The sequence below is a fragment of the Flavobacterium xueshanense genome (assembly GCF_900112975.1).
GTDB classification, from domain to species: domain Bacteria; phylum Bacteroidota; class Bacteroidia; order Flavobacteriales; family Flavobacteriaceae; genus Flavobacterium; species Flavobacterium xueshanense.
Map to the genome: position 1 here is coordinate 1 of NZ_FONQ01000018.1, position 57,671 is coordinate 57,671.

Annotated in this window: 57 protein-coding genes and 1 pseudogene (1 of these 58 running past the window's edge); 39 read left to right on the plus strand and 19 right to left on the minus strand. The window is 33.8% G+C overall.

Features of this window, described 5'->3' with window-relative positions:
- From BMZ76_RS16225 to BMZ76_RS13740, 3 genes and pseudogenes are all read left to right on the plus strand, one after another.
- Window positions 1–300: pseudogene (locus BMZ76_RS16225) on the plus strand (IS1182 family transposase); the annotation flags it as partial.
- 83 nt (window positions 301–383) lie between these two features.
- The gene (locus tag BMZ76_RS13735) at window positions 384–1,025 is read left to right on the plus strand and encodes a hypothetical protein (RefSeq protein ID WP_091208006.1); all 642 of its coding nucleotides are present in this window, start codon (window positions 384–386) and stop codon (window positions 1,023–1,025) included.
- Window positions 1,026–1,198: 173 nt separating this feature from the next.
- Window positions 1,199–1,849 carry a putative polyvalent protein kinase domain-containing protein gene (locus tag BMZ76_RS13740; protein WP_091208009.1) on the plus strand — a complete coding sequence of 217 codons (651 nt, stop codon included), beginning with the start codon at window positions 1,199–1,201 and terminating at the stop codon, window positions 1,847–1,849.
- Between the two features lie 474 nt (window positions 1,850–2,323).
- On the opposite strand, the gene BMZ76_RS13750 is transcribed toward BMZ76_RS13740, so the two are convergent.
- The gene (locus BMZ76_RS13750) at window positions 2,324–3,130 is read right to left on the minus strand and encodes a haloacid dehalogenase type II (protein ID WP_091208012.1); all 807 of its coding nucleotides are present in this window, start codon (window positions 3,128–3,130) and stop codon (window positions 2,324–2,326) included.
- 518 nt (window positions 3,131–3,648) lie between these two features.
- On the opposite strand from BMZ76_RS13750, the gene BMZ76_RS13755 reads away from it, so the two are divergent.
- The 5 genes from BMZ76_RS13755 (at window position 3,649) to BMZ76_RS13775 (ending at window position 7,566) form a co-directional block, all read left to right on the plus strand.
- The gene (locus BMZ76_RS13755; protein ID WP_091208016.1) at window positions 3,649–3,849 is read left to right on the plus strand and encodes a DUF4177 domain-containing protein; all 201 of its coding nucleotides are present in this window, start codon (window positions 3,649–3,651) and stop codon (window positions 3,847–3,849) included.
- A 993-nt stretch (window positions 3,850–4,842) separates the two neighbouring features.
- A complete protein-coding gene (locus BMZ76_RS13760) occupies window positions 4,843–5,043 on the plus strand; it encodes a DUF4177 domain-containing protein (RefSeq protein WP_066077981.1) in 201 nt (66 codons plus the stop codon).
- A gap of 746 nt (window positions 5,044–5,789) precedes the next feature.
- A complete protein-coding gene (locus BMZ76_RS13765) occupies window positions 5,790–6,233 on the plus strand; it encodes a hypothetical protein (protein ID WP_143071100.1) in 444 nt (147 codons plus the stop codon).
- A gap of 109 nt (window positions 6,234–6,342) precedes the next feature.
- The gene (locus BMZ76_RS13770; RefSeq protein ID WP_091208025.1) at window positions 6,343–6,834 is read left to right on the plus strand and encodes a hypothetical protein; all 492 of its coding nucleotides are present in this window, start codon (window positions 6,343–6,345) and stop codon (window positions 6,832–6,834) included.
- A 3-nt stretch (window positions 6,835–6,837) separates the two neighbouring features.
- The gene (locus BMZ76_RS13775) at window positions 6,838–7,566 is read left to right on the plus strand and encodes an LVIVD repeat-containing protein (RefSeq protein ID WP_091208030.1); all 729 of its coding nucleotides are present in this window, start codon (window positions 6,838–6,840) and stop codon (window positions 7,564–7,566) included.
- A gap of 270 nt (window positions 7,567–7,836) precedes the next feature.
- Here BMZ76_RS13775 and BMZ76_RS13780 read toward each other — a convergent pair whose 3' ends face one another.
- Window positions 7,837–8,499, minus strand: a complete 663-nt coding sequence (locus tag BMZ76_RS13780; RefSeq protein WP_091208035.1) for a TrmH family RNA methyltransferase — start codon at window positions 8,497–8,499, stop codon at window positions 7,837–7,839.
- Between the two features lie 217 nt (window positions 8,500–8,716).
- Between BMZ76_RS13780 and BMZ76_RS13785 the strand changes: the two genes are divergently transcribed.
- The 4 genes from BMZ76_RS13785 (at window position 8,717) to BMZ76_RS13800 (ending at window position 13,724) form a co-directional block, all read left to right on the plus strand.
- Window positions 8,717–9,412, plus strand: coding sequence for an SIR2 family NAD-dependent protein deacylase (locus BMZ76_RS13785; RefSeq protein WP_091208038.1), 696 nt, complete (start codon window positions 8,717–8,719; stop codon window positions 9,410–9,412).
- 115 nt (window positions 9,413–9,527) lie between these two features.
- On the plus strand, window positions 9,528–10,874 hold the full coding sequence (gene purB / locus BMZ76_RS13790) for an adenylosuccinate lyase (RefSeq protein ID WP_091208041.1): 1,347 nt from the start codon (window positions 9,528–9,530) through the stop codon (window positions 10,872–10,874).
- 353 nt (window positions 10,875–11,227) lie between these two features.
- A complete protein-coding gene (locus BMZ76_RS13795) occupies window positions 11,228–11,833 on the plus strand; it encodes an NAD(P)H-dependent oxidoreductase (RefSeq protein WP_091208045.1) in 606 nt (201 codons plus the stop codon).
- Between the two features lies 1 nt (window position 11,834).
- Entirely contained in the window at window positions 11,835–13,724 is a 1,890-nt protein-coding gene (locus tag BMZ76_RS13800) for a monovalent cation:proton antiporter-2 (CPA2) family protein (protein WP_091208048.1), read from the plus strand.
- A gap of 85 nt (window positions 13,725–13,809) precedes the next feature.
- Here BMZ76_RS13800 and guaB read toward each other — a convergent pair whose 3' ends face one another.
- Complete coding sequence (gene guaB, locus BMZ76_RS13805; protein WP_091208052.1) at window positions 13,810–15,282, minus strand: IMP dehydrogenase; 1,473 nt, start codon at window positions 15,280–15,282, stop codon at window positions 13,810–13,812.
- A 164-nt stretch (window positions 15,283–15,446) separates the two neighbouring features.
- Here guaB and BMZ76_RS13810 point away from each other — a divergent pair, with 164 nt between their 5' ends.
- Window positions 15,447–17,993 (plus strand): cation-translocating P-type ATPase, encoded by a 2,547-nt coding sequence (locus tag BMZ76_RS13810; protein ID WP_091208058.1) that lies wholly within the window; start codon window positions 15,447–15,449, stop codon window positions 17,991–17,993.
- Window positions 17,994–18,001: 8 nt separating this feature from the next.
- Here BMZ76_RS13810 and BMZ76_RS13815 read toward each other — a convergent pair whose 3' ends face one another.
- From BMZ76_RS13815 to BMZ76_RS13830, 4 genes are all read right to left on the minus strand, one after another.
- Window positions 18,002–19,396 (minus strand): DUF5723 family protein, encoded by a 1,395-nt coding sequence (locus BMZ76_RS13815; protein WP_091208062.1) that lies wholly within the window; start codon window positions 19,394–19,396, stop codon window positions 18,002–18,004.
- The gene (locus BMZ76_RS13820) at window positions 19,393–19,944 is read right to left on the minus strand and encodes a hypothetical protein (RefSeq protein WP_091208065.1); all 552 of its coding nucleotides are present in this window, start codon (window positions 19,942–19,944) and stop codon (window positions 19,393–19,395) included. Before BMZ76_RS13820 ends, BMZ76_RS13815 begins: the two co-directional genes overlap by 4 nt.
- A gap of 107 nt (window positions 19,945–20,051) precedes the next feature.
- Complete coding sequence (locus tag BMZ76_RS13825; protein ID WP_091208068.1) at window positions 20,052–20,915, minus strand: hydroxymethylglutaryl-CoA lyase; 864 nt, start codon at window positions 20,913–20,915, stop codon at window positions 20,052–20,054.
- 97 nt (window positions 20,916–21,012) lie between these two features.
- Window positions 21,013–22,032, minus strand: coding sequence for a quinone-dependent dihydroorotate dehydrogenase (locus BMZ76_RS13830; RefSeq protein WP_091208071.1), 1,020 nt, complete (start codon window positions 22,030–22,032; stop codon window positions 21,013–21,015).
- Window positions 22,033–22,294: 262 nt separating this feature from the next.
- On the opposite strand from BMZ76_RS13830, the gene BMZ76_RS13835 reads away from it, so the two are divergent.
- The 4 genes from BMZ76_RS13835 to BMZ76_RS13850 all read left to right on the plus strand — a co-directional run bounded on the left by BMZ76_RS13835 (window position 22,295) and on the right by BMZ76_RS13850 (window position 25,635).
- The gene (locus BMZ76_RS13835) at window positions 22,295–22,633 is read left to right on the plus strand and encodes a hypothetical protein (RefSeq protein ID WP_091208075.1); all 339 of its coding nucleotides are present in this window, start codon (window positions 22,295–22,297) and stop codon (window positions 22,631–22,633) included.
- Between the two features lie 378 nt (window positions 22,634–23,011).
- On the plus strand, window positions 23,012–24,265 hold the full coding sequence (gene pepT / locus BMZ76_RS13840) for a peptidase T (RefSeq protein WP_091208078.1): 1,254 nt from the start codon (window positions 23,012–23,014) through the stop codon (window positions 24,263–24,265).
- A 345-nt stretch (window positions 24,266–24,610) separates the two neighbouring features.
- Window positions 24,611–24,859 (plus strand): YdeI/OmpD-associated family protein, encoded by a 249-nt coding sequence (locus BMZ76_RS16230; RefSeq protein WP_244281824.1) that lies wholly within the window; start codon window positions 24,611–24,613, stop codon window positions 24,857–24,859.
- A 329-nt stretch (window positions 24,860–25,188) separates the two neighbouring features.
- Window positions 25,189–25,635, plus strand: a complete 447-nt coding sequence (locus BMZ76_RS13850) for a hypothetical protein (protein WP_091208081.1) — start codon at window positions 25,189–25,191, stop codon at window positions 25,633–25,635.
- 72 nt (window positions 25,636–25,707) lie between these two features.
- On the opposite strand, the gene BMZ76_RS16530 is transcribed toward BMZ76_RS13850, so the two are convergent.
- Together BMZ76_RS16530 and BMZ76_RS13860 are read right to left on the minus strand one after the other, a co-directional pair.
- Entirely contained in the window at window positions 25,708–25,941 is a 234-nt protein-coding gene (locus BMZ76_RS16530) for an IS3 family transposase (RefSeq protein WP_091208084.1), read from the minus strand.
- A gap of 626 nt (window positions 25,942–26,567) precedes the next feature.
- Window positions 26,568–27,191 (minus strand): alpha/beta fold hydrolase, encoded by a 624-nt coding sequence (locus tag BMZ76_RS13860; RefSeq protein WP_244281825.1) that lies wholly within the window; start codon window positions 27,189–27,191, stop codon window positions 26,568–26,570.
- Between the two features lie 304 nt (window positions 27,192–27,495).
- Between BMZ76_RS13860 and BMZ76_RS13865 the strand changes: the two genes are divergently transcribed.
- Complete coding sequence (locus BMZ76_RS13865) at window positions 27,496–27,834, plus strand: tRNA-binding protein (protein WP_091208189.1); 339 nt, start codon at window positions 27,496–27,498, stop codon at window positions 27,832–27,834.
- A gap of 1 nt (window position 27,835) precedes the next feature.
- Here the strand turns inward: BMZ76_RS13865 and BMZ76_RS13870 are convergent, their stop codons facing one another.
- From BMZ76_RS13870 to BMZ76_RS13885, 4 genes are all read right to left on the minus strand, one after another.
- Window positions 27,836–28,756: a hypothetical protein gene (locus BMZ76_RS13870; RefSeq protein WP_091208087.1), complete on the minus strand. Its 921-nt coding sequence runs from the start codon at window positions 28,754–28,756 to the stop codon at window positions 27,836–27,838.
- A 608-nt stretch (window positions 28,757–29,364) separates the two neighbouring features.
- Window positions 29,365–30,189, minus strand: a complete 825-nt coding sequence (locus BMZ76_RS13875) for a sulfurtransferase (protein WP_091208090.1) — start codon at window positions 30,187–30,189, stop codon at window positions 29,365–29,367.
- 94 nt (window positions 30,190–30,283) lie between these two features.
- Window positions 30,284–30,664 carry a PUR family DNA/RNA-binding protein gene (locus BMZ76_RS13880; RefSeq protein ID WP_091208094.1) on the minus strand — a complete coding sequence of 127 codons (381 nt, stop codon included), beginning with the start codon at window positions 30,662–30,664 and terminating at the stop codon, window positions 30,284–30,286.
- Between the two features lie 71 nt (window positions 30,665–30,735).
- Window positions 30,736–32,496 carry an ABC transporter ATP-binding protein gene (locus BMZ76_RS13885; protein ID WP_091208099.1) on the minus strand — a complete coding sequence of 587 codons (1,761 nt, stop codon included), beginning with the start codon at window positions 32,494–32,496 and terminating at the stop codon, window positions 30,736–30,738.
- A gap of 202 nt (window positions 32,497–32,698) precedes the next feature.
- Between BMZ76_RS13885 and BMZ76_RS13890 the strand changes: the two genes are divergently transcribed.
- The 6 genes from BMZ76_RS13890 to BMZ76_RS16540 all read left to right on the plus strand — a co-directional run bounded on the left by BMZ76_RS13890 (window position 32,699) and on the right by BMZ76_RS16540 (window position 36,044).
- On the plus strand, window positions 32,699–33,805 hold the full coding sequence (locus BMZ76_RS13890; RefSeq protein ID WP_091208104.1) for a Glu/Leu/Phe/Val family dehydrogenase: 1,107 nt from the start codon (window positions 32,699–32,701) through the stop codon (window positions 33,803–33,805).
- A gap of 184 nt (window positions 33,806–33,989) precedes the next feature.
- A complete protein-coding gene (gene nusB, locus BMZ76_RS13895) occupies window positions 33,990–34,901 on the plus strand; it encodes a transcription antitermination factor NusB (RefSeq protein ID WP_091208194.1) in 912 nt (303 codons plus the stop codon).
- A gap of 30 nt (window positions 34,902–34,931) precedes the next feature.
- Window positions 34,932–35,204: a preprotein translocase subunit YajC gene (gene yajC / locus BMZ76_RS13900; protein ID WP_091208108.1), complete on the plus strand. Its 273-nt coding sequence runs from the start codon at window positions 34,932–34,934 to the stop codon at window positions 35,202–35,204.
- An 80-nt stretch (window positions 35,205–35,284) separates the two neighbouring features.
- Window positions 35,285–35,434, plus strand: a complete 150-nt coding sequence (locus BMZ76_RS16535) for a transposase (protein ID WP_396230411.1) — start codon at window positions 35,285–35,287, stop codon at window positions 35,432–35,434.
- Window positions 35,435–35,488: 54 nt separating this feature from the next.
- Window positions 35,489–35,767, plus strand: a complete 279-nt coding sequence (locus BMZ76_RS13905) for a hypothetical protein (protein ID WP_143071101.1) — start codon at window positions 35,489–35,491, stop codon at window positions 35,765–35,767.
- A gap of 142 nt (window positions 35,768–35,909) precedes the next feature.
- Complete coding sequence (locus BMZ76_RS16540) at window positions 35,910–36,044, plus strand: IS3 family transposase (protein ID WP_091208199.1); 135 nt, start codon at window positions 35,910–35,912, stop codon at window positions 36,042–36,044.
- Window positions 36,045–36,124: 80 nt separating this feature from the next.
- Here BMZ76_RS16540 and BMZ76_RS13915 read toward each other — a convergent pair whose 3' ends face one another.
- Together BMZ76_RS13915 and BMZ76_RS13920 are read right to left on the minus strand one after the other, a co-directional pair.
- On the minus strand, window positions 36,125–37,057 hold the full coding sequence (locus BMZ76_RS13915; RefSeq protein WP_091208115.1) for a peptidylprolyl isomerase: 933 nt from the start codon (window positions 37,055–37,057) through the stop codon (window positions 36,125–36,127).
- A gap of 163 nt (window positions 37,058–37,220) precedes the next feature.
- Entirely contained in the window at window positions 37,221–37,757 is a 537-nt protein-coding gene (locus BMZ76_RS13920) for a lipocalin family protein (RefSeq protein WP_091208118.1), read from the minus strand.
- Window positions 37,758–38,263: 506 nt separating this feature from the next.
- Here BMZ76_RS13920 and trmD point away from each other — a divergent pair.
- The 6 genes from trmD (at window position 38,264) to BMZ76_RS13950 (ending at window position 45,252) form a co-directional block, all read left to right on the plus strand.
- On the plus strand, window positions 38,264–38,941 hold the full coding sequence (gene trmD / locus BMZ76_RS13925; protein WP_091208204.1) for a tRNA (guanosine(37)-N1)-methyltransferase TrmD: 678 nt from the start codon (window positions 38,264–38,266) through the stop codon (window positions 38,939–38,941).
- A 170-nt stretch (window positions 38,942–39,111) separates the two neighbouring features.
- Window positions 39,112–39,462, plus strand: a complete 351-nt coding sequence (rplS, locus tag BMZ76_RS13930; protein ID WP_073354306.1) for a 50S ribosomal protein L19 — start codon at window positions 39,112–39,114, stop codon at window positions 39,460–39,462.
- 301 nt (window positions 39,463–39,763) lie between these two features.
- Entirely contained in the window at window positions 39,764–40,987 is a 1,224-nt protein-coding gene (locus BMZ76_RS13935; protein WP_091208122.1) for an isocitrate dehydrogenase (NADP(+)), read from the plus strand.
- A 142-nt stretch (window positions 40,988–41,129) separates the two neighbouring features.
- A complete protein-coding gene (locus tag BMZ76_RS13940) occupies window positions 41,130–43,511 on the plus strand; it encodes a TonB-dependent receptor (protein ID WP_091208125.1) in 2,382 nt (793 codons plus the stop codon).
- A 41-nt stretch (window positions 43,512–43,552) separates the two neighbouring features.
- On the plus strand, window positions 43,553–44,374 hold the full coding sequence (locus tag BMZ76_RS13945) for a DUF4249 domain-containing protein (protein WP_091208129.1): 822 nt from the start codon (window positions 43,553–43,555) through the stop codon (window positions 44,372–44,374).
- 215 nt (window positions 44,375–44,589) lie between these two features.
- Window positions 44,590–45,252, plus strand: a complete 663-nt coding sequence (locus BMZ76_RS13950) for a thiamine diphosphokinase (RefSeq protein ID WP_091208132.1) — start codon at window positions 44,590–44,592, stop codon at window positions 45,250–45,252.
- Between the two features lie 3 nt (window positions 45,253–45,255).
- Here the strand turns inward: BMZ76_RS13950 and BMZ76_RS13955 are convergent, their stop codons facing one another.
- Window positions 45,256–46,032 (minus strand): alpha/beta fold hydrolase, encoded by a 777-nt coding sequence (locus BMZ76_RS13955; protein ID WP_167547471.1) that lies wholly within the window; start codon window positions 46,030–46,032, stop codon window positions 45,256–45,258.
- Window positions 46,033–46,278: 246 nt separating this feature from the next.
- On the opposite strand from BMZ76_RS13955, the gene rlmF reads away from it, so the two are divergent.
- The 4 genes from rlmF (at window position 46,279) to uvrB (ending at window position 50,673) form a co-directional block, all read left to right on the plus strand.
- Window positions 46,279–47,235 carry a 23S rRNA (adenine(1618)-N(6))-methyltransferase RlmF gene (gene rlmF, locus BMZ76_RS13960; RefSeq protein ID WP_091208139.1) on the plus strand — a complete coding sequence of 319 codons (957 nt, stop codon included), beginning with the start codon at window positions 46,279–46,281 and terminating at the stop codon, window positions 47,233–47,235.
- 389 nt (window positions 47,236–47,624) lie between these two features.
- Window positions 47,625–47,819, plus strand: coding sequence for a hypothetical protein (locus tag BMZ76_RS16005; RefSeq protein WP_208857672.1), 195 nt, complete (start codon window positions 47,625–47,627; stop codon window positions 47,817–47,819).
- Window positions 47,816–48,553 (plus strand): hypothetical protein, encoded by a 738-nt coding sequence (locus tag BMZ76_RS16010; protein WP_208857674.1) that lies wholly within the window; start codon window positions 47,816–47,818, stop codon window positions 48,551–48,553. Before BMZ76_RS16005 ends, BMZ76_RS16010 begins: the two co-directional genes overlap by 4 nt.
- A 128-nt stretch (window positions 48,554–48,681) precedes the next feature.
- The gene (gene uvrB / locus BMZ76_RS13970) at window positions 48,682–50,673 is read left to right on the plus strand and encodes an excinuclease ABC subunit UvrB (protein ID WP_091208142.1); all 1,992 of its coding nucleotides are present in this window, start codon (window positions 48,682–48,684) and stop codon (window positions 50,671–50,673) included.
- On the opposite strand, the gene BMZ76_RS13975 is transcribed toward uvrB, so the two are convergent.
- Entirely contained in the window at window positions 50,670–51,071 is a 402-nt protein-coding gene (locus tag BMZ76_RS13975) for an excinuclease ABC subunit B (protein WP_091208147.1), read from the minus strand. The genes uvrB and BMZ76_RS13975 overlap by 4 nt on opposite strands.
- Window positions 51,072–51,169: 98 nt before the next feature.
- Here BMZ76_RS13975 and BMZ76_RS13980 point away from each other — a divergent pair, with 98 nt between their 5' ends.
- From BMZ76_RS13980 to BMZ76_RS14000, 5 genes are all read left to right on the plus strand, one after another.
- Entirely contained in the window at window positions 51,170–51,949 is a 780-nt protein-coding gene (locus tag BMZ76_RS13980) for an alpha/beta hydrolase (protein ID WP_244281826.1), read from the plus strand.
- Window positions 51,950–52,001: 52 nt separating this feature from the next.
- Window positions 52,002–53,021, plus strand: a complete 1,020-nt coding sequence (locus BMZ76_RS13985; RefSeq protein WP_091208153.1) for a dipeptide epimerase — start codon at window positions 52,002–52,004, stop codon at window positions 53,019–53,021.
- A gap of 75 nt (window positions 53,022–53,096) precedes the next feature.
- The gene (locus tag BMZ76_RS13990) at window positions 53,097–53,564 is read left to right on the plus strand and encodes a DUF1456 family protein (RefSeq protein WP_091208157.1); all 468 of its coding nucleotides are present in this window, start codon (window positions 53,097–53,099) and stop codon (window positions 53,562–53,564) included.
- A 2-nt stretch (window positions 53,565–53,566) separates the two neighbouring features.
- A complete protein-coding gene (locus tag BMZ76_RS13995) occupies window positions 53,567–54,223 on the plus strand; it encodes a Rossmann-fold NAD(P)-binding domain-containing protein (RefSeq protein WP_091208160.1) in 657 nt (218 codons plus the stop codon).
- 80 nt (window positions 54,224–54,303) lie between these two features.
- Complete coding sequence (locus BMZ76_RS14000) at window positions 54,304–54,825, plus strand: hypothetical protein (protein ID WP_091208163.1); 522 nt, start codon at window positions 54,304–54,306, stop codon at window positions 54,823–54,825.
- Window positions 54,826–54,866: 41 nt separating this feature from the next.
- Here the strand turns inward: BMZ76_RS14000 and BMZ76_RS14005 are convergent, their stop codons facing one another.
- Window positions 54,867–56,435: a protein adenylyltransferase SelO gene (locus tag BMZ76_RS14005; RefSeq protein ID WP_208857676.1), complete on the minus strand. Its 1,569-nt coding sequence runs from the start codon at window positions 56,433–56,435 to the stop codon at window positions 54,867–54,869.
- A gap of 162 nt (window positions 56,436–56,597) precedes the next feature.
- Window positions 56,598–57,671 carry the 3' portion of an ADP-forming succinate--CoA ligase subunit beta gene (gene sucC, locus BMZ76_RS14010; RefSeq protein ID WP_091208171.1) on the minus strand. 120 nt of this gene lie beyond the right edge of the window, so the window shows 1,074 of its 1,194 coding nt (coding positions 121–1,194); its start codon lies beyond the right edge, outside the window; it ends in the stop codon at window positions 56,598–56,600.

Below are 57,671 nucleotides of genomic sequence, written 5' to 3' on the forward strand. Positions count from 1 at the left end.
CCATACGGAGTAATAAAACGCCAATGGGATTTTTATTATATCATGACCAAAAAAACGATCAAACACGCCTCAGCTGATGTTGGATTGATTTTTACGGCCTACAACCTGCGTCGAATATTTAATTTAATAGACCAAAATCTATTAAAACAATATCTAAAAGTATTGGCTTTGCATTTTGGGTTTCTAACACCCATTTTTAACGCTTTTTACGGATTGTTATATTTTAAGAATTATCAACCGACTTTTCTCAGAAAGAATTTTAATTGTAGTTTAAATCATATATATTTACTAACTGATTGACTAAAATGAGTTCGTGTAGAGGTTTTTAGACGAACTGACGTTATAAGCAACCGACAAACTAAACGAAAAATGATTTACGAAAAATGATTAACGGAAAAGAAATACAGAAAACTATTTTTGCGGGAGTATTTTTAATATTTGCTTCTTTAATTCTTATATTTTATACCGAGGAATCTATATTTCTTAAAATCATTGGATTACTTGGATTTCTTTACTTTGCTTGTGCATTAATTGCAACTCTGCTTCATTACTATTATCCAAATTCAAAGTCTATAGAGAAGTTTTACTATAAAATAACTGGAAAAACTGAAGCCAATCAAAGTATAGATTTGAATAAAAACTTTATGGAAATATATAACGACAATGGAATTTTTACTTTTAACGATAATTCTTTTTCAATTCAGATCGAAAATTCAATTAAAGAAATAAATTGGAGCGAAATTAATTCTATGTTAGCTTATAAAATAGATTTATATGCAACTGACCTGATAACTTTAGAAATTTATTGCTCAAGTAATTTTAATTTTAAAATAAATGAAGAAACACCCGGATGGTTTAGATTCTTGGAAAATTCAAAAAAAATGTTTCCTCAAATTACCGAAAATTGGGAAATGAATATTGCGGTTCCAGCATTCGAAACCAATTTGACTTTGATTTATGACAATGAAAACAGAGATTTAGAAACAGTAACTAAAAAACTAAAAGAGAAAGAAGGCAGCTTATAACAGCTACAACGGATTTGGTCAATTGGCTAAATGGAAAAATGGTTTTGTATTTGGGATGATTTGGCAAATCCGAATAATGGGCTTAATTTAATCCCAAAACCCGCTGTAATAGCGAGACGTTATCGATCATTTTAGGATTGCCGGAAAGTCAAAATTTATTTTTATATTTGTCAATGCTAAATGATTTAAAAAATGAACTACACAATATCGTTTCAGGAAAGAGCCAAATTAGGACTGGAACAATTATCCAAACAATTGCCTGTTACCTTAACGATGGCGAGAAAACAAGCAAAACTTCTGCAGACGAAAAGCATTTCAAAAAACAAGAAGCAAAGAAGTTAGAAGATTATATTACAGAGAAAAATCTTTGGATTAACAACATAGATTTTTCTCAATATGTCAGTGAAGGAGCTGAACAGAAAGTCTATCTCAAAGACAGCGAACATGTTTTAAAGCTAAATGACGCTATTTATTATAACTCTTGGAAAGATTATTTATACAATTTATTACTTCATAATTATTTCTTTTCCGACACAGCATATGATTTGTTGGGTTTTACTAAAAACGATGAAATTTTATATGCAGTAGTTCAGCAAAACTACGTTTCAATTACTTCTAACACAGATTTGAAACAAGTCAAAGAATTTTTAACATTGAACGGTTTTGAAAACACTCGCAACAATGATTATCATAACCCGGAATTAGGAATTATTTTAGAAGATTTACATGACGAAAATGTCTTGACACGAAATGAAATCTTATATTTCATTGATACCGTTTTTTATCTTACCGAAAACTTTTGGAAAAATATAAACGAACGCTAACAGCGGTTATGAACTATTGCTCATTTTGTGCTAGCGGAAAAATTATTTTCTTAACTTCGTTTTTCGTTACTTGAAATAAAGCGTTTTAAAAGTCGCAACAGTTTTATAGCCGCGCGACGTCAAACTATTTTACAACTTTCTTTTTTGTTGCTTGTATTTTTTGTGTTAAAAACCCGACGGCGCGGATTTGTAATCCGTGCCCACAACGACAAGCATTAATCAAAAGAAAATGCAAGATGTGTTTCCTTCGATCCTCGCAATAACTCAACAAACCGTTAAAATCTAATTTTAGTGTACGTTTACATTACCTTAAATTTTCTTCAAAATACCGTTCTTCAATTCTTTTAATATCTTCAATTGAATTTTTGGCCTAAGACAATCTTTTTACCAAAATTTCATTTTCGGATAAATGCCAGTCAATAGTTGAATTCCAAAATCGGTTCGTTAATTTTTCAATGATTAAAATTGCAGAAATTATATTAAAATTAGCTTCTGAGCAACTAATAAAATATTCTCTTCATTAATTTCAGGTAAATTTGCAAGAGGAAACAATTGCTGTCCAGGACGGCTGACAAAAACCGTTTGCCAACCTGCCCAATTTGCACCGGCAACATCCCAACCATGGGCAGCTATCAACATACATTCATTCGGTTTCAATCCCATTTTTCTGGCAGCCCAATTATAAGTATCTGTATGTGGCTTGAATTTACCTACGTCTTCTATACTTAAAACATCGTCAAATAGATCATGAATTCCCGCATATTTAAGTTGCGTTTCAACCGCTTTATTGGATGAGTTAGTGAAGGCAACCAATTTAAAACCCTCTTTTTTCAAAAGTAAGAGTGCTTCTTTTACCTCGGGATGTGCAGGCAATGATAAAATTGCGGCAACAGCATCTTTAGCTTGTTTATCCGTTATAGTAATTCCATTTTTGTGGGCAACCATCATAAGTGCAGCGGCTCCAATTGTTCCAAAATCTTGATATTGGTTTGCAACTGTGGTAACCAATGAATACTGAAGCATTGTAGTGAACCACAAGGACATCAATTCAGGACGATCGCCAAGCGCTGAGCCAATACTTTTTTTCATGCTATTAAGATCCAGCAACGTTTCATTTACATCAAAAAACAAAACGTTAGGTCTCTTAAAATAACCAACGCTATATTCCTCACTATTGTTTTTCTCCTCTTTTACAATTAAACTAGGCGCACCAACTCCTTCCCCTCCAACTGGCAATGTGGTATTTATTAAATTTTGATTGCTATTTTTATATTCATTCATTATTTTTCTTTTTAAATCATGCGTTAAATAAAGTGTACGACAAAGTATCTTGTTTTGCGGAAACAGTACAAGTTACATGATATTTTTTAAAATAAAGAACATAAGCATAACATTATTTAGAAGAACTATTTTACGTTTTCAGCAAAGTATCGATCTTCAATTCGGTAGTATTCGATAACGAGGGTTTGCAATCCGTGCTCACAATAATAAGCACTTAATCAAAAGAAAATACGAGATGTGATTGCTTCGTTCCTCGCAATGGTCAAGAAGTGCTCAGTTATTATTTTTTAGCAACGATAACAGATAAGTAATCCTTTTAATCATTGCATAGCGATAAATAAAATCTACATTTTGAAAATTTCAAATAGGTATCGTAAAATGTAATTGATTATTGTAAAGGATCGTGTATTTTGTTTAAGTTATTTTTCTAAAATAAGAAAAAATAACTTTTTTTGTAATTAAAATCAGTTATATTTATATGGAAAGTTAAAATACTATTTAATTACTAAAAAACTATTATGAAAGAATTCAAAGTAGAAAGTTTAATTTATTACTCTAAATTGACTTTAGATTCAAAGCACATTGCAAATGACTCAAAAAAAGAAATTCAGGAAAAATTAGATGAATATGCCGCAAAAGGATATAGGTTCACTACATCAACATCAACAAATTTTGGTGCCGCAATTTATATTCATTTGTATTTTGAAAAAGATATTTAATCAAAATCAGATAACAATACTCTTACATAATCAAAAAATCCAGACTTAAAAATAGACCATTTCATTGTATGCTTACTTTGAAATGGTTTTTTTATATCCAAGTATTCGTTGTCTATATTTTAAACTGTCCGCTCTTCCAAGCACTTTTGTTTAGCAGCAACAAACCAATGTTTTTACTCTATGCCGCTAGTTTATAAAATAGGATTCTTTGTTCATCAAACAACACAGTCTTACAGCTTATTTGCAATGAATAGACTTAAAATACTAAGGGTATCGAAATTCTAATATTAACATTTAAGCCATTTTAATTTAGAAGATAGACTTTTGCCATTTTACCAAAAAAACTACAATATCTATAGAAATTTAACATACAATAAAAGTCAAAAACACTAGTTTTATAAACTTATTCATATAAATTTATATATTAGCACTGATTTTTAAAAACGACTAATAAAATGTATAAATTTTATCCTACTATTTTTTGTCAAAATAATTAACTTAAACCATAAAAAAAACACTTTATTACAAATGAATAATTCTGATCTGATAAAAAGAAAAAATGCAATAAAAGAACTATTTCACGTTTTCAGCAAAGTATCGATCTTCAATTCGGTAATATCCGATAGCACGAATTTGCAATCCGTGCCCGGAACGTTAAACGCTTAATCAAAAGAAAATACTAGATGTGATTGCTCTGTTCCTCGCAATGACCCCGAAGTGCTCACTTTTTATTTTTAAGCAACGATAGCAGATTAGTAATTTTTTTACTCATTGTACATCGACAAATAAAATCTGCATTTTGAAAATTCCAAACAGGTATCATAAAATATAATTGATTATTGTAACGGGCACAGATTGCAAATCCGCACTGTCGGATCGTGTATCTTGTTTGAGTTATTTTTCTAAAATAAGAAAATACAACTTTTTTTGTAATCAAAACCAGTTACATTTACATGGAAAGTTAGAACACTATTTAATTATTAAAAAATTATTATGAAAGAATACAAAGTAGAAAGTTTAATTTATTACTCTAAATTGACTTTAGATTCAAAGCACATTGCAAATGACTCAAAAAAAGAAATTCAAGAAAAACTAGATGAATATGCCGCAAAAGGATATAGGTTTACTACATCAACATCAACAAATTTTGGTGCCGCAATTTATATTCATTTGTATTTTGAAAAAGACATTTAATCAAAATCAGACGATAATACTTTTTCCCAATTAAAAAATCCAGACTTAAAATTAGACCATTTCATTGTATGCTTACTTTGAAATGGTTTTTTTGTACTCATGTATTCGTGATCTATATTTTAAACTATCTGTTCTTCCAAGCACTTTTATGTAGCAGCAATAAACCCGATAGGGCGGATTTGCAATCCTTGCCCATAATGATAAGCACTTAATCAAAAGAAAATACTAGATGTGATTGCTTGGTTCCTCGCAATGACCACGAAGTACTCAGTTATTATTTTTAAGCAACGATAATAGATTAGTAATCCTTTTACTCATTGTGTACAGCGACAAATAAAATCTGCATTTTGAAAATTTCAAACAGATATTATAAAATATAATATAATTGATTATTGTAACGAGCACGGATTGCAAATCCGCACTGTCGGATTTTGCCGTAAATAACTCCGTTTACGATTTCCTGTAATAATCCTGAGATGAGATAATATATGTTTTAGAATAAATTAATTACCGTTTATTTTATAAGTATTTTCAGCGATTTATTTATATATTTGAAAATAGATAAAACCACGCTCCGCAAAGTATCCCTGAAAACACATGAGTTTTTCGTAAACGCTGCGCAAATGTCTCTGACTTTGCGCAATTTTCAGGAATTGATAATATATTAAAACTTTATAAAATGGCTGGCTTTCATCAGCCCGCTGTACTACCAGAACGTTATGCAAAACCAAAACAACTCTTTAAATATGAAAAAAATATTATTTGCAATTTTACTATTATTTTCATTCAGCATAAATGCGCAACATAATAAAAATGAAATTAAGAAAGATGCATTACAAATTCTTAAGAAAATTAATTTCGAATATAAAAATGGAAGTCTAACCACGGAACAAATCTCTGAACTCTTTTGTGAAAAAATTTATTGTTCTGTTTGTGACACAGAGGACTATGATGATGACTATTTAATTCAAAACCAAAAAATTTTAAAAAATTTTAAAAAAATTGCTGCTTTCTTAAACTTACGCAAACTAAAAAAAAGCAGAATAACTTACGATGAAGAGAGGAAAGAATATACATTAAGTTATCAATTAGTTAGACCTACAGCCAAATTTGAAGGTTCGAGCGCTCTATTCAGTTTTATATTAGAAAATGGAAAACTTAAATTGAATAGTATTCAAACAATTCCTTAAATACGCTACAGGTCACAGCTAAATCCTAATTACAGACGTAACACGAACAATAACAGTAAGATAACGCAACCAAATACCTTTTTTACTATCTTTATAAAAAGATTTTCAAATGAAAAAAATAGTACTTCTCCTGCTGGTTTCATTTCTACTTGTTTCTTGTTGGCCAACTACAGATAATGGTGAATTTGCTCGACAAGAATACAAACCCGTGATTATAGCCCGTACCGCTTTGGAAAGCTCCATTGCCTTTCAAAATTCGCAACCCATCATAAAAGCGGGAAAAATTTACATCAAGGACGATTTAATGTTTATCAATGATGTGAATAAAGGTTTTCATGTTTATGATTACACTGATCCCAATAAACCTATACGATTGCATTTTATAAAAGCTCCGGGTGCTACAGACCTAGCCATCAAAGGCAATACCTTGTATATCAACCAAGCAGTAGATCTGGTCACTGCCACTTTCAATCCTGCCACTAAAAAATTTACTGTTACCAACAGAAATAGATATGTGTTTCCGCAAAAGCAAGCTCCAAACGGCTCAAATGCCTACACTAAAGAAAATGAAATAATAATCGATTGGACTTTAATCAAGTAACAAATGAAAAAAATTATATCCTTCGTATTAATAGTGTTTATAATCGGTTGCTCGGACAGTGACAGCGCGCAAAACAGCGACATAGGGCAAGGCGGTTCACTTGCTGTTTTTGCTATAAAAGGCAATTATTTATACGGCGTAGACCAAATGAAATTGAATGTATTCTCGTTAATCGATCCCGAAAAGCCCGTAAAAGTCAATGAGATTCCGATAGGTTTTGACATTGAAACACTATTTTCATTTGGGGATAATTTATTTATTGGATCTAGAAATGGAATGTTTATCTATTCGATTGCAAATCCGGAAAACCCAACGAAATTATCAAGCGTACAACACTTTACTGCTTGTGATCCAGTCATTGCCAATAGCACGCACTCCTATGTGACATTAAACTCGAACGCAACCTGTGGCAACAACACTAACGTTTTGCAGGTTTATGACACCAAAGATCTTACGAAACCAAAATTAATTCATAGCAGAACACTCTCTCAACCTAAAGGCATCAGTTTTTACACCGCTGATTATTTACTGGTTTGCGATGACGTTATCAAAATATTTAACATTCAAAATCCTGTAGAACCCGTTTTAGTGCATGCCATTGACAAAAATTGTTTTGATTTAATTATTCGAGAGAATACATTGTTTGCAATCGGGAACAACGGAGTATATCGCTATAAAATGAACCCAAATAATATAAAAGACATACTATTAGAGAGTGAAACAAAGTTTTAATGTTCTTTTTTTGAACTAGTAGGTATGTAAATCTAAAAAAGATACCTACAAGGTTTTGGAAACCTTGCAGGATTATGAACAGCAATGAAAATCAACACTTTAACAATTGCACCCGATTGCGCGGATTTGCGCACGAACGAAGTTAACTGACGAAGTAATTCGTATCCACAACAATATGCAATTAAACAAAAGAAAATAGTAGTTGTAATTGCTTCGTTTCTCGCGATGACTCAGCAAACCTTAAAAATCCAGTTCTAACGTTTGTTTACACTATCTTGGGGTTTCCTCAAAATACCGTGCTTCAATTCGCTTGATGTCTTTTATTGAATTTTTGGCCCAAGCTAAACGCTTTTCTAAAATTTCGTTTTCAGATAAATGCCAATTAATTTCGGAATTGCGCAATCGATTCGTCAGGTTTTGAATGATGATTGCCGCCGAAACCGATATATTTAAACTCTCAGTAAAACCCACCATAGGGATTTTAAGAAAACCATCGGCGCGTTTCAAAATTTCTTCGGATAATCCGTCTCTTTCTGTTCCAAAAAATAAAGCGCTGGGTTTAGAAATGTCAAAATCTTCCATCAAACAATCATTTTCATGTGGAGTAGTAGCAATGATTTGGTAGCCTTTGCTTTTTAACGTGTCCACACAATTCGTAATGTTGTCGAACGTGTTGATGTCAACCCATTTTTGGGCACCCATCGCAATTTCTTTGTCGATACTTTTTCCGTACCGTTGCTCGATAACGTTCAATTCCTGAATTCCAAAAATCTCACAACTGCGCATTACAGCACTCGTATTGTGCATTTGAAAAATATCCTCGACAACAATCGTAAAATGCTTGGTTCTGTTTTCCAATACTTTCAAGAATTTTTCTTTGCGGTTATCAGTCAGGATATTTTCGAGAAAAGCGAGGTAATCGATGTCGACCATTAGAATATTTATTTTTGCAAAAATAGTAAAAAAGACTAGCTTTAGACCTTCAAAAGTAGATTCTGATTGCTGCTTTTGGGATTGTTTCATAAAAGCGGAATTATGAATGTTTACGGAATACGCGTGAGGGATAGAGGCGATATCCTTTTTTGGCTTTTTAGCCAAAAAGATAAAGCCGAAAGCCCGACCCTTGTGGTCACGCCCAAATTGATATAAAATGAAAAAGAAATTAGTGGTTTTGACAGGAGCAGGAATTAGTGCCGAAAGCGGCATCAAAACCTTTCGCGATAGTGATGGGCTTTGGGAAGGCCATAATGTCAATGATGTAGCAACTCCAGAAGGCTGGCATAAAAACCCTGCTTTGGTACTGGATTTTTACAATCAAAGACGAAAACAACTCAAGGAAGTACAACCTAATTTGGGTCATCAGATTCTTGCTGAATTAGAAAATGAATTCGATGTTTTCATCATCACACAAAATGTAGATGATTTACACGAACGCGCCGGAAGTTCGAATGTGTTGCATTTGCACGGCGAATTATTGAAAGTAAGAAGTACCAAAAACCCAAATTACATTCTAGATTGGCAGGACGATTTAAATTTTGGCGATTTTGATGAAAATAAAAATCAATTGCGCCCGCATATTGTTTGGTTTGGAGAGGAAGTTCCCGCTCTTGAAGAAGCGTTAACACTTACTCAAAGCGCGGATTATTTTGCGGTCATTGGAACATCTCTAAACGTATATCCTGCGGCAGGATTAATTGATTTTACAACCCGAGAAACGCCTATTTTTTATATTGATCCAAAACCCATTAAAATCCCAAATCTTCGAAATCCATTGGAAGTAATTCCGATGCGTGCCACGGAAGGAGTTGCTTTTATGAAAGAAAAATTGCTCAATCAAATGCAATGACAACAACAATTGCAATGGCAAAAAATCAATTACAATTCCAATAAAAATCTAAACTTATAACCCATAACTTATAACTTATAACTATTTTTGTGCCTTTCGAACAAACAACTAAACAATGACTACTTTAAACGAATTGAATGCTATATCGCCAATCGACGGAAGATATAGAAACAAGACTATTTCGCTGGCTCCATTTTTCTCTGAAGAAGCCTTAATCAAATACCGCGTATTGGTTGAAATTGAATATTTCATTGCTTTGTGCGAAGTTCCTTTGCCACAACTAAAAAACGTAAACCCAGATTTATTTGAAAGTTTACGCAATATTTATAAAAATTTCTCCACTGAAGATGCGCTTTGGATCAAAGAAACGGAGAAAGTAACCAACCACGATGTAAAAGCGGTGGAATACTTCATCAAAGATGCTTTTGAAAAACTAGGCTTATCCCAATATAAAGAGTTTATTCATTTTGGATTGACTTCTCAGGATATTAACAACACGGCTATTCCGCTTTCGACAAAAGAGGCTTTCGAGAAAGTATACATGCCTTCTTTAATTACTTTAACATCAAAATTGAAAGATTTAAGTGTTGAATGGCGCGATATTCCAATGCTCGCCCGTACTCATGGACAACCGGCTTCTCCAACGCGCTTGGGTAAAGAAATTGGTGTTTTTGTAGAGCGTTTAGAAGAGCAAATGCGTTTGTTGTTCAACATTCCGTTTGCAGCTAAATTTGGCGGTGCAACCGGAAATTACAATGCGCATCATGTAGCATATCCACAAATTGACTGGAGAAAATTTGGAGCGAAATTTGTGGAGGACAACCTTGGTTTACACCACTCCTTCCCGACTACACAAATTGAACATTACGATCATTTTGCTGCATTTTTTGATGCTTTGAAAAGAATAAATACCATCATCATTGATTTAGACCGAGATATTTGGACGTACGTTTCAATGGAATATTTTAAACAAAAAATTAAAGCGGGAGAAATTGGTTCTTCGGCGATGCCACATAAAGTTAATCCTATTGATTTTGAAAATTCAGAAGGAAATTTAGGAATTGCTAATGCAATTTTCGAACATTTATCGGCTAAATTACCATTGTCCAGGTTACAACGCGATTTGACTGATAGTACTGTTTTAAGAAATATCGGTGTACCGATGGGACACACGCTAATTGCTTTTGAAGCTACTTTGAAAGGATTGAACAAATTGTTATTGAACGAACCAAAATTTCACGAAGATTTAGAAAAAAACTGGGCTGTTGTCGCCGAAGCGATTCAAACAATTTTGCGTCGTGAAGGATATCCTAATCCTTACGAAGCGTTGAAAGGATTGACCAGAACCAATGAAGCGATTGACAAAAAGGCAATTCACGGCTTTATCACTACCTTAGACGTTTCGGATGAAATTAAAGCGGAATTAATGCAAATTACTCCAAGTAATTTCTTGGGAATATAAGCTCATCTTGGGACAGTGAGAAACAAAAGACTATTAAAGACTTTTTTCGAAATTTAAGTTCAAAAGGACAAATTATAAATATGATTTGATTAATAATCACTTTTTAAAGCATTTTTTGCTAACCAAAATAGTTAAAATCAAATCCCGTCAAAATAAAACCTCTGATTTTATTTTGACGGGATTTGGTTTTTTTTCATTTTGAAAACAAAAAAAGCTTTTTGAATCTTTTTATATCTTCAAAAATTGAGCAATATTTTATATCTTTCAACACGTTTTAAAAACAGTAAAAACTACTGTAAATCAACGATATAACCTGATTAAATCTCTTGAATTAAAAAGCAAAAATAAATTTCATGTCGAAAAATAAAATCTTAATTCTATTTTCCCATCCGCTATTCGAAAAATCACATGCGAATAAAGCTTTGGTGAAAAATATTCCAGAATCGGAAAATATTACTTTTCATGATTTATATGAGGAATATCCTGATTTTGATATTGATGTAAAAAAGGAACAAGTATTGTTAAGTCAACATGACATTATTATTTGGCATCATCCTATGTATTGGTACAGCTGCCCGCCATTGATGAAACAATGGATTGATATGGTCTTAGAACACAATTGGGCGTATGGAAAAAAAGGGAATGCATTGCAGGATAAGATTATTTTTCAGGTGATTACAACCGGTGGAAATAAAGAAAACTATAGTGAAACCGGAATTGACCGCTATACTGTTCTTGATTTGCTGGAACCCTTTAACCAAACTGCAAAAGTGTGTAACATGATTTACTTGCCTCCATTTGTAGTGCATGGAACCCACAATATGACTAAAGAAGATTACGAAAGAAATGGGGTCATTTATGGTTATTTTCTCGATTATCTAGAAAATAATAATTTGGATAACGATGAAATTTTGCAGTACCATTATTTGAACGAGTGGTTTGCTACAATACAGATATAAGATGGATACCAATTTTTTATTACAAGCAATTATTTATTTGTCAGCAGCAGTAATCTGCGTTCCTATTGCTAAAAAATTAGGGCTGAGTTCAATTTTAGGCTATTTATTAGCGGGAATTGTAATTGGTCCTTATGTACTTGGTTTTATTGGTCAGGAAGGCGAAGATATTATGCATTTTGCTGAATTTGGTGTAGTAATGATGCTTTTTCTAATTGGTTTAGAACTGGAGCCCAGCAAATTTTGGAAAATGCGAAAATTCATTCTCGGGATGGGTTCTGCACAATTAATAGGAACTACTCTTCTTCTATTTGTGGGATGTGTTTTATTTATGGACTGGAAATGGGAAACCACCTTAGCCATTTCACTAGCACTGGCATTATCTTCCACAGCCATTGTACTGCAAACTTTAAAGGAAAAAGGATTGTCTAACACCTCTGTGGGACGTTCCTCATTTGCGGTTTTACTTTTTCAGGATATTGCGGTTATCCCAATTTTAGCTTTTCTGCCGCTTTTGTCAACAGTAAATCTTGAGGCAACAAATGATGGACCACAATCCTTGATTAATGGTTTTCCTAGTTGGTTGCAAACTTTAATTGTACTCGGAAGTATTTCGACAATTTATTTTGCAGGACGTTTTCTATTTGTTCCCTTACTGCACATCATTGCAAAAACCCGATTACAGGAATTGTTTACCGCTTCAGCATTGTTACTGGTTGTTGGCGTTTCTTATTCGATGCAATTAGTAGGTTTAAGTCCTGCTCTTGGAGCTTTTATGGCGGGAGTTGTATTGGCAAACTCCGAGTTTCGTCATGAATTAGAAGGCGATATCGCACCGTTTAAAGGATTGCTTTTAGGCCTCTTTTTTCTTGGGGTTGGTGCATCGATAAACTTCAAATTAATTATTGAAAATCCACTTTTCATCTTTGCTTTTGGAGCCATCCTGACCTTTGTAAAATTTGTTGTTTTATTTGTAATCAGTAGGTTTCATAAAAAAAATACCGATCAAAATCTTTTATTCGCTTTTGGCTTAAGTCAGGCAGGAGAATTTGGTTTTGTGATTATGAGTTTTTGCATGCAACTGAATATTATTCCTAATGTTTTGGCGAACCAAATCATGGCAGTCATTGCGATGAGTATGGTTGCAACTCCTTTTTTGTTGTTAATAAATGAGCGATTAATTTATCCTAATTCAAGAACTAAAGAAAAAGCAAATGAAATTAAAAAAGATAACGATTTTATTGACGAAGACAATCCTGTAATTATTGCTGGTTTTGGTCATTTTGGAAGTACAGTTGGGCGTTTATTAAAAGCGAATAAGGTAAAATCAACTATTCTGGATTATGATTCGGATCGAATTGATGTACTGCGAAAAATGGGATTCAAAGTGTATTATGGAGATGCTACACGATTAGAATTATTGAAAGCCGCCGGTTGTGAGAACGCAAAGTTATTTATTGCTGCCATCGATAATCCTTCGGTAAATTTAAAAGTGATTGAAACTTTAAAAAAACATTTTCCACATTTAAAAATCTTAACCCGTGCCCGAAACCGGAATGATGCCTATGAATTAATTGATCATAAAGTAGAAAATATTTATCGGGAAACGTTATATAGCGCGGTAAATATGGGGGTTGATGCGCTCGTAGAATTGGGCCATCGGAAATATACAGCGACTAGACAAGGACAGCAGTTTATAAAATATGATGAAATTACCACCCGAAAATTAGCCGAAAAACGTCATGATAAAATGGCCTACATGATAACCGTAAAAGAAGAAATCGAGCTGCAGGAACAACTGCTAAAAAGCGATATTTATTCCCAAGTGGCTGCAACTAATCATAGTTGGGACAGCGAGCATTTGAAGAAAAACTTATCGGATTCTGCAGATTAAAAGTTTTAACTAAAGATAAAAAGCATATTTAAAACCGTTAGCGGAATTAAATATGCCTTTTTTTATTGTTTTAAAAAACTAAAAATTATCTTGAATAATTTGGAGCTTCTTTCGTAATCGTAACATTATGAGGATGACTTTCGTTAATTCCGCTGGCAGTTATGCGAACAAAACGTCCTGTTTCCTGCAAAGTTGGAACATCTTTTGAACCACAATATCCCATTCCGGCACGAAGACCACCAATGAATTGTTGCATGCTTTCGTTCAATTCTCCTTTGTAAGGAACACGTCCTACAATTCCTTCCGGAACCAGTTTTTTTACATCATCTTCAACATCTTGAAAATAACGGTCTTTGGAACCTTCCTGCATCGCTTCAACAGAACCCATTCCACGGTAAGATTTGAATTTTCTTCCTTCAAAAATAATAGTTTCACCCGGAGATTCCATAGTTCCGGCTAATAATGAACCTAACATCACACAATCAGCACCCGCAGCGATCGCTTTTGGAATATCACCCGTATAGCGAATTCCACCATCAGCAATTACGGGAACTCCAGTTCCTTTGATAGCCGCAGCCACTTCAAGAACAGCAGAAAACTGAGGAAAACCAACACCTGCAACAATACGAGTAGTACAAATAGAACCTGGACCAATTCCAACTTTTACACCATCTGCTCCATTTTTAACTAAAAATTTAGCTGCTTCAGGAGTCGCAATATTTCCCACAATAACATCAATTTGAGGGAATTTACTTTTTACTTCTTTCAAGACATTGACAACACCTTGCGTATGCCCGTGAGCAGTATCAATAATAATAGCATCAACACCAGCGTTCACTAATGCTTCGGCTCTTTGAACCGCGTCACCTGTTACACCAATCGCCGCAGCAACTCGCAAACGACCGTAAACATCTTTATTGGCAATCGGTTTTTGGGTTAATTTAGTGATGTCTCTAAAGGTAATTAATCCAACTAACTCATATTTCTCGTTTACAACAGGTAATTTTTCGATTTTATGTCCTTGTAAAACTACTTCTGCTTGTTCCAGAGAAGTTCCTTCCGCAACGGTAACTAAGTTTTCAGTAGTCATGACCTCAACGATAGGTCTGGCGCTATTTTTTTCGAAACGCAAATCACGGTTGGTAACAATTCCTTTTAGAATTTTATTTTCATCCACAATTGGAATACCACCAATACCATATTCTTTCATTGCATTTTTGGCATCGGCAACTGTCGAAGTTAATGGCAAAGTAACCGGATCGATAATCATTCCGGATTCTGCACGTTTTACTTTTCTAACTTTCGCAGCTTGTTGCTCGATAGTCATATTTTTATGCAAAACGCCTATTCCTCCTTCTTGAGCCATAGCAATTGCCATAGCACTTTCGGTAACGGTATCCATAGCAGCGGATACAATAGGAACATTTAGCGTTATATTTCTTGAAAATTTGGACTGAATACTCACTTCACGAGGAAGCACATTTGAGTAATTGGGAACTAATAGAACATCATCGTAAGTTAATCCTTCACCGATAATCTTAGAGTTGTGTGCGATCATTGCAATTGTAGTTGGAGTTTAATTGCGTGCAAATATAGACAATCTTAAGCAAAAAATCGCTATAATTTTGCAATAATTAATTAAATTGCAGTATGAAGTCAATTCTTTTATTCCAAAATACGCCTTAGTTTCCAATCCAGAAAATCCAATTAATTTATTTTGCTATGACAAAAACTCAACAAGAATTAAAAGGACTTTCAAATGAGGAGGTTTTGCTTTCGAGAACGAAATTTGGTCCGAATTCAATAGTGAATCAGGAAAAAAATCAGTTTTTAAAATCCCTATCCGAAATGGTATTGGAACCTATGTTCCTATTATTGCTAACTGCAACAAGCATTTATTTTATTACTGGCGATTATGGAAACGGAATTTTCATGATTGTAGCAATTGTTTTGGTTTCTACGATTTCACTCTATCAAGAATCCAAAAGCAGAACAGCAATTGAAGCGTTAAAAAAACTATCGCAACCCAAGAGTAAAGTCATTCGCAATGGAGAAATTATTGAAATTTTAAGCGAGGAAATAGTTGTTGGTGACCTCATTCAAACAGAAGAAGGCACCTTTATTCCTGCCGATGGTATCATTCTTCAATCCAATGATTTTTCCGTAAATGAGTCTATTCTTACAGGGGAATCGATGGCAGTTTTTAAAAATGAAACTGCCGAAAACAATTCTGTTTTTCTTGGGACTATTGTAACTGGTGGTTTGGCAATTTGCGAAGTAACCGCTATTGGAAACAAAACAAAACTGGGAAAAATAGGCAAAAGCCTGGAGGCAATCGTTGAAGAAAAAACACCTTTACAAATCCAAATGGGGAATTTTGTCAAAAAAATGTCGCTTGTTGGTTTAGTGATTTTTGTTTTTGTCTGGGTTATCAATTATTACAATTCAAATAATGTTTTAGACAGTCTGCTGAAAGCTCTGACCTTGGCCATGAGCATCATTCCTGAGGAAATTCCGGTGGCTTTCACCACCTTCATGGCGCTGGGTTCTTGGCGATTAATGAAAATGGGAATCATCGTAAAACAGACAAAAACAGTCGAAACCTTAGGAAGCGCAAACGTAATCTGCACGGACAAAACGGGAACAATCACGGAGAACAAAATGAGTCTGGCGCAATGGTATACGTTATCTGATGATACTATTAAGGGAAGTAACAGTGATGAAACAAATAATAATAATAATAATAATAATAATAATAATAATAATAATGAGCACGATCTCGAATTACTGAGTCTTGCCATGTGGGCAAGCGAGCCGATACCGTTTGACGCAATGGAAATTGCATTGCACGAAGCGTATGCGAAGTTAGAAATAGCTGATGAACGACCTAATTTCAAATTGGTTCACGAATATTCATTGGATGGAAAACCACCAATGATGACCCATGTTTTCGAAAATCAAAATGGAACGAGAATTATTGCTGCCAAAGGGGCTCCCGAAGCATTGATTGCGACTTCAAAAGTATCCGAAAACGAAAAACAACAAATTTTATCCGCAATGACCAAAATGGCTTTACAAGGATATCGGGTATTAGGTGTAGGTCTTGCTGAAATTTCAGGCACCGATTATCCTAAAAAACAACAGGATTTTTCTTTTACGTTTAAAGGATTAGTTGCATTCTATGATCCCCCAAAAGCAAATATAAAAGCAGTATTCGAAGCTTTTTACAAAGCCGGTATTCAAGTCAAGATAGTAACGGGCGATAATGCTGAAACAACAGCAACAATTGCCAAACAAATTGGCTTCAGAAATGCCGATAAAATGCTAAATGGAGACGACCTAATGGCTATGGACGATACGACACTTCGAGAAAAAGTAATGGAGACGTCCATTTTTACGAGGATGTTTCCGGAAGCCAAACTCAAGATTATAAAAGCATTAAAAGACAACAATCAAATCGTAGCTATGACGGGTGACGGCGTCAATGACGGACCCGCTTTAAAATCAGCCCACATTGGAATTGCCATGGGAAAAAAGGGGACCGAAATTGCCAAAGATGCTGCTAATCTAATTCTAATTGACGATGATTTTGCTAAAATGATTGACGCCATTGCGATGGGCAGAAAAATATATAATAATCTGAAAAAAGCCATCCAATATATCATTTCCATCCATATTCCAATCATTATGATTGTCTTTATTCCTTTGGCATTGGGTTGGATTTATCCCAATATTTTTTCCCCGGTTCATGTCATCTTTTTGGAGATAATAATGGGACCAACCTGTTCCATAATTTATGAAAATGAACCTATGGAACGCAACCTAATGCTGTTACAACCCAGACCTTTTACCAATACTTTTTTCAAACTTAAAGAAATCACCATCAGTATCGTTCAGGGACTTGTAATCACTTTGGGACTCTTATTTGTCTATCAATATTGTGTGGCTACAAATTGTTCGGAAAGCGCAACAAGAACAGTAGTTTTTCTGACGTTAATTTCGTCTAATATTTTTCTGACACTTACGAATCGCTCCTTTTATTACTCGATATTTACAACATTAAAATACAAAAACAATTTGGTATTGATGATCATTAGCTTAACCATTCTAATTACAGCTTCCTTGTTGTTTGTGCCTTTATTTGCCGGTTTTTTTGAATTCGAAAGAGTTTCAGGACTCCAAATAGGGTCAAGTATTTTAGTGGGCCTTGTTTCCGTACTTTGGATAGAAATTTACAAAATATTTAAACGAAGAAAAGTCCAATTTTAAAACCAAATTTATTTTTTACTATTCTTAAAAATAACATTCAGCCCGAGTTGAAAAGAAAGACTATTTGCTTTAGTTAAATCTCTGTATTCTAAAAGATTATCGGCAAGAACATAGAAATTCATAGGTCCAAAAGCACTGGATAATCCCAACCCTATGTTCTTATACGAATACGAATCTAGCGTGTACGTAGCTTTCAATTGCAATGCCTTGAATATTTTTCTTCGGTAATATGTGGTAAAAGCGACTAATGGCGTTCTTGGTGTAGACATTACAAATAACTGTGCACCAACCGCACTTTTATAAGTAGTTTCAGGATCATAATTGATGCAATTGCAATCTTCAGAGCGTTCTTCATCAAATGAATACTGAACCGAAGTGTTGAACTTTGCCGGGCGCCAAGTCGTGTAATCCGCATATAACGTATCCAAAGGGATGGCATTTTTGAATTCCTGATATCCGTTTCCTACTGAATTACCGGAACTGAAATTTGGAATCACACCTTCGTATTTGTAGGTTCCTTTGTACGTTAAACTTTCTACTTCTTTACTGTGTTTAATGAAACCTACGTCAATAACACTGGCGGTAAGCTGTATGTTTTTCTTTGGATAATAGGTAAAACCGGCATCAAATCCTAAACCTAAATTGCCTCCTAAAAAAGCTCTTTTAGTAATGTCTTTTACCACATTTGGCTCATAATCTTCATCATCATATTTAGAAATTCCAGATGTATTGAGTTGCAGTTGCGAATAAATCATCTGTTCATAGACTCCAGTAGAAGAGGGAATCGTGTAAATGTAACCGGAGTTATTCGTAGAACTAGCATTGTAAATACTGGAATAAATTTTTCCGCGTGCTCCTAAAATAAGCTTTTCGTTGATATTTTTATGAAATCCAAGGTGAAATACGGATAGCATTTCTGCTTTGACACTCAAATCGCCCAAATTAAAAACTTTACCCAGATAGTCTTTGTTTCCGTCTAAAGCTAAAACTGCAATATCTTTAGGGACATAACTCAACAAATCAAATTCCTGATACATTCCAAACGAAATATAAGAATCGCTTTGTTCTCCGGTAATTTTAAAACCTCCATTAAAAATTTCTATTTGTTCGTTGATCGCTACTCTGTCTTTTCGGGTTGTGGAGAATACTGCGTTGCGTAATTTCACATTAAAATCGACTCCATTATCCGCAAATAAATCATAGGCCGAAAACCCGCTTGAACCTACATTTGCAGAAATCCCAGACAATAAAGGAACTCCAAAATACCAATTATATTTGAAATCCGAACCAGGGTTAGTCAACAAAGACTGTGGTACCGAAGTAAAATTATATAAAATTTGTTTGTTTTGTGAAAAGCAATTTATTGTCAGCAATAGAACAAAAATCAAGATTATTTTTCTCATTCTACTACTAAATAAGCGGTTACACTTGAACGCAATATTAATCTACCTGAACTATTCTCATTCAATGGAGCACCCGGCAACATTCGTAATGTGAAAGCAATTTTTGTCGTTCTTTTTAATAAGTCAAGTTGGGTATTTTCGAATATTTCAGTCTTGGTCACTTTATTATCTAGACCCGTGTAAGCCGGAACAGTAAAATTGGTTGTATGAACGACTTGATTAGTTCTGTCCAAAAATACCAAGTTTACAACATAAGTTCTATTTATGGTATTTTCCATTTCATAGAAAAATTCCACTTTTTTTAAACTTTTCCTAAAAAATCCATCATTGAAAATATCCACAGTTGGCACGTCAAAAATCACTGACTGCTCCACATCATTCGTGACAAATTCATGTGCAGGAACATCAAAATAGGCCAAATTAGCTACAAAAATAGGCTCCAGTTTTATATTATTTGCCTGATCGTAGTCTAAATCACTCGCGCATGAAAAAGAAAGTAACAGAAGTAAGAATAGGCTAAAAACGCTATTTAAAACAGGTAATTTCATCAATTTATAAGTTAAAGGCAGTTTTCGTGAGTCTTATACTCAACGCATCAATACTACACTTAGTATTTACAAAGTGAGGAGTTCAACAATAATTTTTTAATTTATTTCTAGTGAAACTCCCCAAATAACTTAGACGCTTCATTATAAGCACTTTCAAAACTCATTGGACTCATATTCGTAGATTCTTTTTGTGTTGTAAAATAAGACAATAATTTCTCCGTAGGCATGTTACCCGTTAAATTATCAGTTGCCATTGGACAGCCTCCAAAACCTTGAATAGCACCATCAAAACGGCGACAACCCGCTTTATAAGCGGCATCAATTTTCTCAAACCATTTATCAGGTGTCGTGTGAAGGTGCGCACCAAATTCTATTTTGGGATATTTTGGAATTAAATTCGAAAATAAGTACGAGATTACATCAGTAGTAGAACTTCCCACCGTATCAGAAAGTGACAGAATTTTCACCCCCATTAAAGCTAATTTTTCAGTCCACTCACCTACTATTTCAACGCTCCAAGGATCGCCGTATGGATTTCCAAAACCCATTGATAAATATGCCACTACTTCTTTATTGCTTTTATCGGCAATTTCAAGAATTTCCTGTAGGGTAATTAATGATTCGGCTATGGTTTTGTGGGTATTCCGCATTTGGAAATTCTCAGAAATCGAAAATGGAAAACCTAAATAACGTATTTCAGGATGAACAGCTGCCAAAGTAGCCCCTTGTGTATTTGCAATAATAGCCAGAAGTTTGCTTCGGGTTTGAGACAAATCAAGTCGTGCCAAAACTTCGGCCGTATCCTGCATTTGCGGAATTGCTTTGGGCGAAACAAAACTTCCAAAATCAATACTGTCAAAACCTACACGCAATAATGATTGAATGTAAGCTACTTTTCTTTCCGTAGGAATAAATGGTTTGATGCCTTGCATGGCATCGCGTGGACATTCTATAATTTTTATTGGTTCCATAGATAGCCAAAGATAGAAAAACAATTATTAATTTTAAATTCTGATTTCAAATTTCAAAAAATTGATACTATTTATGAGTTTTACTGATGTTTAAAAGCTACAATCTTTGTAAAATCTTTTTGTTTATAGCTTTCACCAAAGCTGGTCCTTCATAAATAAAACCGGTGTACAATTGTATTAAACTTGCTCCGGCATCGAGTTTTTCTATCGCATCTTCGGCAGAATGAATTCCTCCTACTCCAATAATCGGAAAGGCTTTATTACTTTTTTGAGACAAAAACCGAATTACTTCTGTAGAACGTTTTGCCAATGGTTTCCCTGATAATCCGCCCATTTCAGTTTTGTTTTCAGATTGTAAACCTTCACGCAAAATCGTGGTATTGGTAGCAATAACTCCCGCAATTTTAGTTTCTTTAACGATATCAATAATATCCAGCAATTGCTCATCCGTTAAATCAGGAGCGATTTTTAATAAAATTGGCTTTTGTTTTGGCCTAGCCAAATTCTTATTTTGTAGCGTTTGCAACAGTTGCGTCAACGGTTCTTTATCTTGCAAAGCACGCAGGTTTGGCGTATTTGGTGAACTTACATTTACCACAAAATAATCGACGTAATCATACAAAGCGTCAAAACATATTTCATAATCAAAAGTCGCTTCTTCGTTTGGAGTCAATTTGTTTTTTCCGATATTTCCGCCAATCAGCACATCTTTATTCTCTTTTAATCGTTCCACCGCTTCTTGCACACCGCCATTATTGAACCCCATTCTGTTGATGATGGCGCTGTCCTCTTTCAAACGAAACAATCGTTTTTTAGGGTTTCCTTCCTGACCTTTTGGCGTAAGCGTACCTATTTCGATAAAACCGAAACCAAAATTGGACAATTCTTTAAACAACTTCGCGTCTTTATCGAAACCGGCCGCAAGTCCTACCGGATTTTTAAATTTCAATCCAAAGACTTCGGTTTCTAATCTGGGATCATTGACTTCGTAAAGCAATTTAAATAGAGAAGAAAATCCCGGAATTTTAGACAAAAACCTAATCAATGAAAAAGTGAAATAATGAACCTCTTCAGGATCAAACAAAAAAAGTATGGGACGCAAGAGTAATTTGTACATATATATGTTGTTGTGTTGTGCAAAAATAGAATTATCTTACCGATAAATAAATATTTGGAAAATAATTTACCAAATCATTTTGACTACTAAAAAAGTGGATATAATTACATTTCATTTGGCTGTAGCCAAAAAAGAAAAAGGCATAGAAGAACCTTTTTCATCTATTTCTCTAAAAAAGGCACAATTATGACGGAAATGACTTAAATTTCCGTGGAAATGCATTAATAATACATTCCCTTTTTTTAATTAAATATTTAGTCCGATGAAAATGAAAATAACAACAACAATTTTCTTTTTTTTTATAGTTCAACTTTTTTTTGCACAAACTGCAAAAAATGACACTATAAAAGTCGCTACAAAAACTACTGTCACTACAGTAACAACTATAAATGACACTGTAAAAGTTGCTGCAACACCAAGTGTAGGTAATCCTAAACTTAAAAAAGAAGCAATATCTTTAAATAATCAACTCAAATCGGAGAAAAAAGCATTAGAAGAAGCCAAGAAAAAAAAAAAGAAAAAAAAGAGTTTGAAAAAGAAAAAAGCAACTTCGACAAACAACAAAGTAAAATTATATCCAGCGAAAAATCAGCCCGAATAATAAAAGATAATGTAGCTGATACTGAAAAAGACTTAATTCGAAATAAGGAAAAATTAGAAAATAAAAAATTAAAATGAATACTACGTTATACTCAAACTGAAAAGGAAAATATAAAAATCAGTAGGTAACAAATCAAAATCAACAAATTGGAAAAAGATCTTGAAAAAGCTGAAAAAAAATTAAATAAAACCAGAGACTAAATTTGAACCATCTTCCGATGGTTTTTTTTATGATAAAAAATTATGATTTCAATAATAATACAACCTACTAAGATTTTAGTTTGATACATTTAAAAAATTGACATAAACAAAATTTAGTTGTGGATTTACTTTAAAATGCTCCTGAAAAAATGATTATATTTGCATAAAACAAAGAAATATGCAACATATTATAGATCGTTTCATCAGCTATGTAATTATAGACACGGAATCTGATCCGAACTCAGAAACCACTCCAAGCACACCAAAACAATGGGTCTTGGCCAATAAACTGGTTGAAGAATTGAAAGCTATTGGTATGCAAGATGTAACAATAGACGACAAATCATATATCATGGCGACTTTGCCTAGTAACGTAGATTATGATGTACCAACTATTGGATTTATTTCTCACTTCGACACTTCACCGGATTTTTGTGGTGCAAATGTAAAACCTCAAATTATCACGGATTATGATGGAAAAGACATTGTATTAAATGTGGCTAAAAACATTGTATTATCGCCTAACTATTTCAAAGATTTATTGCAATATAAAGGCCAAACATTAATCACCACTGATGGAACAACCTTATTAGGAGCCGATGATAAAGCCGGAATTACGGAGATTGTTACCGCAATGGAATTGCTAATTAATACCCCTGAAATCAAACATGGAAAAATCAGAGTTGGTTTTACACCGGACGAAGAAATTGGCCGTGGAGCCCACCATTTCGATGTGGAGAAATTTGGAGCAGACTGGGCGTATACAATGGATGGAAGCCAGGTAGGAGAATTGGAATATGAAAATTTTAATGCGGCTGGCGCCAAAATTACTTTTAAAGGTAAAAGCGTGCATCCAGGTTATGCCAAAGGCAAAATGATCAATTCGATGTTGATTGCCAATGATTTCATCAATGAACTGCCTTCCGGAGAAACTCCTGAAGAAACAAAAGGGTATGAAGGCTTTTTCCATGTGCATCATTTAACTGGAAGTATAGAAGAAACCGTTTTGGAACTTATTATTCGCGATCATAACAAGAAAAAGTTTGAAAAGCGCAAAGAATTAATCGAGAAAATTGCTCGAAAAATCAATAAGAAATATGCCAAACAATTTGGCGAGGACATTGTTGTTACTGAAATTAAAGATCAGTATTACAATATGAAAGAAAAGGTGCTACCTGTGAAACATATTGTGGATATTGCAGAAAAAGCAATGAAAGTGTTGGATATAAAACCGCTTATTAAACCTATTCGCGGAGGAACTGACGGTTCTCAATTGTCCTATAAAGGATTGCCTTGCCCTAATATATTTGCTGGTGGACATAATTTTCACGGAAAATACGAATACGTTCCTGTTGAAAGCATGCAAAAAGCAGTAAAAGTCATCATGAAAATTGCCGAACTGACTGCGTTGGAAGAATCTGCTAAAAAATAAGTCATTGAAATCCTCAAAAGCAACTCTGCCTTGGGATAAAAACACCAGTTGGTCAGATGAATTAAAATTTGCAAAATCAATTATTGTCACAACTGAATTGGTGGAAACTACCAGATAGGGCGGAAATGTTAATGTCCTAAAATTGTAAAAATGGAATTGGAATTGGAAGATTCAAAAATTATTTTACAATTTGGTTTTTCCATGGTGTTTTGCTTCAGGACAAAAATCATTTTTTAGTAAACGCATAAGAAAGAATTACTAAATCTTTGCGACAATAGCGTTTTGGATCTAAAGAAGAAATCGACGAGCCAGAAGTACTGTCTTATATAAACGTAGCCATTGAAAATGAAAAGCAAGGAAAAACCAGTAAACCTGAAAAGAAAGCATCAATTTTATCCGAGTTTTTTCAAAAAAAAAAAATTAGATGATATTTCAGAATTAGCAGAAGCTTTTCGAAAATTTTCAGCATACAAACAATATGAATTCTTGGAGTATATTGAAACTGAAAAACAAGAAGAAACCAAGTGTTTCGGAATCGAAAAGATTATACCAATTGTATTAGAAAACTTTGGCTTTAATGACAAATACCGATAAGATTAAATTTTTGCCCTAAAATAATCGCCCCAAATAGTCAATTGCTATCTGGGGCAATTATTTTATTTAAAAGCAATGAGAATCTTGCATCTACTTTTTCAATGATTTATAAATACTGCGCTTGAATTCCTTTTCCCGACGAACTTTAAATCTGTTTCATTTGCTTGTTAATTTATTTGTTGAAGTAAACTTCATTCAATTTACAGAAAACCTTAACATTGAACAATAAAATAAATCACTATATTTACTTACAATAAAATAACAATTTAGTAACGTTCGAAGAAATATTGTCTTTAGTAAAATAAAAACTGACATAAATAACACAAACTATGATACAAAAAAAAGAAGAGGATACAACACAACCGTCTCCAATAAAACCTGAAAGTCAAAAGCCGGCCAGAGCTAAAAGAACGAAAGTAATTAACCCTGCAGAGGAGCATGCTGAAATTATCGAACCCGAAAATGATGCAATTGTAACTAAAATCATTGAAGAAACGATAACTATTTCGGTTGAAGGCGAGGATGACACTACCACTGTTGTTCCAGATAAAAAGAATAGTAAAAAAAACACTAAAAAGACGTTAAAGATGAAAGATAAAGACAAGAAAAAGGCTAAAAAAGCCGATGCGAAAGAAAAAGCAAAAGCGAAAGCAAAAAAGGCTAAAAAAGCTAAAAAAGACAAGGCTAAAAAAGCCAAAGTCAAAGCTAAGATTAAAGCTAAAAAAGCCAAAGCAAAATCTAAAAAAGTTAAGAAGAATAAAAAGAATAAAAAATAATCCGATTATTTTTATCCAAAAAAAAGTCCCAATATAATTGGACTGCCCCAAAAATTTTGGACAAATTTATAATTAATTTTGATAATAGTGAGCTCGATATTGTATCGGGCTCATTTTGTTTACATTTGACTTAATTCTTACGCTATTGTAATAGCTTAGATACTGTTTAACTTCCCGTTTTATTTCATCTAAACTTTCAAATTTTTGTATGCAAAACAGTTCTGATTTTAGTATTCCAAAAAAGTTTTCAATAATAAGTAGCAAGAAAGATAAATTGTCGCAATTGTTAAAAAGATTTTTTTCCACAGATTGGAAAGATTAAAAAAAGATTTTTAAAGCTACCTGACGAATTAATCTGTGCAATCTATTGCAAAAAATTGTAGCGCTTTATAAAAATACGACATTAAATTTTAGCCATTACTTAATTGCACCCAACGGGTTAGTATTAGGCATCTTAAACCTAAAACTGGTGGCTCTCAGGAACAATGAGTCTTTGTCAATGGCTTTTAGTTCTTACAATTTAAAATCTAACGAATAACTTTGGTTCTTTCTCGGGAGCAAAGAAATACCGCCATAATGTTTCTAAAATTCAACACATTTACGAATGTTAGATTCATTTGAACCTTTTTGATTAGAAACATAATTATCAGAATAATGCTTTTCTAATACTAATTTTGGGCATTCATGTTTAAACGCATAATCATGCTTGACTTTTTTTTTCATAAAAATATCCCAAAATAATGTCTAACTTTTTGGGGGCAGTCCAATAAGTTTTGGGGTTTTTTATAACTTTACGTGAAGCGGAGCAAATCTGTAAATTCAATTCGTTTCAAACTTAGGAATTTAAAAATTCATTCCAATCCTTGTTTAGTTTATCTTTTTCGATATAAAATAGACCGTGTGGGGCTCCTTCATAAACAATAAATTTATTATCAGGAACTAATTTTTGCTGCTATTTCGGAGGTGATTTCGATAGGCACAGTTTTATCCTCATCACCATGAATAATTAAAGTAGGAACATTTACAGCTGACATTTCCGATCGAAAATCAGTAGTTGAAAATGATATGGCGCATTCTATAGTAGCACGAGGAGAAGCAAAGGAACACAACATTCTGTAATAATGTAATAAAGGAGTACTTAATGTTTTACTGATAACGTTCACTCCAAAAAACTTTTTTCCAAAATCATCCAAAAAACGAATTCGGTCGTTTTTAATTTGTTCCGCCATCGTATCGTATTTTTCTTGAGGAACCCCATTAGGGTTCGAGTCTGTTTGCAATTGAAAGGGTGTTACTGCCCCTATAAGTACCGCTTTGGAAATTCCCTTTCCGCCATGTCGACTGAAATAGCGAACCACTTCGCCACCACCCATTGAAAATCCAACAAGAGCAGCTTCTTTTATATTCAATTGTTCAATATTGGCCTTTAAATCATCAGTCAAAGTATCATAATCGTATCCATCCCAAGGTTGTGAGGATTTCCCAAAAGCATAACGGTCATACACGATAACTCTAAAATTATTTTGAATTAAAGTATCAATGTAGTATTCCCACATTTCATTAGATAATGGCCATCCGTGAATAAGAATTACTGGTTTTACCTGCCCATAATCTTAAACATATAATTTTACATTTGGTGCTATTTCAATATGCAAGTCTATGCCACTATTACTTTTTTTGTATAATTCGTTATCATTCATTTGACTTATTTTCATACTGTTTATTATTTAAAAGACGAATTAGATATCATCTTTTGTAAAATTAGAACTATCAAGCAAAAAAAAAATACACAATTAGTTTAAATAGTTATATAATTTTCTACGTTTGTTCTTTAGTATTTTATTTGAATAAATGCAAAATATGGACAACCTTAGCTGGAATGAATTCGAAAGAGTAGAAATGCGTGTGGGGACAATCTTGGAAGTAAATAATTTTCCCGAAGCCAGAAAACCCGCATATCAATTGACAATAGACTTTGGTTCTGAAATAGGAATCCGAAAAACATCCGCACAAATAACGAAACGGTATCAAAAAGAAGATTTACTCAACCGGCAAATTGTAGCCGTAGTCAATTTTCCTAAAAAACAAATCGGGAAATTTATGAGCGAGTGCCTTGTTTTAGGAGCCATTGGAGCAGAAGGTGATGTAATTTTACTGGCTCCCGATTTTAAAATTGAAAATGGACTGCGAATTGGGTAATTTAAGACTCTAAATTACTGATACTTTTTACTTCTAGTGTGTCATATTTATTGTGGATAGCTAAGATTATCACGCCAAACAATACTGCGGCGACAATAAGTATGGTATTCAAAATTCCTTCTGTACCAAAAGAAAGTTTTATTAAAATTGTTGAAATGATAAAGCCTGAGTTGCGAATGACTCTATTGAATTTATCCGAAAGGAAGAATGAAAACAAAAGCAAAAGCACTTCAATTAAAATTAGAATTGTAAAAAAATCGGCAAAGAAAATTTTGTTAATGTCTTTAATTTTATCAACGATTTGAGTTATTGAAAAGAAACTTTCATAAATCCAATGGGCTAAACTGTATATTGAAAGTACCAAAAATAGGGGGATGAGCCCGATAGCGAAAACATTTTTTAGTTTAATGAATGAATTGATATCATTTGTTTTCTGCAATTTAGACTGATTAATTTCATTTTTTTTGTTGAGATTGTAAAAGATAAATATTAAAAAAAACAGGACTATTGTTGCCACAATGTCAAGTGTAAAATTTACATTAGCTTTAAAATCAAACCAATTAGAGTTAAATTCTAATTTGGTTAAGTCTTTAAATATTCTTCTTATAATAATTAGCGTAATAATTTCATATTGTTTGCCTATATAGATAGTTGTTGATTTAGGTAAATAATAGACTAACAGATAAACTTCATAAATCAAAATAAAGGAGAATGGTGTATAAATTGCAGATATTGGATCACTTAATAATTTGGAATAATCATTAATCAAAATAATTTGAAGATCAACTAAGGCGATGATTGCCAAATGCAATAAAAAACTTATTATCGCCAGCGACACAAAGAAAATTTCAGCTCTTTTTTTAGTTTTTTCAGATAAAAGTGCGGCGTATAGGAAACTAAATAATAAATTGGCTTCTTTCATGTGTCATCAGTAAATTTAAATGCTATTCGTTATATGTTATTGCTATTTTAGGTTGATTTTCAAAGGTTCAAATGATTTTCAGATAAATTCTCAAAAAAAATAATGTAAAGACTAGAAAATTTCTATTAAAAATGGTTCTCACTATTTTTTGGCTCTGCGTTAGATCACAAAAAATATTTAAACTTCGGTTTTTAATTTTATTTATAATGCAATAAATTTAATAAAATAACATTTAAAATCATATGGAAAACAATCTTTTAACTTCAGTTTAAAGATTAAGATTACTTGATTTTCGGTACGATTTGAGCACTTATTTGACAATAAAATTTGCAAGTCGTTCAATTTACTATTTTTAGATGACATAAATTAGTTTATGATCCCAAATTTATGGCTAATGTTCCACTAAAAAGAACGGACGTTGGCAAGTATATTTCAAATTATAAACCGGTCTGGCAGCGCACACTATAAAATACTAATTTCTTTGTTAAGTGTTCATTCCACTCAATGTTTAAAATCACTGTCGGAATTAATGGTCGAAATCTAATTTACAATGTAAAATCAGTTTTGATTTAAAAAATTTGGTTCAATATTTTTAAAAAGAATATATTCTACTTTTCTATTGAAAGATTTCCAATTTGTCCCCACTCTGTCCAAGAACCATCGTACACTGATTTGGGATTTTTACCTATCAGTTCGTACGCAATTAAATCAATACAAGCAGTAACTCCCGAACCACAAGTGAATATTAAAGGTCTGCTATCGGTTTTCATAACTTTAACTAATTCCTCTTTTGGCAAAAATTTGCCATTTTGCAAAAACTGCGTATACGGCACATTTATAGAACCGGGAATATGACCACTTCGTAATCCGGTTCTGCGCTCGGCTCCATTTCCTCTGAAACGGTTTTCCGCACGAGCATCAATCAAAACGGCATCCTTGGTGTGTACATTTTCTAAAATTTGTTCTTTGCTTTTTACCAATTCCGGGATAAATTCGGCTTCAAAATTACCAATGGAATAGTTTGGATTTTCCGGTATTGCTTCAACTGGAAACTTTTGACTAATCCATTCAGGCAGTCCGCCATCCAGAACAGTTACATTTTGATGTCCCATTAATTTAAAAAGCCACCACGCTCTTGGACTGGAATAAATACCCAAGTTGTCATAAATTATAAGAGAACTATTTTTGTTTATACCTAGTTTTCTGGCTTCGAGTTCAAATTGTTCAGGACTCGGAATCGTATTCGGTAAAGGATTTGAGGTATCGCTAAAAGTATTTTTTATGTCAAAAAATCGGGTGCCTTTAATTTGAATATTTTTCAGGTCAGTTTTTACATTGGATTGATTCTCTTTGAAACTGGCATCCAAAATTATTAAATTAGGGTCTTCAAGATTGCTGAAAAGCCATGCTGCACTTACTATAGGTTTTGTCATTCCAGTTGTTTCTACTACTCATTTGAATATACAAAAAAAGTCCAAAAATCAAATGACTTTTAGACTTTTTAATTGGTAAGTATGGAATTAAAAATTAGATATCATCAAATTCTATATTGGTAAAAGTTGATGTTTGTGGCATAATATCGTCATCTGATTTTTCAGAAGCATATTCTTTTTTGAAATCTTTCTGGTGTCTTTCTGAAATAACTTCTTCGCCTTTATGGTTCAAAACGTAAGATGTCATTTCTCCTAAAATCTCAGCAAAAGCAGCGAAATCTTCTTTGTACAAGTAGATTTTATGTTTTTTGAAATGAAAAGATCCATCTTCTTCGGTAAATTTCTTGCTTTCGGTAATAGTAATGTAATAATCATCAGCTTTTGTAGCTCTCACATCAAAGAAATAGGTTCTTCTACCAGCTCTTAAAACTTTAGAAAATATTTCTTCTTTTTCTAACATGTCATGTTCTCTCATAATCCTTTCTATCAATTTATGGTTGTTAACTAGTATCCAAAAATCTATAAAAAATATGTATTACACAACAATTATAGCATTTCTTTTTCTGAAAGTTGTTTCAAATACAAAGCTGCGTAATAACCTTCTTGATTTATCAATTGATTATGAGAACCTTGTTGTATAATTTGCCCTTTATCGATAATAATAACTCTGTCGGCATTTTTAGCTGACGATATGCGGTGGCTTACTATTATTGTTGTTTTGTCTTTGCAAATTTCATATAAGTTGTTCAATATTGCTTCTTCAGTTTCTGTATCTACTGCTGATAAACAATCGTCAAAAAGTAAAATCGGAGGATTTTTAATAATGGCTCTGGCAATGGAAACGCGTTGTTTTTGTCCACCGGAAAGCGTAATTCCTCTCTCGCCCAGAACGGTTTCATATTGTTTATTAAAGCCCATGATATTGTCATGAACCACCGCGCTTTTGGCTGCAGAAAACACTTCTTCATCGGTAGCATTTTCTTTACCAAACATGATATTATTTTTGATGCTGTCCGAAAATAAGAAAGCATCTTGTGACACAATTCCGATGCTGTTTCGCAAATCAAATAGATTTATAGTGCTTATTTCATGTCCATCAATGGTTATTTTCCCTTCAGTTACATCGTACATTCTGGAAATTAACGATAAAATAGTCGATTTTCCGGATCCCGTTTTTCCTAAAATGGCTAAAGTTTCTCCTTTTTTAACCGTGAATGAAATGTTTTGCAACGCTTTGATATTAGTGTCTTCATAAGTATAGCTTACATTTTCGAAAGAAATAGAACCTTTAATCACTGATTTATTCAAATTTTTATTTTTTATCTCCGGTTCAATTTTTAGGAATTCGTTTAACCTTTTTTGTGAAGCCTCTGCCTCTTGAACCATCGAAGAAACCCAGCCTAATGAGGCCACCGGCCACGTCAGCATATTGACGTACAAAATAAATTCAGCAATGGTTCCGATACTCTTTATGGTTCCGCTGATGTACATTAACCCTCCAAAATAAATTACCACAAGGTTACTGATTCCTATCAGCGCCAACATTAACGGACCAAATAAGGATTGTACTTTGGCTAAATTCAAGCTTTTGCTTTTGCTTTCATTGGCTAAACTCACCATATTATTTTGGTGTTGATCTTCCAGTGAATAGGCTTTGATCACTCGGATTCCTGAAAATATTTCTTGTGAAAAACTGGAAACTTTAGATAAATATTGTTGAAAAATTGTGCTTCTTACATTGATTTCAGAGCTCAGTTTGAAAATAGCAAACGATAAAATTGGTAAAGGCAGCAATGTGTATAAAGTTAATTTTGGCGATACATTATACATATAGACAATTACTATTGCAAAACGAATGAAGGTATTGATGGTATACATCACCGCTGGGCCTACATACATTCTTACTTTTGAAACGTCTTCGCTGATGCGGTTCATTAAATCTCCGGTACGGTTTTGTTTATAGAAGTTTTGCGAAAGATGCTCGTATTGACGGAATACTTCGTTTTTTAAATCAAATTCTATGTGGCGAGACATCACAATTAAGGTTTGTCTCATCAAAAAAGTAAGAAAACCGGCAATTATTGTAGTAGCAATAATTAGTAAAATATTCGATATTAATTCTTCATGAATAACGGATTTGGACACGGTTTTATCTTTGGCAAAAGCCTCAATTAATTTGAATGATTTGCTAATCAACTTTGGAGTGAAAAGCATAAATATCTGAGCAATAATAGTAAAAACAATTCCGAGTAAAAAACTGTATTTGTATTTGACGAAGTATTTATTTAAATATCGTAATTCTTTCATTTTTTTAATATATTCTGTGTTGAATTGATTTTATTTTTAGAATAAAAATTTATTTTTAATTATTTTAACGGTAAATCCTCGAATGTTTAAATTGATGAATTAACAATTTTTTGACACTACGTTGATGCTTATTTATATTTTATGTAAATTTGAAGTGTCTATTTGACAAATTCATAATTTTATCACTATAAAAATTTACACTATGAATGCAGCTTTCACAACTGGAAAGGAACTTCAAAAAATGGATCCAGTTTTTGGTCAATTATCATTTGATGATCATGAACAAATTGTATTTTGCAACGACAAAGATACAGGTTTAAAAGCAATTATTGGTATTCATAATTCGGTAATGGGTCCAGCTTTGGGCGGTACAAGAATGTATAATTACGCGAATGAATGGGAAGCACTAAACGATGTTTTGCGTCTTTCTCGCGGAATGACTTTCAAAGCGGCAATTACAGGATTGAATATTGGTGGAGGTAAAGCAGTGATTATTGGCGATGCCAAAACACAGAAAACACCAGAGCTGATGCGCAAATTTGGTGAATTCGTACACTCTTTAAGCGGAAGATATATCACTGCTGAAGATGTGGGAATGGAAACCGCAGATATGGATATTGTAAGAGATGTGACACCTTATGTTACTGGAATTTCTGAATCAAGAGGTGGTTCTGGAAATCCTTCGCCAGTTACGGCGTATGGTGTTTATTTAGGAATGAAAGCAGCTGCAAAACAACAATTCGGATCAGATGTTTTGAGTGGGAAAAAAGTATTGGTTCAAGGAATTGGACATGTTGGTGAAACTTTAGTTGATTATTTAAGTAAAGAGGGAGCAATCGTTACTATCGCTGACATCAATGAAGAAAAACTGAATGAAGTAGGAACCAAGTATAACGCACAAATTTTCAGAGGAGAAGATTTATACAGTGCAGATGTCGATATTTACGCACCATGTGCGATGGGAGCGACTTTAAATGACAATACCGTTTATAAAATAAAAGCAAAAGTGATTGCTGGTGCCGCTAATAATCAATTGGCTGATGAGAATGTACATGGTGCAATTTTGCAAGAAAGAGGCATTCTATATGCTCCGGACTTTTTGATTAATGCAGGTGGAATAATCAACGTGTACGCTGAATTAGCGCATTATGATAAAGCAGAAATCATGCGTAAAACGGAAAACATTTACAATACAACATTGGAGATATTTGATTTTGCCATTACTAACAACATGACACCGCATCATGCCGCTTTGACTATTGCTCAAAATCGCATCAATCAAAGAAAGTTAGAGAATAGTAAAAAGTAGTTTTCAGTACTCAGTTGTCAGTATTCAGTGATAAATTATTTCCCGTCACTAAATACTGATTGCTGAATACTTTAAAATAAGCGATTATATATTTTATTTTAAAAAATGAAATACTTATTTTTGCACGCTAATTAATAAAAGTTCTTACAAGGTGGTAAACAGAAGACACATTCGCGTTAAAGTTATGCAATCCATTTATGCGATGCATCAAAGCGGTTCAGATAATCTGGAAAAAGAAGAAAAATTCCTTTTTTACAGTATCGACAATATTCAAGATTTATACCTGATAATGCTTTCCTCGCTGATTGAGATTTGTAAAACAGAAACTGTCTTTTTACATAAATCAAGTTTAAAGCATCTTGCGACTCCTGAGGAACGTAAACCCAACGAAAAATTTGTGAAAAACAGGATTTTTCAAATTCTTTCCGAAAATAATTCATTAAGTATCGCGCTGGAAAATCGTAAAATTAATAATTGGACTTTAAATGACGATTATATTTTATTGCTTCTTAATGATATAAAAGTCAGTAAATTGTATTTGGAATACATGAGTAATCCGGTAAATACTTTTGAGGAAGACCGACAGTTTATTGTTGATTTATTCATGGATGTAATTGTTCCTAATGAAAAATTATATGACTATCTGGAAGATGATAAGTTGACTTGGGTAGATGATATTCCGTTAGTAAATACGCATATCATCAAACAATTGAAAGCGATTAAATCTGGTGAAGATGATAATTTCAGAGTGCCAAAATTGTACAAAGACAATGAGGATAAAGATTTTGTTAAAGATTTATTTCGAAAAACGGTCTTAAATGAGTCGGAATTAGCGAAAGAATATGTTGATAAAACACCAAATTGGGACAGCGATAGAATTGCTGAAATAGATACCATCATACTTAAAATGGCTATTTGTGAGTTCTTGAAATTCCCGTCGATTCCTGTAAAAGTAACCCTTAATGAATATTTAGAGGTTGCCAAAGAATATTCTACCCCAAAAAGTAGTATTTTTATCAATGGAATTTTAGACAATTTAGTAAAAGAGCTTCAAACCAGCAAAAGAATTATAAAAGCCGGTCGTGGTTTAATGTAATAATTAACAAATAAAAAGAGAATTAAAATTATGGAACAATTAACTCAATTTGCACCGTTTATATTAATGTTTGTGGTGATCTATTTCTTTATGATCAGACCACAACAAAAAAGAGCAAAAAACGAAAAAGAATTTGAAAGCACCTTAAAAGTAGGTGATAAAATCATAACCAAAAGTGGTCTTCACGGAAAAGTTTCTGAGCTTGCGGACACAACTGTTATTGTTGAAACCATGTCAGGAAAATTGAAAATGGAACGTTCTGCAATTTCTATGGAAATGAGTGCCGTTTTGAATAAAAAATAATTCTCGTTTTCATAAATTAAAAAAATCCCAATCTAATTGGACTGCCCCCAAAAAGTTATACACTATTTGGGGGTATTTTTATGGAAAGAAAAGTCAAGTTTAATAATGCGTTTAATCTTGAATGTATAAAATTAGTATTAGAAAAGCATTATTCTTGCAAGCATGTTTCTATTGAAAAGGGTTTAGAAAGATCAAACCTTCGCAAATGGACTGGATTTTATAAAGAATAATGAGCCATTGGTTTGTTACCAAGAAAGAATCAAAGTTATTCGTTAGATTTTAAATTGCAAGTACTAAAAGCCATTGACAAAGACTCATTGTCCCTGAGAGCCGCAAGTGTTAAGTTTAATATCCCTGATACAGGTATTATTGATAAATGGAAGAAAGATTTTGCTGATTTTGGTTTAGTAGTCTTACAACCAAAAACTAGGGGTAGACCAAAAACCATTAATGACAATAAACGAAAAAAGCGAAAATCGGACAAACCAGTTACGAGAGAAGAAGAACCTCTTTTAGAGATTGAAGCACTGCGTTGTGATAACGAATTGCTAAAAAAGTTCTAAACCTTAATTCAAGCAGAAGAGAAGGCCAGAAAGCGCAAGCCATAATGAAGTTAAGTCATAAATTTGATTTGAATTTACTTTTAAATCAAACCAAACTGTTATTGAAAACTTCTTTGGAATACTAAAATTAGAACTGTTTTAAATACAAAAATTTGCAAGTTTAGATGACCTAAAACAGGAAATTAAAAAAATAGACTTTTACAATCGCGTAAGAATTAAATCAAATTTAAACAAAATGAGCCCGATACAATATCGAGCTCACTATTATCAAAAATAATTATAAATTTGTCTAAACTTTTAGGTTAGTCCATACATTTTGGAATTTTTAAATTTTATAAGACCTATAATTTTTTTAGACTATTTGACATCCATTAATTCTACGTCAAAAATCAAAGTGGCATTTGGTGGAATTGCTCCTCCAGCACCACGAGATCCATATCCTAAATCAGATGGAATCACAAAACGTGCTTTGTCACCTACACGCAACAACGCAATTCCTTCATCCCAACCTTCGATAACCTGACCTTGACCCAATTTGAATTCGATTGGTTTTTTTCTTGGATAAGAAGAGTCAAAAACTTTCCCATTCTCTAATGAACCTTCATAATGAACAGACACTGTTTTTCCGCTTTCTGCTTTTTTACCTTCACCTCTTTGGATGAATTGGTAACGCAAACCGCTTTCTGTTTTTTCAAAACCAGCGGCTAATTTTTCCATCGCGGCTTCAACTTCTGCTTTTAAAGATGCATCACGTTTGTTGCGAGATCCTTTGAAAGTGATGAAAGCCTCAATTGCATTCCAGTTTTTAGCTTCTTCTCCTTCTCTGATGATTTCCAAAGATTCTAAAACATCTCCTTGCTCTACAGCATCTACCACATCCTGACCTTCAACAACATGACCAAAAACAGTATGTTTGTTATCCAACCAATCTGTTGGAATGTGCGTTATGTAAAATTGAGAACCGTTTGTTCCTGGTCCTGAGTTAGCCATTGCCAAAACTCCCGGACGGTCGTGTTTCAAACTTGGGTGAAATTCATCATCAAATTTGTACCCTGGATCTCCAGTTCCTGTTCCTTGTGGACAACCACCTTGAATCATGAAGTTAGGAATTACTCTGTGGAATTTTAATCCATCATAAAATTTAACTCCTTGCGGTTTTACTTTATTTTCTAAGTTTCCTTCAGCCAATCCTACGAAGTTTCCAACTGTTCCTGGAGTCAAATCGTGTGCTAGTTTTACTAAAATAGCACCTTTAGTAGTGTTGAATTTAGCATATATTCCGTTTTCCATTTTTATTTAATTTTTGTTAAAGCGCAAATTTACGAATTAAATTAGACAATTTAAAAATTCTCACTAAATGGATTCAGTTAATTGAAGTCCATTTTTTAATGATTATGCTGAGCTATTTTGGCAAAAAAGCGCTGTAAATAACTCCCTTTTCTAATTATAGAAACTAATTGTGTTTTACCCAAATTAGTTCAGAAGTATTGTAGCCAAGATCTTTTGCTGTTTTTAAATAGGTTTCTTTGATATTGTTAGGCATTGTTTTTTCACGCGAGAGCAGCCACAGGTATTTAAGACTTTCACCTGCAACCAACGCATACTTATAATCAGAATCAAGCGCAATAATGTTATATCCTGAATAAAATGGCCCAAAAAAGGAAACTTTTAATTTTCCTTCATTTGAATCACCTGCAAACTTCACTTTACCTGTAGATGCTACATACTTGTTCTTTATGAAATTATACCCTCGGTTTACCACTTTAATACTTCCATCCTCATTTAGTGAATATTCAGCGGTTGTATTGTTTAAGTTTTTTTCAAAAACAAAATCCAACCGTGCAATTTCGTACCAGCTGCCTAAATATTTATTTTTATCAAAATCTTGAATTGTCTTTAATCCTTTAGGCAAAGAGTTGCAGGAATTCATTACCAACAGACTTGCCGAGAGCAACGTTAGACTTCCTAAAACTAGAATTTTATTTTTCATGATCTTTCATTGAATATCAAAATTCAGAAATAAAAAATTGTAAATCAATACAATTTAGAATACTTTAGGATTTGCTAAAACAAACCAAATACAAAACTAACTTCTAATTGATTAAATTCTTTGCTCCAAAAACTCAAATCTAATATTAGAGAAAGAGGGATCTAAGTTCAAAGTATATAATTGTTTACATATTTTGAAAAAAGGATTATTAGATCTTACTGCTCTAAGCATTTCTAACAAAAGATGGTTTCCTTTATCAGAATCGTTATTTGATGTGTGTTTTACCAAAATTTTTGTTGTTTTTAAACCTCCTAATTCCACCTAATCCTAGCCCAGATGGAAGTGAAAATCCTTTTTATGCGCCTTTTCGGCGGATAAAAAGATTGCAACGAACAGCTGGAAATAGCTCCAAAAAAAAAAAATTAATCGTTGATTTGGTTATTTGGTTATTTGAAAACCTCAGCATCTTTGTACCTTTGCGGCTTAGAACCTTTTTAATAAAAATTATGCGCATCGATATTGTTACCGTTCTCCCAGAATTATTACGAAGTCCGTTTGAGGCTTCGATTATGAAACGTGCTATTGACAAAGGATTGGTGGAAGTTCATTTTCATAATCTGCGGGATTACACAACCAACAGGCAGAAAAGCGTTGACGATTATCCTTACGGCGGTGGTGCCGGAATGGTGATGACGGTGCAGCCTATTGATGCTTGCATCACGCATTTGAAAAGCGAAAGAGCCTACGACGAAATCATTTATATGTCGCCGGACGGGGAAACCCTGAACCAGAAAATGGCAAATACGATGTCGATGTACGAAAATATTATTATCCTTTGTGGTCATTATAAAGGAGTCGATCAGCGGGTGCGCGACCATTTTATTACCAAAGAAATATCTATTGGTGATTATGTTTTGTCTGGCGGCGAATTAGGAGCTTTGGTATTATCGGATGCATTAATCCGATTGATTCCGGGAGTTTTGAGCGATGAAACCTCAGCGTTGACAGATAGTTTTCAGGATGGATTATTGTCGGGACCTATATATACACGCCCGGCAGATTACAACGGATGGAAAGTTCCGGAGGTTTTAACTAGCGGGAATTTCGCCAAAATTGACAAATGGCGTGAAGATATGGCGTACGAACACACAAAGAACAGAAGACCGGATTTATTGGACGATTAAAAATTTGTTAGAAGTTTAAGGTTTAAAGTTGGCATTCAAGAACTTCTAAACTTTAAACAAGAAAAACTTTAAACTTTAAACTTTTTTATTTACTTTTGCGCCCACATTAGTTCAACCTCTGGCGAGATCCGTGAATGTTGATTTAATGCAAACCATAATTAAAAAATATCATGGCAGATTTAATGAAATTCGTTCAAGACGAATTCGTAACAAGAAAAGAATTCCCAGTTTTTGCAGCTGGAGACACGATCACTGTTTACTATGAAATTAGAGAGGGTGAAAAAACGAGAACACAGTTTTTTAAAGGAGTTGTTATTCAAAGAAGAGGTTCTGCTAATACAGAAACTTTCACAATTCGTAAAATGTCTGGTGCTATTGGAGTTGAGCGTATCTTCCCAGTAAACTTACCAGCTTTACAAAAAATTGAAATCAATAAAAAAGGTGCTGTACGTAGAGCGAGAATTTTCTACTTCAGAGAACTTACCGGTAAAAAAGCTAAGATTAAAGACAAAAGAAGATAGTCAACTATCTTTTTACTATAAAAGTCCCAACACTGTTGGGACTTTTTTTTTGGCTTAAAACCAAGACATTCAATATTATTCTTTAAATTTTACAGGAATTGAAAGTATTTCAAGCGCTTCATATTTGATAATTTATAAGGAATATTATTTTGATATTCTCAATTTGAACAAACAAAAACAATAATTTAATAATTCAATTTATACTACTAAAAACTTAATGAAAACGCATTTTCTTTTACGATATCGTTTTGTTACATTTGTAGCTACTTCTTAAAATAAGAATTACATATATCCATGCACTATGACAAAAATTAAAGTAGCCAATCCAGTGGTTGAATTGGATGGCGATGAGATGACACGAATTATTTGGTCCTTTATTAAAGAAAAATTAATTCTACCGTATTTAGATTTAGATATTAAATATTATGATTTAGGAATGGAAAGCAGAGATGCAAGCAATGACCAAATCACTATTGACTCTGCTGAAGCAATAAAAAAATACAATGTCGGTATTAAATGTGCTACTATAACTCCAGATGAAGAACGCGTTAAAGAATTTGGTTTAAAAAAAATGTGGAAATCTCCAAACGGAACAATCCGTAATATTGTAGGTGGAACTGTTTTCCGTGAACCAATTATCATGAAAAATGTACCTCGTTTAGTACCAGGATGGACACAGCCTATCGTCATTGGTCGTCATGCTTTTGGAGATCAATACAAAGCAACAGATACTGTCATTAAAGGAAAAGGAAAACTAACCATGACTTTTGTACCTGAAGAAGGAGAAACACAAACATGGGAAGTATACGACTATAAAGGAGACGGAGTTGCAATGGCAATGTACAACACTGATGAAAGTATTTACGGTTTTGCGCATTCATCATTCCAAATGGCTTTGACAAAAAAATGGCCCTTATATCTTTCTACAAAAAATACTATTTTGAAAGCCTATGACGGACGTTTCAAAGATATTTTTGAAGAAGTATATCAATCTACTTACAAAGCTCAATTTGTTGAAGCAGGTATCGTTTACGAACACCGATTAATCGACGACATGGTTGCTTCTGTAATGAAATGGAGCGGTGGATTTGTTTGGGCTTGTAAAAACTACGATGGTGATGTTCAATCAGACACTGTTGCACAAGGTTTTGGTTCATTAGGTTTAATGACTTCAGTATTGGTAACTCCTGATGGAAAAACGGTAGAAGCGGAAGCAGCTCACGGAACAGTTACACGTCATTACAGACAACACCAACAGGGAAAAGCAACATCTACCAACCCAATTGCATCTATTTTTGCATGGACAAGAGGATTGGAACACAGAGGTAAACTGGACAAAAACCAAGCATTAATTGATTTTTGTCATGCTTTAGAACAAGTATGTATTGATACTGTTGAAAGCGGAAAAATGACTAAAGATTTAGCGATGTTAGTAAAACCAAAAGGTTTAACTGACGCTGATTATTTGACTACCGAAGCTTTCTTGGCAGCGATAAAAGAAAATTTAGATGCTAAACTAGCCTAATTCTTTTTCTACATTATATTTAAAAGACAACCCGAAACGGTTGTCTTTTTTTATATATTAGCAATACCTTAACAGTTGTTATATGACAACTGCTATTCTATTTAGTGTAATTTACATTTTTGTATTTAGAAAAATTTAAACAATGACACCAAAGAAAATTATCATCTTTTTAGTTGTATTATTATCCTCGATCTCGTGTTTCGCTCAAGATAAATTTACGTTAAGCGGAACTATTATTGACGCTAACAGTAATGAAACTTTAATAGGCGTCAATGTTGTAATTCCACAACTTAAAACTGGCGTAACCACCAATGAATATGGGTTTTATTCCATTACTGTACCACAAGGGACATACAGTGTACAAATAAGTTATTTGGGATATCAAACCATTGAGGAATCAATAAATCTGAACCAAAACATAAAAAATAATTTCAATTTATATAGTAATGAAACCGCTTTGAAAGAAGTAATCATTACTGACAATAAAACAAAAACTGACATCAAAAAACCCGAAATGAGCGTCAATAAACTCTCTATTTCTGCTATTAAAAAAATGCCCGTTGTTTTGGGTGAAGTCGATGTTCTAAAATCTATTTTATTACTGCCCGGAGTTACTAATGCTGGTGAAGGTGCATCAGGCTTCAATGTTCGTGGTGGTGGTGCCGACCAAAATTTGATTCTCTTGGACGAGGCAACGATCTTTAATTCCTCACATGTTTTTGGTTTTTTCTCTGTTTTTAATCCGGATGCCATCAAAGATCTAAAGTTGTATAAAGGGGGAATTCCAGCTCGTTACGGAGGAAGAGCTTCTTCTGTTTTGGATATTTATCAAAAAGACGGTAACAGCAAAGGTTTTCATGTCAATGGAGGAATCGGATTAATTTCCAGCAGAATTTTGGCCGAAGGACCACTAGTAAAAGACAAAGGTTCCTTCCTTATTGGCGGCAGAAGTTCCTACGCGCATTTATTCCTGAAACTATCCGAAGAACAAAAAAACAATACCGCTTATTTTTATGATTTAAACACCAAATTAAGCTACAAATTAGATTCAAACAACAGTCTTTATTTATCCGGTTATTTTGGGCGTGATGTTTTCAGCCTGAACAAAAGCTTTACCAATATTTATGGAAATGCGACCGTAAACCTGCGTTGGAATCACTTGTTTTCTGAAAAATTATTTTCGAATTTATCGCTTATTTACAGTGATTATTATTACGGTTTAGATTTGGATTTTATAGGTTTCAAATGGGATTCCGGCATTAGAAACTATAATATCAAATACGATTTCAAGAATTATATTTCGGATAAATTCAAATTAAATTACGGTGTAAACGGAATTTATTACGAGTTCAATCCTGGAACTATCAAGCCATCTGATGTTAATTCCGGAATAAATTTTGATCAATTGGACAAAAAATATGCTTTTGAACCCGCACTTTACATCAATGCTGATCAGGAAATATCCGATAAAATAGCACTTTCATACGGGCTTCGTTACAGTATGTTTTACCGTTTAGGACAATCTACCGTGAATATTTATATAGATGACAATCCTGTAACGTTCAATTCGGAACTACAGATTTATGAAAAAGCAACTCCTATTGGCACAAAGTTTTATGACAGAAATAAAATCATGCAAAGCTATAATTACTTGGAACCACGTTTTTCATTAGCCTACCAAATCAACGATGACCAATCCTTCAAAGCGAGCTACAACAGAATGGTGCAGTATTTACAATTGATTTCAAATACCTCATCGCCTACTCCACTCGATGTATGGACGCCAAGTGACCGTTTTATAAAACCTCAAATTGCTGATCAGGTAGCTTTGGGATATTTCAAAAACTTCGAAGAAGGAATGTATTCCCTTGAAGTAGAAAGCTATTATAAAGAAGTGCAAAACCGATTGGATTACATAGACGGCGCCAATTTGATTGCCAACAAAGCCATTGAACAAATAATCCTGAACGGGCAATTAAGATCCTACGGTTTAGAAATTATGTTCCGAAAAAACGAAGGAAAATTTAACGGCTGGATTTCATATACATTATCCAAATCCGAGCAACAAACTCCGAGAAGAACCCCGATAGAAACTGGAATAAACAACGGGCAATGGTACAATTCAGTATATGACAAATTGCATAATATTGCGATAACGTCTTCTTATAATTTGAATGAAAAATGGTCTTTTGGAGCTAATTTTGCGCTGCAAACCGGGCAACCGGTAACGTATCCCGTTGGGCAATATGACTACTTAGGAATCAATGTCCCCAGCTATGGATTAAGAAATGAAAATAGGCTTCCGGCATACCATCACCTTGACATTGCCGCTACTTTGACTCCAAAGAACAATAAAGATCGCCAGTGGAAAGGAGAATGGGTTTTCAGCATTTACAATTTATACAATAGAAAAAATGCCGCGTCAATTAATTTCAGACAAAATATTGATACCGGGAGCAATGAAGCTGTAAAAACTTCAATTTTTGGTGTTGTTCCTGCAGTGAGCTATAATTTCAAATTTTAATCTTAGCAATCAGTAAGAGCACAAAATAAAACAATAAAAACATGAAAAAAATAATAGTATACCTAATACTTATCACCGCTATTTTTTCCGCAAGTTGTGAAGATGTTATTGAAGTAGATTTAGATAATGTTCCTCCAAAATTGGTCATTGAAGCAGCAATCAATTGGAAAAAAGGAACTTCAGGAAATCAACAAAAAATAAAACTCACCACTACAACCGGTTTTTATAGTACTGAAATTCCAAAAGTTTCCGGAGCAACGGTTTCCATAAAAAACAGTGCAAATGTTGTTTTCAATTTTACAGAAATTGAAAAAACAGGCGAATACGGTTGCGCTACTTTTATTCCGGTCATTAACGAAACCTACACGTTAACCGTTATCAAAAATGGCAATACTTACACCGCTGTTGAAACATTGAAACCAGTTGCGCCAATAACTAAAATTGTTCAAAACAACAAAGGCGGTTTCACAGGAACAGATATAGAAATTAAAACGTTTTATCAAGATCCAACGGGTGAAAGCAATTATTACCTCTACAAATATTTATACTCGAACCAGCTGAAATCAAACTTTTATGTAGACCTGGATGACTTTTTTAATGGAAACGAATTCTTCAGTATCTCGCAAAATGACGAGTTAAAAAAAGACGATAAAATTGAAATAAGCCACTTCGGAATTTCTAAAGCCTATTACAATTACATGAGTGTTTTGGTGAGTATTGCAGGAAATAATGGCGGCGGACCGTTTCAATCTCCACCTGCAACTGTGAGAGGAAACATTATCAACACCACGGATGCGGCGAATTATCCTTTGGGCTATTTCTCCCTCAGTGAGGTCGATATTAGAAATTACACCATTGAATAATTAGGAGCTAATCCAGCTGTTCATTACAACCAAAAAACAGGTTCTAAACAGTTTTCCAGTCCGTATAAGGAGCTTCCTTTGGTCGCTCTTCTACTGCCGAAAAACTAAAGTTTACAACCTGTTTTGGTTTTCATTGCCATCCGGGCTAGTACGTGAGAGATAAAACGAGAACTTTTATTTACTTTTACATCATAATTTATAATTCATCATTAAGTATGTCTTCACACCATATCGTTCGGGACGACCAAGAACCTGCTTTAATCATTGCCAATGGTGCTTCCTGTAATCCAGAACTGTTAGGTCAGTTACTGGAATGGTCGCCGCTTGTGGTCGTATTAGATACGGCTATGGTTCGTGTCATGGAATTAGACATTAAAGTCGATGTGCTTTTAGGGGATTTCGACAAAGGATTTGATCCTGAAATTTATAAAACCTCGCAGTACCCGATCGAAATCATTCATACGCCAGATCAAAATAAAACCGATTTAGAGAAGGCTTTTGACTATTTAATCGAAAGAAAAATTCCTGCAGTCAATGTTGTTTGGGCCACGGGACGTAGAGCCGATCATACGATTACCAATCTGACCAACATTACACGATACAGAAATCTATTGAAAATTGTCATTCTGGACGATCATTCAAAAGTGTTTTTATTGCCTAAGAAATTCGAAAAATGGTACACGGCAGACACCCCCATTTCATTAATTCCCATCGGTCATGTGACTGGAATACATTCGAATAATTTATATTACCCATTGAAAGATGATAGTTTGACCATTGGTTACAGAACTGGAAGCAGTAATCATGTCATCAACGACGGCATTGTGACAATCGAACATAACGAAGGCGATTTATTGATGATGGAATGCTTGGATTAGCATTTATTGAATATTCAACAATGCGTTTCTCACAATTTCATAATGGCTCCAGGGAATAAAATGATTCGCTTTTTCGATAGTTATTGTATCAATTGATTTTGCATTGACAAACATTTTTTTCATGAAGGCAACATTGCTGTACGGCACCAAAGCGTCTTTTGTTCCATGAATAATGGTAACATCGCAAGTAATCTTTTTCAACTCTGGTTCTAAAGCGACCAAATCCTGTTTCAGCCACCACAATTCATCATTGGAAGGTCGTAATGCTCCGGGAATCAGATACCGTAAAGGCGATGCCTTGATAACGGTTCTCCATTTCTCTGGGTTTTCAGCTTTTGGGTCCAATGAGCCTGACACTATCACCAATCGTTTATACCAAGACGGATTATCTACGGCTAACTGAGCCACAACTGGACCACCAACGGAATGTCCCACCAAAATTAGCGGCTTTTTATTATCTATTTTTTTTATAAACTCAGATATTCTTTGAGACTGTACCCTTAAATTTTGAGCGTCACCAAAATCACTGTAACCAAAACCCGGACGGTCTATGGCAATCATTCGGTATTTTTTCAGTAACAAACTGTCTTTAAGATATTCTTTGAAAGCATTCCAACTTCCGGGCGAACCGTGTACAAAAAACAAAGTTGGATTTTGAATAGTTCCCGTTTCTACATAATGAATTTTATAACCATCAAAATCCATTGTTTTATCCTGAAATTCTGTTTTAGATGCAGCGAAAAATTTTGTTGTTTCTTTATTAGAAAATCGCATCGTCATACAGGACTGACATAGTAAGAAATATAAAAAAATTAAACAGTAAGCTATGTATCTCTTTTTAAAATGAAATGAAGCGGGCATAAAAGTCATGCTATTTGTATTTTTTATAAAAGTAACCGTTTTTTGTCTTCGAAAAAACGGCAACAGTATAATTTTATGATTATTTTTTCACCTGTTTAATGGGTCTTAGTGGCCTTTAGCAATTTACAAAATAGGAATCGCTATCTTTGCACCGAAATATAGAAAATGAAACCGAAAACGATTAACGAAAAGACTAATTTACATCCTAGAAATCTTGACAGATTTGGATATGATTTTGAGCAGTTAATAGAAAAATCTCCTGAATTAAAAACTTTTGTTTCTGTCAATGAATATAAAATTGAGACCATCGATTTTAGCAACCCTGATGCGGTAAAGTCACTTAACAAAGCATTATTATTATCCCATTATGACATTCAAAACTGGGATATTCCTAAAAATTATCTTTGTCCGCCCATTCCGGGAAGAGCAGATTATATTCACTATTTAGCGGATTTATTAGCTTCAAGCAACAACGGAATCATTCCTGAAGGGGAAACTGTTCAAGGTTTAGATATTGGTGTCGGTGCCAATTGCATTTATCCTATAATAGGAAATTCAGCGTACGGATGGAGTTTTGTAGGAACTGATACTGATTTAAAAGCAATTGAAAATTGCAGTGCGATCATTGAAGATAATCCAAAACTAATTGATGCGATAAGTTTACAACAACAAACGGAATCGCGTTTTATTTTTAAAAATATAATTACTCCCGAAGACAAGTTTACATTCACTATTTGCAATCCTCCTTTTCATGCCTCACAGGATGAAGCCACGAAAAGTACGGTTCGAAAAATCAATAATTTAGAATCTCACAGCGCTGGGAGCAAAGTAACTAAACCTGTTTTAAATTTTGGTGGCCATAATGCTGAATTATGGTGTGAAGGCGGCGAATTAGGTTTCGTTACCCAAATGATATACGAAAGTGCAAAATATCCGATGCAATGTTTATGGTTCACAACTTTAGTGTCTAAAAAAGAGAATCTTTCCAGTCTGTACAAAACATTAAATAAAGTAAGTGCGGTCCAAATTAAAACAATTGACATGGCTCAAGGCCAAAAAACTAGCCGAATTGTAGCATGGACATTTTTGAGTGAAGCACAACAAAAAGCGTGGAAATTTTAAGCATCATTTTTTATACTGTTAGGGGAACATAAATAATACTCAAAATACGGCACAAATACTTACTACAATAAAATTATACGCTCCTCGGGTAAGTTATTTTACAGCAGCTCAACAAACTGCTATCACTGATGCAGCTACAATTTCTCAAATGCAAACGGCATTAAATTTTGATTCAACTGCCTGATAATTAGCGTATCTAGGTCTTGGAAGAAGAAATTTCAATATGAGAGTGGGACAATCTTCCTTAAAAAAGCGCTCAATTCTTTTTGAATGCCGCTTATCCAATCAATGACAAATTAGAAGCGTATGCTTTTGGAGGAACTAGTTATAGAGATGGTGAAGCTGCAGGTTTTTACAGAAGACCAAATCACGCCCGATCATAAATAGGATTGTATCCAAACGGATTTTTACCGGAAATATATTCAACAATCAACGACGTCTCCATTGCCGCAGGTCTTAAAGCTATGATATTTGAAAGTTGGACTTTTGACTTAAGTAACACTTTTGGAAGAAATGCTTTTGATTACGGAGTTGAGAATACAGTGAATGCCTCTTTACGAGAAAGTCTCCAAATGCAATTTTGAATGCATTATTTGATACGGCCGGAGCAACTGCTGCAACTTTCTTTGCTAATGCAATTGACACTGAATCAAAAGGAATTGATATTGTAATAAGTCATAAAACAAGTTTTGGAAATAATGTTTCTCTGAAAACAGATCTGTCAGGAACTTTTTCGAATACGTACAGAGTGGTAGATATTCACGCTTCTTCAGTTTTAGCAGCTGCCGGTCAGATAAATAAATACTATTCTGAAGCAAGCAGGGTATACTTACAAGAAGCAATTCCTAAAGTAAAAGCTAATTTGACTAATTCGATTAGTTACAAAAAATTCGATTTCTTCTTAAGAAATGTTTATTTTGGTAAAGTTACTGATCCAAACATTGCTGATGCAAATAATGATGGAACTATCAATGCTATTGTTGTAAATAATCAAGAAGTTGAAAACGAACATCCAACATGGGCAGCTAAAATCATTTCAGATTTGTCTGTTGGATTTAAATTAACTAACGCCGCAAAAATTGTCGTAGGAGCAAATAACATTTTTGATATTTATCCAACTTTAAATTTAGGACCTCAAACAATTAAACAAAGAGCTTCTGGAGTTAATGCTAATGGAGGTGTAACTTACTCCCCAACTACTTCTTCAAATAATTACATTGACTTATCAAATGCAAATCAATTTGTATATTCGAGAAACACATCTCAATTTGGTCAAAACGGTCGTTTTGTTTTTGCCAGATTAAGCTTCAGCTTCTAGAAAAAGATCTTTTATATAAAGGAAAGCCAACAACAAAAAGTTGATGGCTTTTTTTTGGCTTAAACTTAGGTAAAAAAAGAATCCAAACGTTGTACCTTTGTTCCTCTTAACCTTTGTTCTTGTTTTACATGAATTTCCAAGTAGTATCTGATTACCAGCCGAAGGGCGACCAACCTCAAGCGATTGAAAAATTGACTCAAGGGATTATTGAAGGTGATAAATTCCAAACACTTTTAGGAGTTACAGGATCGGGAAAAACATTTACCGTTGCCAATGTCATTCAGGAAGTACAAAGACCGACATTAGTTTTAGCACACAATAAAACATTGGCAGCTCAATTGTATTCGGAATTCAAGCAATTTTTCCCGAATAACGCTGTAGAATATTTCGTTTCTTACTACGATTATTACCAGCCAGAAGCTTTTATGCCTGTAACGGGCGTTTTTATTGAGAAGGACTTATCTATCAATGAAGAACTAGAAAAAATGCGAATGTCAACTACTGCATCGTTGCTTTCCGGACGAAGAGATATTTTGGTTGTCGCATCGGTTTCGTGTTTATACGGTATTGGAAATCCCATCGAATTTCAAAAAAACTTGATTCCAATTGAGAAAGGACAAATTATTTCTAGAACCAAATTATTGCATCAATTAGTGCAAAGTTTATATTCCAGAACAGAAGCCGATTTTAATCCGGGAAGTTTCAGAATAAAAGGAGATACAGTAGATGTTTATCCTAGTTATGCGGATGAAGCCTATCGCATTCATTTCTTTGGTGATGAAATCGAGGAAATTGAAAGTTTCGACACAAAGAATTCTCAAGTACTCGAAAAATTTGAAAAACTGACGATTTATCCCGCTAATATGTTTGTGACTTCACCAGATGTTTTGCAAAATGCAATTTGGGAAATACAACAGGATTTAGTAAAACAGGTTGATTATTTCAAGGAAATTGGAAAACATCTCGAAGCAAAACGATTAGAAGAACGAACCAATTTTGATTTAGAAATGATTCGGGAACTTGGCTATTGTTCCGGAATTGAAAATTATTCCCGTTATCTTGATGGACGTTTACCCGGAACCAGACCTTTCTGTTTATTGGATTATTTTCCAAAAGATTACTTAATGGTCGTCGATGAAAGCCATGTCACACTTTCACAGGTCAGCGCAATGTATGGCGGAGACAGAAGCCGAAAAGAAAATTTAGTGGAATATGGTTTTAGACTTCCGGCAGCAATGGACAATCGCCCTTTGAAGTTTGAAGAGTTTGAAGCCATGCAAAATCAAGTTATTTATGTTTCTGCAACGCCGGCTGATTATGAATTGCAAAAAACGGAGGGAGTTGTTGTCGAACAAGTGATTCGTCCTACAGGATTATTAGATCCAGTTATCGAAATCCGACCAAGTTTAAACCAAATTGATGATTTAATTGAAGAAATTCAACTCCGTGCCGAAATTGATGAACGCGTTTTGGTGACTACTTTAACCAAAAGAATGGCAGAAGAATTGGCCAAATATTTAACGAAAGTCAATATTCGTTGCCGTTACATTCACTCCGAAGTAGATACTTTGGAACGGATAGAAATCATGCAAGATTTGCGAAAAGGAATTTTTGATGTGCTAATTGGCGTGAATTTACTTCGTGAAGGTTTGGATTTACCTGAAGTTTCTTTGGTGGCAATTTTAGATGCAGACAAAGAAGGTTTTTTGCGAAGTCATCGTTCGCTTACGCAAACAATTGGTCGTGCGGCGAGAAACTTGAATGGAAAAGCGATTATGTATGCTGATAAAATTACCAATAGCATGCAAAAAACTATTGACGAAACGAATTATCGCAGAACCAAGCAAATTAATCACAATACTGAAAATAATCTTGTACCGCAAGCTTTAAATAAAAAAATTGAGAGCGCGTTTACTAAAAACCCTTTAGCTGATTATGAATTAGGCTACACAATAAATACCGCCGCCGAACCCGAAAACTTGTATCTATCCAAAACAGAGATTGAAAAACGCATACGCGAAAAACGGAAATCAATGGAAAAAGCAGCCAAAGAGTTGGACTTCATGCAAGCTGCAAAATTACGTGATGAGATTAAAGCGTTACAAGGACAATTAACTTAATTATGTTGCTCCTGAAAAACATTCAATAAAACTTCGCCATCAATTATAGCGTTTGGTGCTTCATTCATCAACTTAAGAATACGTTTTGTAGCGACAGGATTAAGTCCCATTTCAAGTGCTATTTGTTGGATTGCAACAGATTCTTTTTGGTGTAAAACACCGTCACTATACATTAATAGAGCCAATCTGTAAAATTGCTGAATACGTAAAAACTCCGATTTAATGGGGATTTGCGGAAGTTCCTGATGAAACAAATCTTTAAAAACATCAATTCCAAACCCCAACTCACTAGCAACAATTGCCAAAAATTCATATTCTCTTTTATGCAAATGTCCGTCGACAGTAGAAAAAGCAATCATCTCCAAAACTAAACTCTTCTTTTCTTCGAATGTATTCATCAAATTATTATTTTTAGCTAAAATATTGTTTTTAAATCAAAACACAAAAACTATTAATGATTCGACCACAGTTCCTACTCCTGCTCTTCTTTTTTACTATGGCAAAAATTGCTGCTCAGGACGTAAAAGAGCCGAGACAAAGTACCGCTTCAAAACAAGTTTCTACCTTTATTATTGAAGTACCACAACTTCAAACCATAAAGAAAATTTGGGTGTATTTACCTAAAAATTATTTAACGTCCAAAAAGAAATTCTCCGTAATTTACATGCACGACGCTCAAAATTTATTTGATGAAAAAACTTCCTATTCGGGTGAATGGAATGTGGACGAAAAACTGGACAGTTTAAAAGCACAAGTTATTGTAGTAGGAATCGAACATGGAAATGACAAAAGAATCGAGGAATTAACGCCTTTTAAAAACCAAAAATACGGTGGAGGAAAAGCGGATAGTTATTTAGAATTTATCGTGAAAACATTGAAACCACAAATCGACAAAACGTATCGTACAAAAACCAAAAAGAAAAATACGATCATAATGGGAAGTTCCCTTGGTGGACTTACCTCTTACTATGCCGTTTTAAAATACCCTGAAATATTTGGAAAAGCAGGTGTTTTCTCGCCTTCTTTTTGGTTTACGAAAGACATTTATAATCTAACTGAAAAATCTGAAAAGATAAAATCTAAAGTCTATTTTCTCTGCGGCGATAGGGAAAGCGACGATATGGTTTCAGATTTGAACAAAATGGAACGTTTGTTAAATTCAAATAGATGTTATTGCCTGAATTTGAATGAAAAGAAAATTATAAAAGGCGGACAACATAATGAAAAATTATGGCGCGATGGTTTTGTAAAAGCAATTTTATGGCTTGGCTATTAAATGGCATCTTTAAAGAAACTCATTAATTTTAAGTGTATAAAATCAGATTCACATGGAACTAATCTTAAGAGAATACAACCTCAAATTGAAACATACGTTTACGATTTCAAGAAAATCTATAGACTTCCAGCCTTCTTTGATTGTGGAACTCCAGCGTGACGGTTTTTCAGGTTTTGGCGAAGCAACTTCTAATCCCTATTATAAGATAACTGTTCCGGTTATTGTGCAAGATTTAGAAAAAATTCGCAGCATAATCGAAAACACTACAGATCAAACACCCGAAGAATTTTGGTCAAAGATTCATCCTTTTCTAAAACACAACATGTTTGCGTTATGTGCTTTGGACATAGCATACAATGATTGGTATGCGCGCAAAAAAGGAAAAAAATTGTACGAATTGTGGAATTATGACATTGACAAAAATCCATTGACAGATTACACGATTGGAATTGCATCTGTAGATAAAATGGTAGCAAAAATGAAGGAACTTCCTTGGCCGATTTATAAAATCAAATTGGGAACCAAAGAAGATATTGCCATTGTCAAAGAACTTCGGAAACATACGAATGCCACTTTTAGAATTGACGCCAATTGTGGTTGGGGTGTGGAAGAAACGATAAATAATGCCGTTAAGCTGAAAAAATTAGGTGTTGAATTCTTAGAACAACCGATGAACGCCGACAATTGGGAAGGACATAAAGAAGTTTACAAACACTCTGTTTTACCAATAATTGCTGATGAAAGTTGTATTATTGAACAAGACGTGGCCAAATCTCACCATCATTTTCATGGAGTGAATGTCAAATTAATGAAATGTGGAGGACTTACTCCCGGAAGACGGATGATTGAGGAAGCCAAGAAATTAGGTTTAAAAACAATGGTAGGTTGTATGACTGAATCGACCGTTGGAATATCTGCGATTGCACATTTATTGCCGCAATTGGATTATGTAGATATGGACGGTGCATTGCTTTTGGCTGAAGACATAGCAAGTGGTGTAACAATAGATTTTGGAAAAATAAGCTATTCTGAAATCAATGGAACCGGTGTAACTTTAATTAAGGTCCTTTGAAAGTGCACCAATTCTAAATCTAAAAATGTGGTCTAATTGCTTTTAAACCGTACATTTGTAAAAAATTAGAATATGATGACAAATAACGATATCTTTAAAAAACTTCGTGTAGCTTTAATGTTACGTGATGATCAAATAGTTGAAATATTAGAATTAGTAGATTTTAGAATCACTAAATCAGAATTGGGTGCTTTTTTCCGTGATGAAAAACATGAAAATTATATGGAATGTGGTGACCAAGTGTTGCGTAACTTCCTAAATGCATTGGTAATTCACTTGCGTGGTACGAAAGAAAATCCAAAAAACCCAAATGATGTTTTGGCAAAACACAAAGCTCAAATTCCTGTAAAGGAAGGAACTTCTGAAAGAGCTGAATTTAAAGCAAAGCCAAGAGACGAGGAGAGATCAAGAGGTGACGAAAGTCCTTCAAAATCGAAACCTGCTGCTAAAAAACCGTTCAAAAAACAATTTTCAAAAGGAGCTCCAAAAGTTCAGGTAGTGGAAAAAGTAAAATTTAATTTCGGTAAGAATAAAAAATCATAACAGTGAAAACAGCTTTGATTATTGGCAGCACCGGTTTAATAGGTTCAGAACTATTAAATTTACTTTTATATAGCAATGATTATCTAAAAGTGATCACTTTTGTAAAAAGAGATACAGGAATAAGGCATCCAAAATTAACCCAACACATCATTGATTTTGACAAGCCGGAAACCTACAAAGATTTAGTTGTTGGTGATGATTTCTTTTGTACCATTGGCACAACAATCAAAAAAGCAGGAAGTAAAGAAGCTTTTAAAAAAGTAGATTTTGGATATCCAAAACAGTTTGCCGCTTTTGCATTGCAAAATAAAGTCCTACAGTATTTGATTATTTCATCTCTTAGTGCTAATACAAATTCTGGAAATTTCTATTTAAAAACAAAAGGAGAAATTCAAGATTTTCTTCAAGATTGTAATTTTGAAAGCGTTGCTGTCTTGCAACCTTCCCTTCTTTTGGGAAACCGAACTGAATTTAGATTAGGAGAAAAAGTAGGTGCTTTTTTTATGAAAACACTTTCCTTCTTATTCGTTGGAAATTTAAAAAAGTACAAACCTATTGAAAGCAAAACAGTTGCCAAAGCACTTTTTAAAATAGCTCAAACAAACAATAAAGGTTTTAAAATATATGAATCAGATGCGATTCAAGAAATTGGAAACTAATACAATATCAAAATCCTGAATAAGCGTTCAGGATTTTTTTTTGATATTTAGTTCATCTAAGTGAATTTACAACTTCAAATATGAAATACATTCTAACCTTCTCATTATTCTTTTTCACTTCCTTATTTTTTGGACAAAACAATAAAACTGAAGAACCCGCGATGTTTCTCGATTCAACTTTAGTTGCTTCAGCAACAATGGAATATGTTGACCCAAATGAAATTGAGTCTGTAAATGTTATCAAAAAAGACACCACGATAAATGGTGTTATATATCGTAGTCAAATTTATATTACTTCCAAAATTTCTAAGAAATATGATTTCATAAGTTTGGAACAAATTAAATCTGAATTTACCAAAATAAAAAATAACGATGTCATTTATATGGTAAATGGCGCATCTATAAAAGACAATATCAAAACTTTCAAATTAGACCGAAACTATATTTTAGAAGTTGAAGTTACTAATTCAGAAGCATTTTACAATTTTAGAAAAAGTGACACCAAATTTGACATCATTAATATCTTGGGAAAAACAAAAGAAAACTTAGAAAATAAAAATAAGATTTTAATAAAAGGTCATGAAGCAATTGGTATTAAATAGATTCTATTTTTAATGTAATTTAATCGTGTTTATATTCCCTTCTAAGAACTACAACTCAACATCGAACATCCTACTTTATTTCTGGCCCAATCGGGTCTTTTGGCAAACCATTTCTGGGAATTTGGTTGCTCATCGTACGGATTTTTAAGCATTTCAAATAATTCGTTTAGCAAAGCATAGTCACCCTTATCTGCGTTATCAATGCACAACTGTGCCATATAATTTCGTAACACATATTTTGGATTCACTTGATCCATTTGTTCTTTCCTGACAAAATCTGAAATAGCTTCTTCATTGATTCGAATGCTGTACATCTCAAACCAATCGTGCCAATCTTCTAAGATTGTTTTATCTAAATCTTTTTCACTATAAAAGGCGTCTTTTATGGCATTGAAAGCGGTTAATGCAGTATCGGCTTTAGTAACATTACTTAGATTTCTGAAGAAAATCGTCATATCCGTTTCTACTCTTTCCAACAATTGGGTCAAACTCTGAATCAAAACTACATCTTGTTCTTTTTTGATTTGGAAACCGAGTTTATTTTTCATCATATTCAAATACTCCTTTTCGTAATTAGTACTGTAAGCATTCAAAATAGTTTCCAGCGGTTTTGCATCCTGAATTAAAGGATACAACGCATTCGCCAATTGATACAAATTCCACAGCGCAATTTCTGGTTGATTGCCAAAACGGTATCTTTTATGTTGGCTATCCGTTGTATTAGGCGTCCAAGTGGAATTGTAGTCTTCTAACCAGCCGTAAGGTCCATAATCAATGGTGACGCCGTGAATTGACATATTATCCGTATTCATCACTCCATGAACAAAACCAACGCGTTGCCAGTGTACAATCATGTTCAGCGTAGTTTGAGTAACTTCTTGAAAAAAGGCAAGGTATTTTTCGACACCTTCTTTTTTGATATGGGAAAAATGATGTTTAATTGTAAAATCCGCTAATAATTTGAGATTAACATGATCTTCTCGGGAAGCAAATAATTCGAAACTTCCAAAACGGATAAAAGATGGAGCTACTCTACAAACAATGGCGCCTTTTTCATAGGCAGGATTTCCATTGTAGATTACATCACGCAATACTTGATCGCCAGAAAGCATTAGCGAAAGCGAACGTGTGGTAGGAACACCTAAATAATGCATCGCTTCAGCACATAAATGCTCCCGGATGGAAGATCGCAAAACCGCAAAACCATCTGCAGTTCTGGAATAAGGTGTTGGCCCTGCTCCTTTCAGTTGCAATGTGTACGACTTATTTTCATGAACTACTTCAGTAAGATTAATGGCACGACCATCTCCTAATTGTCCTGCCCAATTTCCAAATTGATGTCCCGCATAACTCAAAGCATACGGTTTCGTACTTGGGTAAATGGTACTTCCTGAAAAAGTATTTAAAAAATCAGCCGAAAGTATATCTTCCTGAGAGAGACCAATAGCATTTGCTACTTCAGTTGAAGCATGAATCAGCGAAGGATTTGAAGGTTTTTTGGGTAATGTGTACGAATAACAAGCTTGATGAACCTGTCTTGGAACATTGATTTGATTTGGATCTGCAGGTAATTCGGCAGTAAAACTATTTTGTATCTGGAGTTTCATAATTACTAAAAAACATTAAAAACAAAGATAATTGTTGTAACCCAGAAAAGTTTACACTTTCAATTATTATTATGATTTGTTCTCTTTAAAAACTTGTAGTCGTCCCAAAAAAAAATCCCGTTCGCCGTAGCAAACAGGATTTTCGATATATAACATTTTTCTTAATTAAGAAAGTGCTGCTTTTACTTGGTCGGCTGCTTCTTGGAATTCAACAGCAGATAAAATTGGCATTCCTGAATTATCAATTAATTCTTTTGCGATAGCTGCATTTGTACCTTGTAAGCGAACAATGATTGGCACTTTAATTGCATCACCCATATTTTTGTAAGCATCAACAACTCCTTGCGCCACACGGTCACAACGAACGATTCCACCAAAAATATTAATCAAAATAGCTTTTACGTTTTGATCTTTTAAGATAATACGGAAAGCAGTTTCAACACGTTTTGCATCAGCAGTTCCACCTACGTCAAGAAAGTTAGCAGGCTCAAAACCAGCATATTTGATTAAATCCATTGTTGCCATTGCTAAACCGGCTCCGTTAACCATACATCCTACTGTACCGTCAAGATCTACATAGTTTAATCCTACTTCTTTTGCTTCCACTTCGATTGGGTTCTCCTCACGAATGTCACGCATATCAGCATATTTCTTTTGTCTGTATAAAGCATTATCATCGATATTTACTTTAGCATCTACAGCCATAATTTTATTATCAGATGTTTTTAAAACCGGATTGATTTCAAACATCGAAGCATCTGATCCAATATATGCATTATATAAAGAATCAATAAATTTTACCATTTCTTTAAAAGCATTTCCTGAAAGGCCTAAGTTAAAAGCAATTCTTCTTGCTTGAAAACCTTGCAATCCAACAGAAGGATCAATTTCTTCAGTAAAAATCAAATGTGGAGTGTGTTCCGCAACTTCTTCAATATCCATTCCACCTTCAGTAGAATACATAATCATGTTACGACCTGTAGCTCTATTCAATAAAACAGAAACATAAAATTCTGAAGTTTCACTTTCGCCAGGATAATATACATCTTCAGCGATTAAAACTTTATGTACTTTTTTACCTTCAGCAGAAGTTTGAGGTGTAATCAATTGCATTCCGATGATTTGCTCTGAAATCTCTTCAACTTGTTGTAAATTTTTGGCAAGTTTCACTCCACCACCTTTTCCACGTCCACCTGCATGAACTTGGGCTTTTACAACATACCAACTTGTACCAGTTTC

Coding starts and splice junctions, on each gene's coding strand:
- BMZ76_RS13985 (WP_091208153.1), top strand. CDS start 52,002: ATGGAACTAATCTTAAGAGAATACAACCTCAAATTGAAACATACGTTT.
- BMZ76_RS13980 (WP_244281826.1), top strand. CDS start 51,170: ATGGCAAAAATTGCTGCTCAGGACGTAAAAGAGCCGAGACAAAGTACC.
- guaB (WP_091208052.1), bottom strand. CDS start 15,282: ATGATCGCACACAACTCTAAGATTATCGGTGAAGGATTAACTTACGAT.
- BMZ76_RS13935 (WP_091208122.1), top strand. CDS start 39,764: ATGACAAAAATTAAAGTAGCCAATCCAGTGGTTGAATTGGATGGCGAT.
- BMZ76_RS13955 (WP_167547471.1), bottom strand. CDS start 46,032: ATGACGATGCGATTTTCTAATAAAGAAACAACAAAATTTTTCGCTGCA.
- BMZ76_RS13820 (WP_091208065.1), bottom strand. CDS start 19,944: ATGAAATTACCTGTTTTAAATAGCGTTTTTAGCCTATTCTTACTTCTG.
- trmD (WP_091208204.1), top strand. CDS start 38,264: ATGCGCATCGATATTGTTACCGTTCTCCCAGAATTATTACGAAGTCCG.
- BMZ76_RS13950 (WP_091208132.1), top strand. CDS start 44,590: ATGTCTTCACACCATATCGTTCGGGACGACCAAGAACCTGCTTTAATC.
- BMZ76_RS13885 (WP_091208099.1), bottom strand. CDS start 32,496: ATGAAAGAATTACGATATTTAAATAAATACTTCGTCAAATACAAATAC.
- BMZ76_RS13735 (WP_091208006.1), top strand. CDS start 384: ATGATTAACGGAAAAGAAATACAGAAAACTATTTTTGCGGGAGTATTT.
- BMZ76_RS13940 (WP_091208125.1), top strand. CDS start 41,130: ATGACACCAAAGAAAATTATCATCTTTTTAGTTGTATTATTATCCTCG.
- BMZ76_RS13830 (WP_091208071.1), bottom strand. CDS start 22,032: ATGTACAAATTACTCTTGCGTCCCATACTTTTTTTGTTTGATCCTGAA.
- BMZ76_RS13880 (WP_091208094.1), bottom strand. CDS start 30,664: ATGAGAGAACATGACATGTTAGAAAAAGAAGAAATATTTTCTAAAGTT.
- BMZ76_RS13765 (WP_143071100.1), top strand. CDS start 5,790: ATGAAAAAAATATTATTTGCAATTTTACTATTATTTTCATTCAGCATA.
- BMZ76_RS13975 (WP_091208147.1), bottom strand. CDS start 51,071: ATGAATACATTCGAAGAAAAGAAGAGTTTAGTTTTGGAGATGATTGCT.
- BMZ76_RS13810 (WP_091208058.1), top strand. CDS start 15,447: ATGACAAAAACTCAACAAGAATTAAAAGGACTTTCAAATGAGGAGGTT.
- BMZ76_RS13760 (WP_066077981.1), top strand. CDS start 4,843: ATGAAAGAATACAAAGTAGAAAGTTTAATTTATTACTCTAAATTGACT.
- pepT (WP_091208078.1), top strand. CDS start 23,012: ATGCAACATATTATAGATCGTTTCATCAGCTATGTAATTATAGACACG.
- uvrB (WP_091208142.1), top strand. CDS start 48,682: ATGAATTTCCAAGTAGTATCTGATTACCAGCCGAAGGGCGACCAACCT.
- yajC (WP_091208108.1), top strand. CDS start 34,932: ATGGAACAATTAACTCAATTTGCACCGTTTATATTAATGTTTGTGGTG.
- BMZ76_RS13890 (WP_091208104.1), top strand. CDS start 32,699: ATGAATGCAGCTTTCACAACTGGAAAGGAACTTCAAAAAATGGATCCA.
- BMZ76_RS13865 (WP_091208189.1), top strand. CDS start 27,496: ATGGACAACCTTAGCTGGAATGAATTCGAAAGAGTAGAAATGCGTGTG.
- rlmF (WP_091208139.1), top strand. CDS start 46,279: ATGAAACCGAAAACGATTAACGAAAAGACTAATTTACATCCTAGAAAT.
- BMZ76_RS13775 (WP_091208030.1), top strand. CDS start 6,838: ATGAAAAAAATTATATCCTTCGTATTAATAGTGTTTATAATCGGTTGC.
- BMZ76_RS13835 (WP_091208075.1), top strand. CDS start 22,295: ATGAAAATGAAAATAACAACAACAATTTTCTTTTTTTTTATAGTTCAA.
- nusB (WP_091208194.1), top strand. CDS start 33,990: ATGCAATCCATTTATGCGATGCATCAAAGCGGTTCAGATAATCTGGAA.
- BMZ76_RS13780 (WP_091208035.1), bottom strand. CDS start 8,499: ATGGTCGACATCGATTACCTCGCTTTTCTCGAAAATATCCTGACTGAT.
- BMZ76_RS13800 (WP_091208048.1), top strand. CDS start 11,835: ATGGATACCAATTTTTTATTACAAGCAATTATTTATTTGTCAGCAGCA.
- BMZ76_RS13825 (WP_091208068.1), bottom strand. CDS start 20,915: ATGGAACCAATAAAAATTATAGAATGTCCACGCGATGCCATGCAAGGC.
- BMZ76_RS13770 (WP_091208025.1), top strand. CDS start 6,343: ATGAAAAAAATAGTACTTCTCCTGCTGGTTTCATTTCTACTTGTTTCT.
- BMZ76_RS13850 (WP_091208081.1), top strand. CDS start 25,189: ATGATACAAAAAAAAGAAGAGGATACAACACAACCGTCTCCAATAAAA.
- BMZ76_RS13815 (WP_091208062.1), bottom strand. CDS start 19,396: ATGAGAAAAATAATCTTGATTTTTGTTCTATTGCTGACAATAAATTGC.
- BMZ76_RS13750 (WP_091208012.1), bottom strand. CDS start 3,130: ATGAATGAATATAAAAATAGCAATCAAAATTTAATAAATACCACATTG.
- BMZ76_RS13915 (WP_091208115.1), bottom strand. CDS start 37,057: ATGGAAAACGGAATATATGCTAAATTCAACACTACTAAAGGTGCTATT.
- BMZ76_RS16230 (WP_244281824.1), top strand. CDS start 24,611: ATGAAAAGCAAGGAAAAACCAGTAAACCTGAAAAGAAAGCATCAATTT.
- BMZ76_RS13875 (WP_091208090.1), bottom strand. CDS start 30,189: ATGACAAAACCTATAGTAAGTGCAGCATGGCTTTTCAGCAATCTTGAA.
- BMZ76_RS13795 (WP_091208045.1), top strand. CDS start 11,228: ATGTCGAAAAATAAAATCTTAATTCTATTTTCCCATCCGCTATTCGAA.
- BMZ76_RS13920 (WP_091208118.1), bottom strand. CDS start 37,757: ATGAAAAATAAAATTCTAGTTTTAGGAAGTCTAACGTTGCTCTCGGCA.
- BMZ76_RS14000 (WP_091208163.1), top strand. CDS start 54,304: ATGAAATACATTCTAACCTTCTCATTATTCTTTTTCACTTCCTTATTT.
- BMZ76_RS13860 (WP_244281825.1), bottom strand. CDS start 27,191: ATGTGGGAATACTACATTGATACTTTAATTCAAAATAATTTTAGAGTT.
- purB (WP_091208041.1), top strand. CDS start 9,528: ATGACTACTTTAAACGAATTGAATGCTATATCGCCAATCGACGGAAGA.
- BMZ76_RS13990 (WP_091208157.1), top strand. CDS start 53,097: ATGACAAATAACGATATCTTTAAAAAACTTCGTGTAGCTTTAATGTTA.
- BMZ76_RS13945 (WP_091208129.1), top strand. CDS start 43,553: ATGAAAAAAATAATAGTATACCTAATACTTATCACCGCTATTTTTTCC.
- BMZ76_RS13755 (WP_091208016.1), top strand. CDS start 3,649: ATGAAAGAATTCAAAGTAGAAAGTTTAATTTATTACTCTAAATTGACT.
- BMZ76_RS13740 (WP_091208009.1), top strand. CDS start 1,199: ATGCTAAATGATTTAAAAAATGAACTACACAATATCGTTTCAGGAAAG.
- BMZ76_RS13870 (WP_091208087.1), bottom strand. CDS start 28,756: ATGAAAGAAGCCAATTTATTATTTAGTTTCCTATACGCCGCACTTTTA.
- BMZ76_RS13785 (WP_091208038.1), top strand. CDS start 8,717: ATGAAAAAGAAATTAGTGGTTTTGACAGGAGCAGGAATTAGTGCCGAA.
- BMZ76_RS16535 (WP_396230411.1), top strand. CDS start 35,285: ATGGAAAGAAAAGTCAAGTTTAATAATGCGTTTAATCTTGAATGTATA.
- rplS (WP_073354306.1), top strand. CDS start 39,112: ATGGCAGATTTAATGAAATTCGTTCAAGACGAATTCGTAACAAGAAAA.